Here is a 40,843-nt window from a genome sequence, read left to right as displayed (position 1 = left end):
CTGATTATGTGACTTTTAGTCCGTCACGCTCCGTAAGGTGCGTGACAAATAAACCACCCGCTATGCGGGTGTGCGACGAAGGTTATACCAAAAAAACTCCAAACGCGATACAATAAAGGTGTTCAAGCCTATTGTAAAGCGAGAGGAGAAAAGTATGGCACAAAAGGCACATAGTTTATCACATACAAATTGGCTGTGTAAATACCACATTGTCTTCACCCCTAAGTATAGACGAAAAATCATCTATAATCAATATCGAAGTAGTTTGGGAGAAATATTCCGACGTTTGTGTAGTTATAAAGGCGTAGAAATTATCGAAGGACATCTGATGCCGGATCATGTTCATATGTTAGTCAGTATTCCTCCGCGATTAAGTGTATCAAGCTTTATGGGATATTTAAAAGGTAAGAGTGCTCTTATGATGTTTGATAAACACGCCAATCTCAAATATAAATTTGGCAATCGCCATTTCTGGGCAGAGGGCTATTATGTAAGTACAGTTGGACTTAATGAAGCCACAATTAAGAAATATATTCAAGAGCAGGAAAAGCATGATATAGCACTTGATAAATTGAGTGTAAAAGAGTATGAAGATCCCTTTAGGGATAATGGCAAGTAGTACGAATGCCTCTTTAAGAGGCTAGTGACGAGTCAAAAGCAGTGAGGCTTGAACAAAGTGAAAGCCAGCGTCTTTAGGCGCTGGCTGGTGATGTGGGCTTACAGCCCTTGTTCAAACCACCCGTTTGACGGGTGGTCATGATTATTTTAATGTTCTTTTTTCTTAGTCCATGCGCCGACAAAACCAATCAAAGTGAGACCAAGCAGACTAAGCATAGAGGTAGCTTCTCCTGTTGCAGGGAGTGTCTTGGTGCTCGCTTGTGAATGTGGACTAGCCAATTTATGTTGTGAAGCAGGAGCTGGTGGATTTACCGCTGGAAGAGTAATTCGTTGACCAGATTCGAGTACAATATCTTGACCTGTATTACCTTGATCTGACTGCTGTTCATCTGGAGTCACTACTTTAGGTTCAGTATAGACGAATTTGAACTCACCGAACCCTTCGCTGGCAGTTGAAGCCTGTAGGTAGACAATACCTTCTTGGTCAGCAACTAGAGCTTTCGCACGATCTGCTGTCAAGAAGCGGAGGTCGAGTCCCTTGATGCTATCTGTAAAGGTCCAGTTATTGTCTGCTGTAGGGTTGATAACTTTCTCAGCGATAATATAATTGATGATGGCTTGGCGGTTTTCCAGGTTGAGCAAGTAGTTGACAGAAGCTTCGCGGACCCCAGGGAAAGTACCGTTTGCACGGTAGTTGTTGGTCACGACGATGAATTCTTGATCAGCCGTCACATCTTGCTCATTGTATTGCAGATTCCGAACTCTGCTGGCAGTTTCGTTGACTACCTTACCATTACGATCGTATTTATTTGGTTGCGTAATATCGTACTGATAAGTTACTCCGTCAATAACGTCAAAATTGTAAGTGCGGAAATCTGTGTTGACTAGGTTTTGTGGTTCTGTTGAGCTTGGGTCAACCTGGTTGAATTGCCCTGCGGACATTTCCAACCATTCTTTGAGTTGGGCACCGTTGACTTTCAAGATGGCTACAACGTTGTCGTAGAGGTAAAGGTCTGCTACGTTCTTGATGGCGATTGGGCCAGCAGGAATGTCTGTATAGGCTGAAGCATCGCCTCGAGTACCAGCCTTAAATGGTGCAGCCGCAGATAGGATTGGTAGATTAGCTTCTGAAGTACCCGCCAATTGTTGTTTTGCATACCAAATCTGTGCATTGTTAACAATCTGTACAGAAGGATCATCTTGAACAAGGGCAAAGAAGCTGTTGATTGGAGCAGTTGTTTCACCGACTTGTTGGCGAACATAGTTGATGGTTTCGTTATGGGCTTCTTTAGCAAGGTCAATGATGCGACCATCTGCTACAGATGATTTTGTATCGATTTTACGAATAGCCGCTTTGCTAGAAGTAGTTGTCCATTTGCCATCTTTAAAGACCAGATTGAGGTCGATGACGCCGAGGTGATCACCGTATTTACCCGCCATGGTGACAGGAGTGCCGTTGATTTTACCATTTGTATCATCCACGCCAGAATATTTAGCGTAGAAGCTTGGTTTTTCGGCAGTTCCTGGGAATTCTGCGTGGGAGTGACCTGTGATGACCGCATCAACTCCTGACAGGCTGGCGATTTGGTAACCGACATTTTCCTCGCCGACTTCATATTGATCATCGCCGATACCTGAGTGGGAAAGGACCAGAACGATGTCTGCGCCATTTTCTCGCATGGTTGGGATAATATCGCGAACGGCTTCAACTGCATCACGGACAATCACTTTTCCTTCTAGATAAGCTTTGTCCCAGTTGAGAATTTGAGGGGGAACAATCCCTGTAACACCGACATTTAGTGCAACCTTTTTACCCTCGGTGTCTGTGAATGTCTTTTTCACAATGGTATAAGGGGTGTAGAGAAAGTCTTTCGTAGTCGGGTCGAGGACATTGGCATTGACTAGAGGCATGTTGGCTGTACGAATTACTTTTTCGAGGTAGGCAAGGCCGTAGTTAAATTCGTGGTTGCCAAGTGTGCCGACATCAAATCCCAGAGTCTCTAAGGCAGCGTACATAGGATGTTGTTCGCCTTCTTCAATAGGATCAACGATAGACTTGTAATTTCCAAGAGGAGTACCTTGAATGGTGTCTCCATTATCTACCAATACAACATTTGGATTTTCTTTTTTTGCCTCTTCGATAAGAACAGCTGTTTTTGCTAGACCAAGTGTTTCCACTGGTTTATCTTGGTAATAGTCATAGTTGACCAAGTTCGTATGGAGGTCAGTTGTTGCGAGAATGCGAACATCAACAGTTTGTCCTTCAACAGGCTGGCTAGTTTCAGTTGCAGCAGGAGTGACCGTGCGTGCTTCTGAAGCAGTTGTGTCAGTTGTCTCGCTCGTAGGATCACTAGTTTCAGCTGTCTCGGAAGAGCTTGGATTTTCAGCTTCGGTAGTGGCTGGAGCAGGAGATTCTGTATTATCAGCTTTCTCTGTGGTGTCAGTTTCAACTGGTACAGCCTGACTTGCTTCGGTTGAAGAAGCTGGAGTTGTGTTGAGAATCTCTTCGGCTTGAGCTAATTTTGGATTGCTTGCAGCCAAGAGAGCTAGTGTGAGTGCTACAGCACACTTACTGAAACGAAAATTCATAAGAATCCTCCATTTTCTTTTTGTAATAATCTTCTACAATCATTATACAGCTAAGAAATGCAAAATTCAAGACTAATTCTGAACGTTCGTTTGAAAAATGAGTGAAAACAACAAGAAAACGAAAGAAAACAAGAACGTTCGCTGAATCTGAACTTGGTTTAGATTGTTTGTAATTAGTAGTCTTATGTTAGATTCCTTTTTCTTTTTTCGTGAAAATGGTAGAATAGTAGGAAATATAAGAGGAAGAGTAAAGATATGAAAGAAATTAACTACACTGGGGAGGAAGTGGTTGCCTTGACAGCCACCTATTTACCGGAAGAAGATGTTATATTTGTCAAGAAAGCTTTGGATTTTGCGACAGAGGCACACAAGTCCCAATTTCGTAAATCGGGCGAGCCCTATATTGTACACCCGATCCAGGTAGCAGGTATTTTAGCAGGACTTAAGCTGGATGCTGTGACGGTTGCCTGTGGTTTCTTACATGATGTGGTTGAGGATACGGATGTAACCTTGGATGATATGGAGGCTGAATTTGGTCCAGAGGTTCGCCATATTGTCGGTGGTGTGACCAAACTGGGTAAGGTTGAGTATAAGTCTCATGAGGAGCAGTTGGCTGAAAACCACCGAAATATGCTGATTGCTATGTCTCAAGATATGCGGGTAATTCTGGTCAAATTAGCCGACCGTTTGCATAACATGCGGACTCTTAAGCACTTGCGCAAGGACAAGCAGGAACGTATTTCACGTGAAACAATGGAAATCTATGCACCGCTTGCCCACCGTCTAGGTATTTCTTCTATCAAGTGGGAATTGGAAGATATGTCTTTCCGCTATCTCAATGAGATTGAATTCTACAAGATTACGCGCATGATGAATGAGAAGCGTCGTGAACGGGAAGAGTTGGTCAATGAAGTTGTTGATAAGCTAAGAGACTATACAGAAGAGCGCCATCTACATGGTCAGATTTACGGTAGACCCAAGCATATTTACTCTATCTATCGCAAAATGCACGATAAGAAAAAGCGGTTTGATCAACTCTATGACTTGATTGCCATTCGTTGTATCATGGATACTCCGAGCGATGTCTATGCTATGTTAGGGTATATTCATGAATTGTGGAAACCTATGCCAGGTCGCTTCAAGGACTACATTGCCAACCAAAAAGCTAACGGCTACCAGTCTATTCATACCACGGTTTACGGACCGAGAGGTCCAATCGAGTTCCAAATTCGGACCATGGAAATGCATCAGGTGGCGGAATATGGGGTGGCAGCTCACTGGGCTTACAAGCGTGGTGGCAAGGCAACTGCTAGTGAAAAAGAGTTGCGCTGGATTAACAACCTGATTGAACTCCAAGAAGGAGCTGGGGATGCGCAAACCTTTGTAAATTCTGTTAAGGACGATATTTTTACAGAGCGTATTTACGTTTTCACGCCAGATGGTGCGGTGCGTGAATTGCCTAAGGACTCCGTACCGATTGACTTCGCCTATGAAATTCATACCAAGGTCGGTGAGCGGGCGACAGGTGCCAAGGTCAACGGTCGTATGGTTCCTCTTACGACCAAGCTTAAGACAGGCGATCAGGTGGAAATCATCACCTCTGCCAACTCTTTCGGTCCAAGTCGTGACTGGGTCAACCTGGTTAAAACCCACAAGGCCCGCAATAAAATCAAGCAGTTCTTCAAGAATCAGGACAAGGAATTGTCTGTTTCAAAAGGGCGTGAGATGCTTCAGAACCTACTCCAAGAAAATGGCTACGTTCCCAACCAATACCTGGACCGTCGTCACATGGATGAGGTCCTGCAAAAGACCAGCTATAAGACCGACGAATCCCTTTTTGCGGCAGTTGGTTTTGGAGAAGTTTCTGCCATATCAATCTTTAACCGTCTGACAGAAAAAGAGCGTCGCGAAGCTGAGCGGGCTAAGGCCAAAGCTGTCGCGGATGAATTGGTCAACGGTGGCGAAGTCAAACACGACAACAAAGATAGTCTGAAAATCCGTCACGAAGGTGGCGTGGTCATTGAAGGGGCATCAGGCTTGCTGATACGGATTGCCAAATGTTGTAATCCAGTACCTGGCGATGAAATTGTCGGCTATATCACCAAGGGGCGTGGGGTAGCTGTTCACCGTGTAGACTGTATGAACCTCAAGAGTCAGGAAAACTATGATGTCCGCCTGATTGATGTGGACTGGGAGGATGAAAATTCGACCAAGGAATATATGGCAAACATTGACATCTACGGTCTCAACCGCTCAGGTCTTCTCAACGATGTCCTCAAGGTTTTGACCAATGCCAGCAAGAACATTTCTTCGGTTAATGCCCAGCCAACCAAGGATATGAAGTTTGCGACCATTCACGTTTCCTTTGGTATTTCCAACCTGGCAACCTTGACCAGTCTGGTGGACAAGATTAAGTCAGTGCCAGAAGTTTACTCAGTGAAAAGGACCAACGGATAAGATGAAAATTGTATTACAACGTGTATCACAGGCCAGTGTGACCATCGAAGGAAGTATCCATGGGCAAATTGAACAAGGGCTTTTGCTCCTAGTCGGTGTGGGGCCAGATGACAGCCAGGAAGACCTGGACTATGCTGTTCGGAAAATCGTCAATATGCGGATATTTTCAGATGAGGCAGGCAAGATGAACAAGTCCGTTCAAGATATAGGGGGAAAGATTTTATCCATTTCTCAATTTACCCTTTTTGCGGACACCAAAAAAGGCAATCGCCCTGCCTTTACAGGAGCGGCTGCTCCTGCCCGAGCCAGCCAACTCTACGATGCCTTTAACCAAGCCCTGTCAGCCTTTGTGCCTATTGAAGTGGGTATTTTTGGGGCGGATATGGCGGTCAGTCTGGTCAATGATGGGCCGGTGACCATTGTTTTGGATACGAAAAATAAGTAAAACTTTTGGCAATGGTATGTACTCTAGTTGTGTATTTTGATATACTAATATTGAAAAAATAGGTATGGAGGCTGCCATGAAAAAATTGCTCAAAAATCATTTCTTTTATTTGACGACTGCGTTTCTTTTGATTTTAGTGATTTACTTTAGTGGAATAGATAAACGTTGGATTATTTTGGCAAGTTTTCTTTATTTCATTCCATCGCAGATTTTATACCGTCGTCGCCTAAAAGAGCGACTCCAAGAAAACCAGCCCAAGTAGGCTGGTTTTTTTATGTATAAATTGGACTACAATTCTTTATTAAATATGCTATAATAGTTTTTGCAGAAAAGTAAAGACGGTGGCTCTGATTTCTGAAAGGTAGGTGGGAGCGGTACAGAACTCAACTAGTAGAAAATGAGTTCGTCTTACCGCCCCCGCACAGTTGATTAGGTCAGATTTGGAGTGCGAAGCACGAACAAATCTGCCAATCAACCACTGCGCTGAGATGTTGACGAGAATTAAGAGAAGTGGAATGGAACTTTTTGTTCTACTCTGCAAATCATCAAAATCTAACAGAAAGGCTAGCCCAAGCCAGCTGGTAAGTGAACTTACTCATCTGGCAACGACAAATCCTATAAGATTTGTCTAGGGCTCGCACTAGCTCGAGTTTTGAAAAATATCGTTTCAAAACTCTCACGTCGGAGGTTATTGCTTGTCAACCTTTGAGGTGCTGACACTCATGTTTGTAGCTGGTAACTTTGTTATCGCTCTCGTGATGTTAGTTCTTGAATTGGTAAAAACAACAAAAAAATAACCGTCTATAACTTTGGCAGGTTAACGGCTATTTTTTAATAATTTATAACAAGCCACCGTCTTAAACGGTTCTGCAAGGGGTAGTTGTTTCCAGCAACTACCTTTTTCTATGTTTATTATACATCGGTAGGTCTATCAAGTCAAGTTGGACATTTATCTTTTACCTGAATATGCTATAATAATGATTATAACTTACAAAAAGTTTAGGAGATAGCGATGCTTAATATTTTTGTATTAGAAGATGATTTTTTTCAGCAGAGTAGGTTAGAAAATGCTATTAGGCGGTGTGTTGAAGAAACGTCTGTAAGATATAAATTCCTAGAAGTTTTTGGTAAACCAAATCAGTTATTGGAATCAATTGAGGAAGCAGGCAATCACCAATTTTTCTTTTTAGATATTGAAATAAAAGGCGAAGAAAAGAAAGGAATGGAAATCGCTAAAGAAATTCGTGCTCGCGATCCCTACGCTGTTATTGTCTTTGTAACAACTCACTCAGAATTTATGCCGGTAACGTATCGTTATCGGGTTTCTGCTTTAGATTTTATAGATAAAGGCCTGGGGGATAGTGACTTTCAAAAGGCAGTATCAGATGTATTAGTGCATGCTTTTGAAAATATTGATCATACTGTAGCTGAAAATTCTTTTGTATACAAAACTGAAACTGCTCATATTCAAGTTCCTTTTAGTGACATCCTTTATTTTGAAACATCATCAACAATACATAAAGTCATTTTAAAAACGAAAACAGGTCAGACTGAGTTTTACGGGAAGGTATCCGATATAGCGAAAGCTGACGAACGACTTTACCAGGCACACCGTTCTTGTGTAGTGAATCCTTTAAATATAACGAAGTTGGACAGAGCAAACCACATTGCCTATTTTGAGAATGGAGATTCTTGTTTTGTTTCTCGTTTGAAGCAGAAGAAACTTGCAGATTTGCTGGAGATTAAATGATGAATATTTTTATATCTCCTTTTTATGATACGGTCTTCTTTATTGACATGCTGATTCGTTTGATGATTCTTCAACAAATCAGTGGTTTATTTTTGAGCAATTGGAAAAAATGTTGGATTGCTTTTCTTTTAACTGGTTGTCAAATAATTTTTTATGATGTTTCTTTATTATTTGAGCCGTTCTCTTTTTTGGTTGTTCTCCCTTTTTTAAAAACAAATTGGAATAATACTCAAAAAATATTTTATGGCTTATTACCATTTGTAATCGGGGATATGTTTCAACGTATTATCGGTTTATACTTAAGATTTGTATTTCAATTGAACTATTCTAGTTTAGGGTTACTATTTGATATAGTTTTAACCTTACTTCTTATACCTTTTTATCGGTTATTTTTTAAAGGATTAAGAATTGAGGCAAAAGATTTAAAAGTAGATACATTAGACAGAGAACTGAGAAAGATATTTTGGTGGTTCAATGCTTCATTCATTACTTATTTTTTACTTGTGAGAACAACGGCTCAATTTGAGTTTTTAAGTATAAATAATAAAATTACCATAAATTGGGATCCTTATTATGTTCGAACAAATATTTTGTTGGTATATTTTATAATATTTGTTGTTAGTCTATTGTATTTAAACTATAAAAAGAAAGAAAAAAGTGATAGAGAATTCCAAGAATTGAAGGATAAACAAATTATTGATTTGGGACGCTATAGTCGACATATCGAGTCGCTTTATAAAGAAATTCGAAGTTTCCGACATGACTACACTAATATTCTTATTAGTCTGAATGAAGCAATTAAGGAAGAGGATATTGTTGCGATTCGTTCAATTTATCAAGAAGTGATAGCAGATTCGGATAGAAAATTCTATGATGGAAAGTACGATATAGCTAGATTATCCAATATACAAAATCCTGCTGTGAAGAGTTTGCTGTCATCTAAGATGCTGGAGGCACAAAAAAAAGGTATTGCAATTTCTGTGGAAGTAGATGCTGAAATTGAACCACCTGCTTTAGAGTTGATAGAATTCATAACGATTCTGTCTATTTTATTAGATAATGCTATCGATGCTGCAGAGCGGTGTACAAATGGAAATATTGTATTTGCCTACTTCCAGGAATATGACCGAAAAATTGTGGTTGTAGAAAATACTACTGTCGAAGATAAGGTAGTAACAAGTCATATCTTTAAGTATGGTCACTCTACAAAAGGAGATAATCGAGGAATTGGCTTGGCTAATGTAAAAGCTATTTTAGATAACTATCCTAAATTTTCTATATCGACGAACAGTAGCAATCATCGATTTGTTCAGGAGTTGGTGTTTATAGATTAAGATTTATAGATGCAAGTCCAGTCGAAAGGCTGGATTTTTTTGCATTTTCTCGAAAAAATGGTCATTCATTACAAAATATCGACCGTTCATGACATGGCTGAAAAAATCAGGGTGAGTTAGATTATACTAAAATAGGAAAAACAATTGTGTAGCAGTAATATACACTGGAGGTACTATATATGAAGGAAAATAATTCAAGGAAAAAACAATTGATATTCTTTCGATTTTGGGCTGGTCAACTTCCTCTAATTGTTTTATTTGTTCTCTATATGATGAGAGAGGTCATATCTCTTCAAATCTTATGGTGTGTGACAATTGGAATGTGTATGTCTACTTCTTTCGTCGTCAATTATTATTTTATGAAAGAAGTAAGAAAGCAGGGAGAACATACAGTGTGGGAGCCTACTTTGTACTTGCAACAGTTAGGTTTCATAGTCTTATTTTCAATCATAGGACTAGTAAGTTTGTATAGAGGTTTGACTGCAGAATATTTCTACCAGAAAATAATCGGTTTTATCGGATTCATCATAGCAATTACTTTTTTAATCTTGCTCTGTTGGGGAATTCGTGCTATGAAAGATTGGAAAAAGAATAAGTAGTATTTGAAATAACATCTAGTAAAAACAGTTTAATAACATTGACAGGAGGAATGAATGGTTGATTTTTTCAGCTTCCATTTTGTAGTGGATTTATGAATAGAAAGCTATTATTTTTTATTTTATTTTTTATGAATGTTTCCCTAGTTGTCTATTATTACCTCGAAAGTAAGGTGCTTTCTGTAAAAGACTGGATTATTATTGGCACTTGGTTGATTATTTTGAGTCAAATCAATAAAAATGCTAAATAAATGGAGTGTCGTTCGACAATACATTAGAAACAAGAAAAATTAGGATTGAAATATCTGAAGAAAGTGTGGGTGAGAATATGAGAATAATAAAATCCATCGGTTTAGCAGTGGGTACCTTGCTTCTCACTTTGCTCATTCAATTTTCGGCTTATGTGGGGATAACAGCCTTTCAAGAGAGTGTGCTACTAAAACTTGCAGTCATGACAGGGCTTGGTCTTGCAATATTGGCACTACTTTCTGTCATCAGACGAGGAATGGTGAAGAATCAAGTCTTTTCAAGAGAGAAGCTGAATATTTTTAAAATAGTCGGTATGACAGCGTTGGTATTTACTGGACAAACTTGCCTGAACCTCCTTTGGTAGTATTTGGGTCTTAGCTAGTGATTCTATAGTCATTTAGTTTATCTTTGATTACTTCGTTAACTCGCTTTGCCGTACTCCAGTACAGCCTGCAGCTCGTTGCCTTGTACTAAAAGCAAACTAAACGACTATAACGCCTTGGATACAGTCAATCAGTTAAATTCGGAAAATTTTAGGGTGATGGCTCTCTCAGTTGTCTTGTTTGCTCCAGTTTTAGAAGAGTTTCTATACAGAGGAATTTTGTTGGAAAAGACAGCCCAGTATTTTCCTAAGCGTCCTCAAATGGTCATCGTATTTTCTGCCCTTCTATTTGCCTATTGTCATACTTGGAGCTTTTCAGTAGCATTTTTAGGGCACTTTATAACAGGGGCTTATCTGGGCTATCTGTATATGTGCAATAGACGAATGACAGATACTATCCTTGCACATAGCTTCTATAATGCCTCCATTTTACTCCTCCAAATTTTATTTGGTTTGGTGCGGATTGGTGGATAAAAATTGACAGTAGACATTTTTGGGAAATGCCTGTATACTAAGATGAAGTTGGTAACTTTATAATTGCTAACTATCAAGTGCAGGGGTGATTGGGAATATGAGAAAATTTTTTCAAGACCTTAATCAAGAGTATCTGGAAACCAGAAGTTCAGTTGGAGAAGATTGGCTGGAGTGGGTTATCCAGAGAAAGATGACCTGGGGCATGCGGTGGTGGTTGGTAGGGATTCTCATGTTTGTCTTGCAGCCTTTAACCTATAACCCTCATTTTCTATTGGGCTGTTTTTATATAGGGTTCCTACTATGGTTAGTGTATGTATGTGGGCAACTATTTTTTGCAGCCAGATCTATTTTCCGTAATTTGAAAAAGAGGTAACTATTTATTTTAGAAGAAAAAATCGCTCAGCTTGTTTAGGCTGGGCGATTGCTTTTTTCGATGAATAATTGTTGAGCGATGGCTGTTGGGACGGCGAGCTCTTTGTCCTTGTACTGGATGGTGATGGTTTGGGCAAAGTGATCGAAGTCTGTGACGGTTAGTAAATCGCCGACAGCTAATTCATGTTGTTCCAAGTACTGAAGGAGTTGATAGAAGTCATGGATACGGACAAGCTGGTAGTTCCCTGTCTCAGTTAGCTGTGACAGCCGTGTCTGGTAGCGTTCGATGAGCGGTTGTCCTGCTTGAGGAATGCTTCCCCCGTGAGGACAAGTTTGAGGCTGTTCCAGTAGCAGGTCTAGGCGATTGATAAAGTGATCTGAAACGGTGTGTTCTAAAATCTCAGCCTCTTCATGTACTTCTTCTGGAGAGTAGCCAAGTTGCTCAACTAAGAATACTTCAATCAAGCGGTGTTTGCGATAGAGGCTGGCTACCATTTCAAGGGCGGTTTGGCTGAGGAGATAACCTGCCTTGGCATCCTTAGAAATGAGCTCTTCGGCTACCATTTTTTTGAGCATTTCGGAAACGGCTGGTGCGGAGAAGGCCATCTTCTCTGCGATGAGTTTATTGGTAATTTTTTGGTCTAATTGACCCAGTTCATAAATACATTTTAGGTAATCTTCTTTGTTTGGTGTCATGAGAACTCGCTTTCTACTGAGACTATTATATCAAAAAATTTAAAAATCAGTTGACAAAATGATTTTTTTAGCTTAATCTAATTATATAGTTAGGTATGCTTAATAAAAATAAAAGGAGAACCTATATGAAGAAAATATTGTTCAGTTTTGCTCTGCTATTGTCCCTAATAGGGCTAGGAGCTTGTCGTCCATCGCAAACCACAGAAGGCTCTAGTAAGCCAAGAGTGGCTGTGACTACTTCCTTCCTCAATGACATGGTCTATCAGTTGGCAGGCGATGAGGTGGAACGTGATTTGCTGATTCCAGCAGGAGAAGACCCTCATTTGTACGTAGCCAAATCTAGTGATTTATCAAAATTACAAAAGGCTGACCTTGTTCTCTACCACGGTTTGCACTTTGAAGGTAAAATGGTTGAAGCTTTGGAGAAGACCGGAGTAGCTGTTTCTAAAAACTTTAATGCAAAAGACTTGAATACGATGGATGAGGATGGGGAAGAGATTGTCGATCCCCACTTCTGGTTTTCAATTCCCTTGTACAAGTCAGCTGTAGCTGTAGCTTCAGAGGAACTACAAAAACTCTTGCCTGCTAAAGCTGAGATGATTCAGAAAAATACAGAAAAATACCAAGCGCAGCTGGATGATTTGCATGCCTGGGTAGAAAAAGAATTAAGTGTGATTCCAAAAGAAAGTCGCTATTTGGTAACGCCACATGATGCCTTTAATTACTTTGCTGCTAGTTATGACTTCACTCTTTATGCTCCTCAAGGAGTGAGCACCGACTCAGAAGTGGCTAATAGTGACATGATTGAGACAGTTAACCTAATCATCGACCATAATATCAAGGCTATCTTTACAGAGTCTACAACCAATCCAGAACGCATGGAGAAATTGCAAGAGGCAGTAAAAGCCAAAGGCGGTCAGGTTGAAGTTGTTACAGGCGAAGGTAAGGAGTTATTCTCAGATTCTTTGGCACCAGAAGGCGAGGAAGGGGATACCTTTATCGACATGTACAAACATAATGTTACATTGATGGTTAAATATCTGAAATAGTGCAGGTCGAACGGACTTACTATTCAATGAAGACTAGAGAAATTGCCAAAGGTAGAGTTGATAGGTACCAATATGAGGGACAATCAATTGTTTCGAGCACAAGCAGTATAGGACTTTTTCTATAGGAGGTAGCAACGCTTGGGGGAGGATAGGCGTTAGTAGCAAATCTGAGGTCCTTGACTAGAAATACTGTTTGTAGACCTCGGTACTGTTGGTTCACAGCGGGACTTTATATATCAGTAGTCTGTGCGTGAATAGGGATTTCAAATGAGTAGTAAAAAGGACTCGGTCTAGGTCGAGTTCTTTCCGTTTTTGGACCATTTTTAACAGAATTATAAACATACAATTGAAAGAAGCATTGGTGCTCTGCGAAAATCAAATTCATGTACTGATGTGTTGAAATGAGCGAGGTATAGGGTTTGCCAGTAATTTGTTGGTACGTATCTTAATCTTATCGACTTTCTCAGCTTGGTAGGTTGGTCTGATTTTGATTTTCATTGAGTATGAATGAGGTATATCATTTTTTAAAATAGGAGGAAATATGTCAGCAATCATTGAATTAAAAGATGTCAATTTAGCATATACAGCCAGCCAGACCTTGGCTTTAGAAGATGTTAATTTGGTGATTCCCAGAGGGAGTCGGACGGCTATTGTTGGACCAAATGGTGCTGGGAAGTCCAGTCTATTCAAGGTCATTTTGGGGTTGGAAAAACCTATCACAGGACAGGTTCGCTTGCTTGGTCAGGAGGCAGGTCTAGAGAGGGTGATTGCTCAAAAAGTAGCCTATATTCCCCAATCCAGTCAAGTAAACTGGCAATTTCCTGCAACAGTTTTTGAAATTGTTCTGATGGGACGCTTCGCTCATAGTAAGGGAATGTTTAGAAGACCAACTAAGGCTGATAGACAGATTGTTGAGCAGGCTCTAGAACGGTTAAAAATTGCGGATTTACGCCATCGTCAGATTGATCAGCTTTCAGGTGGGCAGCGTCAGCGGGTCTTTCTAGCCAGAGCCCTGGCACAGGAAGCAGAATTGTATCTTATGGATGAGCCTCTGGCAGGGATTGATCAGGCAACAGAAATCATGATCATGGATATGCTCAAGGAGTTCCAATGTGAAGGGAAAACTTCCATTGTCATTCATCATGACTTAACGACGCTGGATGCCTACTTTGATCACCTTGTCTGGCTTCATAAGCATGTGATTGATTCTGGTCCGATGGATGAGACTTTGACAAGTGAGAATTATCAGGCGACCTACGGTATAGGAAATGGGCTGTTTCTAGGAAATGCCAAAGGAGGCAGTCATGTTTGAGGTTTTCAAAGAGTATTCTTTCTGGACAGTTGCTTTAGGGACCGTTAGCCTAGCTGTGGCAGCCAGTACTATCGGAAGTATATCTGTTCTTACTAGACAGAGTTTGCTTGGGGATGCTCTTGGGCATGCTTCTTATCCTGGAGTGATTGTCTCTTTCATGATTTTTCAGTCGCGACATCCTCTCTACTTGCTGTTAGGAGCAGTGTTGTCAGGCTACCTTTCTTATGCACTTGTCCATTGGCTGCGTCGAAAAGGTGGTCACAGTCTAGTCAATGCCCTTTCATTGGTGTCTGCTTCTTTCTTTGGTTTGGGAATGGTCTTGAAAAATGCTATTCAGGGAAATGAAGTCTTTGCAGGGGCTTCCCAGGCTGGATTGCAAACCTATCTATTTGGACAGGCAGCCTTTATTCAGCTGGATGATGTGATACTCATCGGACTCATTTCTCTATTGGCTTTGGTATTGTTTGCTTTCTTTTATCAAGACTATAAGCTGTATCTGTTTGATCAAACTTTTGCAAGGGTTATTGGTGTTCGTGTAAAGTACTTACAGCAGTTGACGATGTTTTTGATGATTTGCCTAATTGCAGTAGGATTAAAGTTAGTCGGGGCTATTTTGATGAGTAGTTTTTTGATTGCACCAGCTGTCTTTGGCTTGATGCTGGGAAAATCGTATCACAAGAGTCTGTTACTGGCAGGAATCGTTGCAATTGGGTCGGCTTTTGTAGGGACCTGGATTAGCTCTAGTGTATCTGGCTTGTCGACCGGACCGACTATTATCGTCTGTCTGACAGGTCTGACCCTGTCTGCATTTGTGTATGTTACCTATGTCAGAAAGGAGAATGGTCGTGTTTGAAGTATTACTCATTTTGATGGTTATTGCTAGTTCTTGTGGCTTGCTTGGCTCGATACTGGTTGTAAAAAATCAATCGATGCTGGCAGATGCTCTATCGCATTCTGTCTTGCTTGGGATTGTTCTGGGATTTTTTATTAGTCATAGTTTGGATTCGCCGTTGCTAATAGTTGGTGCCAGTCTGTTTGGGTTATTATCGGTTCTTGCCATTGACCGTCTGCATAGTCGAAAGATAGCGCATGATGCCGCAACAGGTCTAGTTTTTTCTTTCTTTTTTGCGGTGGCGGTTTTGCTTATTTCTCTTTTTGCTCGCAATGTTCACTTGGATGTGGATCTGGTTTTGCAGGGGGAAGTACTTTTTGCTCCGCTTCATCGTATGGATGTTCTAGCCTGGTCATTCCCTGTTAGTCTGGTCAAGTCGAGTTTGGCTTGGTTGGTTATCGTTCTATTTTTTGCTTGGGCTTACCATCGTTTGCAAGTGTATCTATTTGACAGCAACCATGCTCGTTTGTCTGGCTTACGAACAAGGATGTTAGAAATGGTCATTTTGATTCTAGTTTCCTTAACTACTGTTCTGGCCTTTGAAGCGATTGGCTCGATGACTGTTATTGTTTTCTTGGTGGCACCAAGTATGGCTGCCCTACGTTGGGTCAAATCCTTTTGGCAATTGCTTCTTTTAGGGCAAGGTATCGCTATTCTAACGGTTGTGCTTGGTTTTTTAGTGGCCAATCAACTGGATTTAACCATGTCAGGGACCTGTGCCGTTGTCAGCCTTCTTGTGGTTTGCTCGAGTATTATTCTGAAAAATACTTGGTCACGGTCATCTGATAAGTGAAATTGTCAGAATTTTTTGTTATTATAGTCATTAAGAAAGACAAAGGAGAAAATCAATGACACGTTTACAAGATGATTTTTACGAATACGTCAATGGTGAATGGGCAAAAACAGCCGTGATTCCAGACGATAAGCCAAGAACAGGTGGCTTTTCTGATTTGGCGGACGAGATTGAAAAGCTCATGATTGATACGACAAATGCTTGGTTGGCGGGGGAAAATGTCCCAGAAGATAGCGTTTTGCAAAACTTCGTGGCTTTCCACAAACAAGTAGCCGACTATGAAACCCGTGACCGTTTGGGAGCAGAGCCTGCTCAGGCCTTGATTGAAGAGTACAAGGCTCTCAACTCTTTCGAAGAATTTACCAGCAAGCTGGCAGAATATGAGTTGGCAGGCAAGCCAAACCTCATGCCTTTTGGTGTGGCACCTGACTTTATGGATGCGACAATAAATGTTCTTTGGGCAGATTCATTAGGTATTATCTTACCAGATACGACCTACTATGAAGAAGGTCATGAAAAAGGAGCAGAATTGCTTAAAACGTGGAGAGAGAGTCAAGAGGCCCTCTTACCTAAGTTTGGTTTTTCAGATGAAGAAATCAAGGACCTTCTGGACAAACGTTTGGAACTGGATGCCAAGGTTGCCAAGTATGTCTTGTCAAATGAAGAGGGGTCTGAGTATGCCAAACTCTATCATCCGTATGAGTGGGCAGATTTTACTGCTTTGGCACCCGAGTTGCCTTTGGATGATTTCTTTACGGCGATTTTAGGTCAAAAACCAGACAAGATTATTGTGCCTGAGGAACGCTTCTGGCAGGCTGCCAAGGACATTTACAGTGCGGATAATTGGGAGCTTTTGAAGGCGACCTTGATTTTGAAAGCGGCAGGAGCTTATACAGCCTTCCTGTCGGATGAAATCCGTATTCTAGCAGGAGCCTATAGCCGTGCCCTTTCTGGTACACCCCAGGCTCAAAACCAAGAAAAAGCAGCCTACAACCTGGCACAAGGTTACTTTAACCAGGCTCTCGGCCTTTGGTATGCTGGAGAAAAATTCTCACCAGAAGCCAAGGCCGATGTGGAAGCAAAAGTTGCCAAGATGATTGAGGTCTACAAGTCTCGTTTGGAAACGGCGGACTGGTTGGCTCAGGAAACGCGTGACAAAGCTATTGTCAAACTCAATGTTATCAAGCCTTACATTGGTTACCCAGAAGCCTTGCCAGAGCGCTATTATAAGAAGATTGTTGACCCAAGCAAGTCCTTGGTGGAAAATGCTATCGAACTAAACAAGATTGACATTGCTCATGGTTGGAGCAAGTGGAACAAGCCTGTGGACATTAAGGAATGGGGCATGCCAGCTCACATGGTCAATGCCTACTATAACCCACAGAAGAACTTGATTGTCTTTCCAGCAGCCATTTTGCAGGCACCATTCTACTCGCTAGAACAGTCTTCATCAGCTAACTACGGCGGTATTGGTGCTGTCATTGCCCACGAGATTTCCCATGCCTTTGACTCAAACGGTGCCTCCTTTGATGAGCATGGTAGCCTTAATAACTGGTGGACAGAGGAAGATTATGCAGCCTTTGAAGCTCGTACTCAGCAGGTCATCGACCAGTTTGAGGGTCAGGATTCTTACGGTGCTAAAATCAATGGTAAGTTGACTGTGTCAGAAAACATTGCCGACCTTGGTGGGATTGCAGCAGCCTTAGAAGCAGCCAAGTCAGAGGAAGACTTCTCCGCAGAGGAATTCTTCACTAACTTTGCTCGCATCTGGCGAATGAAGGCCCGTCCTGAGTTCATGCAGATGTTGGCGAGTGTCGATGTCCACGCACCAGGTCATCTGCGTACTAACATTCAGTTGCCAAACTTCGACGAATTCCATGAAACCTTTGGCGTTCAAGAAGGCGACGGCATGTGGCGTGCAAAAGAAGACCGCGTGATTATTTGGTAAAAATGGGAAAACAGCTAGTGAAAACTGGCTGTTTTTGTCTTTCCCAATTCCCCAAAAACGTGATATAATAGTAAAGATAATTTATTGACATGGAGAAATGACATGAGCTTCTACAATCACAAGGAAATCGAGCCCAAATGGCAGGAATTTTGGGCAAAAAATCATACTTTTAAAACGGGAACAGATGCAGATAAGCCAAACTTTTATGCCCTAGATATGTTCCCTTATCCGTCTGGAGCAGGCTTGCACGTTGGTCACCCTGAGGGCTATACTGCGACGGACATTCTCAGCCGTTACAAGCGTGCCCAAGGCTACAACGTTCTTCACCCAATGGGTTGGGATGCTTTCGGTCTGCCTGCGGAGCAATACGCTATGGATACGGGAAATGACCCAGCTGACTTTACAGCAGAAAACATTGCCAACTTCAAGCGTCAGATTAACGCCCTTGGCTTTTCTTATGACTGGGATCGCGAGGTCAACACGACTGATCCTAACTACTACAAGTGGACCCAGTGGATTTTCACCAAGTTGTATGAAAAAGGCCTGGCCTACGAGGCAGAAGTGCCTGTCAACTGGGTAGAAGAATTGGGAACAGCTATCGCCAACGAAGAGGTCCTTCCTGACGGAACATCTGAGCGTGGTGGCTACCCAGTTGTTCGCAAACCAATGCGTCAATGGATGTTGAAAATCACTGCCTATGCAGAACGCTTGCTCAATGACCTAGAAGAAGTTGATTGGCCAGAGTCAATCAAGGATATGCAACGCAACTGGATTGGTAAGTCAACTGGTGCCAATGTGACCTTCAAAATCAAGGACACAGACAAGGACTTCACCGTTTTCACAACTCGTCCAGATACCCTTTTTGGTGCGACCTATGCTGTCCTTGCCCCTGAGCATGACTTGGTCGATAGCATCACATCGCCTGAGCAGGCAGAAGCTGTGGCAGAGTACAAACGCCAAGCTTCTCTTAAATCAGACCTTGCTCGTACAGACCTTGCCAAAGACAAGACAGGTGTTTGGACAGGTGCCTACGCGATTAACCCAGTCAATGGTCGTGAAATTCCAATCTGGATTGCTGATTATGTCCTTGCAAGCTACGGAACAGGTGCTATTATGGCAGTTCCTGCCCACGATGAGCGTGACTGGGAATTTGCCAAACAGTTTGGTTTGGACATCATTCCAGTTTTGGAAGGTGGCAATGTAGAAGAAGCACCTTACACAGAAGATGGTGCCCACATCAACTCTGATTTCCTAGACGGTCTTAACAAGGAAGAAGCCATTGCTAAAATGGTTGCTTGGTTGGAAGAAAATGGTCTCGGTCAGGAGAAAATTTCTTACCGCCTCCGTGACTGGCTCTTCAGCCGTCAACGTTATTGGGGTGAGCCAATTCCAATCATCCACTGGGAAGACGGTACTTCCACAGCAGTACCTGAAAATGAGTTACCTCTGGTATTGCCAAAAACCTCAGACATCAAGCCGTCAGGTACAGGGGAGTCACCTCTTGCTAACTTGACAGACTGGTTGGAAGTGGTGCGTGAAGACGGCGTAAAAGGTCGCCGTGAGACCAACACCATGCCACAATGGGCGGGCTCTAGCTGGTACTATCTCCGCTACATCGACCCGCACAACGATGAGAAATTGGCAGACGAGGAGCTTCTCAAAGCTTGGTTGCCAGTGGACATCTACATCGGTGGTGCCGAGCACGCAGTCCTTCACTTACTTTATGCTCGTTTCTGGCATAAGTTCCTTTACGACCTTGGCGTTGTACCGACCAAAGAGCCATTCCAAAAACTCTTTAACCAAGGGATGATTTTGGGAACTAGCTACCGCGACAGCCGTGGTGCCCTTGTTGCGACAGATAAAGTTGAAAAACGTGATGGTTCATTCTTCAACATCGAAACTGGTGAAGAGTTGGAGCAGGCACCTGCTAAGATGTCTAAGTCTCTTAAAAACGTGGTTAACCCAGATGATGTGGTCGAGCAATTCGGTGCGGACACCCTCCGTGTTTATGAAATGTTCATGGGTCCACTTGATGCGTCAATCGCTTGGTCAGAAGAAGGTCTCGAGGGCAGCCGTAAGTTCCTTGACCGTGTTTACCGCCTCTTGACTACTAAAGATATTGTGGCGGAAAATAGCGGAGCGCTTGATAAAGTTTACAATGAAACTGTGAAGACGGTGACAGAACATATTGAAGACCTGAAATTCAACACGGCTATCGCCCAGCTCATGATTTTTGTCAACGCAGCCAACAAGGAAGACAAGCTCTACGTCGAATACGCCAAAGGCTTTGTCCAATTGATCGCCCCATTTGCACCACACTTGGCAGAAGAACTCTGGCAGGGTCTGACAAACACTGGCCAGTCAATCAGCTACGTCGCATGGCCAACATATGACGAAAGTAAGCTGGTAGAAAGCGAAGTGGAAATCGTTGTCCAAATCAAAGGCAAGGTGAAAGCTCGCTTGACCGTAGCCAAAGACTTAGCACCAGCTGAACTTGAAAAAGTTGCCCTTGCAGACGAAAAAGTCCAAGCTGAAATCGCTGGGCAAACAGTGGTGAAGGTGATTGTTGTTGCAAATAAACTCGTCAATATCGTTATCAAGTAACGATTGCCTCGTTTGTTTGTTTATCTCCAACCTCCAACAGTCTATCCGCAGACTGTTGGAGCCAACTAAACTTGTTAATATTGTTGTGAAATAAATGTAAATAATAAGAAAACGACTTCCGTATTGGAGGTCGTTTTTGTATTTTCTAGAATGATCCTGTTGTCTTAATTTCCGTTGTGATACGGAAAAAGAGGGTCTGTGTATCCGTTTACAATCGATGTGCACTGAAATATAATAAGAATATAAAAGAAGATGAGGGAGGGAAAGTGTATTGAAAACTCTTAAATTAGTGACAATTGGTGGCGGCTCAAGTTACACACCAGAATTGGTTGAAGGTATGATTCTTCGTGCACATCAATTACCCATTCGAGAATGGTGGTTTGTTGATGTTGAACAAGGCACAAAAAAACAGGAGATCGTAGTTGAGTTAGCACGGCGAATGGTTGAAAAAGCAGGCCTGGACTGGAAGATAGAGTCGACCTTGGACAGAAGAGAAGCATTGATAGAGGCTGATTTTGTAACGTCTCAGTTCCGAGTTGGCCAACTACCTGCAAGATACTTAGATGAGACCATTCCCTTGAGTTATGGGATGCTGGGGCAAGAGACCAATGGGGCTGGAGGAATCTTTAAAGCTTTTAGGACTATTGAAGCATATAAAGGGATTATCAAGGATATGAAGGACTTGTGTCCGAATGCTTGGTTGATTAATTTTACGAATCCTGCTGGTATCGTAACGGAAGCCATTGCTAATGAACTCCACTGGAAGAAAGTTATTGGTCTGTGTAATATCCCTGTTGGTCAAAAGAAACGTGCTGCTCAGATTTTAGGCCAATCAGAAGGAGACCTAAGTACGCGCCATGTTGGGTTAAATCATTTTCACTTTCATGAAGTTTGGGATAAGTATGGGGAAAATCGTACGCAAGTAGTCTTAGAAACATTGTATGGTGATTTGAGACAGGAGACGCCAGAAGCAGTCAAAAATATTACCGATCTAGAGTTTCCTATTCAATTGCTTCGGACGATTGGAATGTTGCCATGTGATTACCATCGTTATTATTTTTTGGAACAAGAAATGTTAGAGGATGCTTTGGAACAGTATCGTCAGGGTAATGTACGAGCCAAGGTTGTGCAAGAAGTAGAGACAGAATTGTTTGAGCTTTACAAAGACCCACAATTGAAAGACAAACCAAAACAGCTGGAACTACGTGGGGGTGCCTATTATAGTGATGTTGCCTGTCAAATTATTTGTGCTATCCATAATGATAGTAGAGAAGAATTGACCGTATCTACTGTAAATAGAGGAGTTATTCCCTATCTACCTGAAAATTGTGTGGTAGAAGTCACCTCGATTATCTCTGCGCAAGGAGCAACTCCACTAGCTTGTCCAACAACTCCGCCGATTGTAACCGGCTATTTACAACTGATGAAGCAAATGGAGCTTGTCACTGTTCAGGCAGCAATGACAGGTGATTATTCCCTGGCTTTACAAGCTTTTACACTCAACCCGCTTATTTCAAACGGACCACAAGCTGAAGTGCTATTACAAGATATGTTACTTGCACATGAGAATTATTTGCCACAATTCGCACCAGTTATACAGCACATAAAAGAGAGAAGGAACAATCAATGACTAAAGACAAGGTATTTTATCAATTTCCAACAAATTTTTTGTGGGGTTCTTCTACATCAGGACCTCAAAGTGAAGGAATCGAGCCAGGTGATGGAAAAGAACAGAACAACTGGGATTATTGGTATAGTATTGAGCCTGAACGATTTCATAACAAAATTGGCCCTAGTCAAACATCAACATTTTACAAACATTATGAAAAAGATATTGATTTATTAGTTGAAACTGGGCACACTGTATTTCGGACTTCCATTCAATGGTCGCGTCTTATACCAACAGGTACTGGAGAAATTAATCAAGAGGCGGTGTCCTTCTATCGTTCGGTTTTTTCTTTGGTAAGAGCAAAGGGAATTCAGCTCTTTGTCAATCTTTATCACTTTGATCTTCCCTATTGTTTACAAGAAAAAGGTGGTTGGGAAAATAAGGAAATCATTCGAGCCTATGAAGCATATGCACGTACATGTTTTGAATTGTTTGATGACTTAGTCGATCGTTGGATTACCTTTAATGAGCCGATTGTTCCAGTAGAGTGTGGTTATCTAGGAAATTATCATTATCCATGTAAGGTTGATGCAAAAGCGGCAGTTGCGGTGGCTTATCATACACAGTTGGCAAGTTCTTTAGCTGTAAAGGCATGCCATGAGGTAAATCCTTACAAAAAAATCGCTATTGTCTTGAATCTAACTCCTGCCTACCCTCGTAGTGAGCAAGCAGAGGATATAAAAGCAGCTCGAATTGCAGAATTGTTTCAAACAAAGAGCTTTCTAGATCCGTCTGTGTTAGGAGAATATCCCGATGAATTAGTCGAGCTGATTGATGCATATGGGCTAATGCCAGAGGTCAGCGATGAGGAATTAGCCATTATTAAGGAAAATCGTGTGGATTTCCTAGGGGTGAATTATTATCAACCCCTTCGGGTACAAGCTCCAACCAATAGTTGGAAAGAGGGAGAGCCTCTTACTCCGGAACATTTCTTTGCCCCATATGATATGCCAGGTAAAAAAATGAATCCGCATAGAGGTTGGGAGATTTATGAAAAAGGAATTTATGATATTGCGATAAATATTAAGGAAAATTACCATAATATCGAATGGTTTGTAACAGAAAATGGTATGGGAGTTGAAGGAGAGAACGCGTTTAAAGACAATGGATTCATTCAAGATGATTACCGGATTGAATTTATCGAAGATCATTTAATTGAATTACATCGAGCTATCCAAGAAGGGGCGAATTGTAAAGGATACATGTTATGGACCTTTATTGATTGCTGGTCTTGGTTAAATGCATACAAGAATCGATATGGATTAGTTGAACTGGATCTAGACACGCAAGAAAGAATTGTTAAGAAATCAGGCAAGTGGTTCAAGAAATTGAGCGATGCTAATGGTTTTCATCGCTAGGAGGAAATGATGGTGGAACTGGGCTTTTCAATTTATCCTGAAAACTATTCGCTAGAAGAGAGTCAAGCTTACATTAAACTTCTGCACCAATACGGAGCAAGGCGCCTATTTATGAGTTTATTGCAACTTGAAAATGGAGATTTAACAGTTTTCGAATTGTATCAAAAACTAATTGACTATGCAAATCAACTTGGGATGACTGTCATTGCAGATATCAGTCCCCATTTTATCGCAGCGCAAGGTTGGGATGGGGCATTGATGGATCGTGCAGCTGAACTGGGGTTAGCTGGGATTCGTCTTGATGAAGCTCTTCCTTTGGAAGAAATCATTGAGATGACACATAATCCACACAACATAAAAGTTGAATTGAATTTGAGTACAGATAAGACCTTGTTGTCCAATCTTTTGGCTAGTATTGCAAACAGGGATAATATTATTGCCTGCCATAATTTTTATCCTCATGCTTTTACAGGTTTATCCGAAGAGCACTTCTTAGAGATGTCATCTTTTTATCATCAATCTGGCATAAGAACTGCGGCATTTGTCAGTGCACAAACAGCTTCTGAAGGACCGTGGCCATTATCTGAAGGCCTGCCAACTTTAGAAGATCATCGGTTCAGGCCTCTTCCCTTGCAAATTGCTTGGATGAAGGCAACGGGTTTTATTGATACTATTTTGATTTCAAACCAATTTATCTCGGAGGAGGAACTACAATCCATTCAAACAGTTTTAAATGAAGATACAATCAGCCTCATGGTTGATATCGAGGAGGGGTTGACTCCCGTTGAAAGAGAGATTATAGCGTTTGATCATGTTTATCGAGGTGATATTTCTGCTTATGTTCTGCGTTCAACCATGCCTCGTGTGGTGTATAAGGACGCATCTGTACCGGCTCGGTCAGACAAAGCAATTCCTGTGGGACGAGGAGATATCTTAATTGATAATGATTTATATGGTCGCTATAAGGGTGAATTGCAAATTGCACTCAAAGAATTTACCATCAGTCCAAAGGTAAATAAGGTCGGACGAATCAGCCCAGACTATCTTCCCTTGTTACGCTTTATTAAACCGTGGCAAGAGTTTAAACTGGTCATAGCTTCCGAGCACTTTCATTAATAATGCGGAAAAAGTAGGTACCTCTAGAAATCGCTTTCATGTTATAATGTACCTATAAGAAATCAAAGACTGTTGGAGGAAAGGAGGGAGCATGTTATCTAAAAAAGAAGTACGCTTGTTAGAGGTTTTACTTGCAAAACAGGAGACATTTGTACCAAGCATCGAGCTAGCCAAGGTATTATCAGTGAGTGATCGAACGGTAAGAACGTATATTCATCAACTGACATCTTCTTTAGAAAATAGCGGTGCTCATATCCTTTCAAAACAGGGTAGTGGTTATTGTTTACAGATTGAACGGCCAGTTGAGTTTGAAATGTTTTGGCAGGAGCAATTGCTCCTAAAAAAGCGGTTAACCGATTTAACCCAACTAGAAGAAGCGGGAGATCGGCAACGGTATATTCTCAATAAGCTCTTGTTTGAGGATCCGATTCAGTCACCAGATTGCTTACAGAGAGAGCTATTCATTGGAAAGACTACGCTTCATTCCATTTTGGCGGATATTCGGAAACTGTTCTCGTCCTATCAATTAGAACTCCTAGTGACACGTAAAGGAATTGAACTAAGAGGGGATGAACCTGCTATCCGTCACTTTATTATGGATTACTTTTTTGATGAGGGAAGTGTTCAATCTGTTTATGGAGTTGTCGAAACCAATCTATTGCCAGATATACGATTCACAGATTTAATGTTAATTGTTTTAGACGAGTGTCGGGATGCTAAATTACGTTTATCGGATTTTGTCATGCAGAATCTAGTGCTCCATATCGCTCTTCTTTTACAACGGATGAAAATCGGGTCTGGTCTTGACCTATTCCCGATATCGGAGCGTATTCAGTCGTCTCAAGAGTATCTTGTGGCACAACGGATTATTGAACGAATCGAAGAAACGTTTCAAGTGACGATACCGTCAGAGGAAGCAAATTATATTGCTTTGCACCTTAAGGTAAAACTAACGGGGAATCCGAATCAAGATGGTGAGGTGGAAGAGAGATTTAGACAAAATGTGGAGAACAGTCTCCTGCATTTATCACAATTAACGGGCCTAGAGTTGTCAAAGGATCAGCAACTATGCAAAGGAGTTCTGACCCATTTGATGCCATTACGTATTCGTTTGGAGAATAATATTCAACTGGGAAATCCCTTAACTACTGAAATTAAAGACCAATATTTTGAGGCTTTCGAACTAACAAAAACAGCATTTGCAGCGATACCAGAACTAATGGGGTATTCGATTTCGGATGATGAGTGGGCTTACCTTACCTTACATGTGATGGCGGCAATAGAACGTTATCAGGGATTTAAGAAGACCAGAGTATTGGTAGTCTGTGCTACCGGAATTGGAAGTGCATTGATGTTAAAGAATCGCTTGGAGAAAGAATTTTCATCCAGCTTAGAAATTCTTGATACGGTTAGTTATTATGAAGTTACAGAGGAACGACTGAAGGATGTTGATTTGATTATTTCATCCATTAGCTTGTCGAATCTAATTTTTATGACCCCAGTCATCAATGTCAGCGTCTTCCTATCAGAGAAGGACATAGAGGCTATTCGATCTCATTTACAGCAAACGACCCCAGTTATTCCTGACCAAGGGGAAAATGTGCTAATGGAAGTAGGTCAGGCTAAGCAGATTGCAGAAGCAGTATTTGCTCCACATAGAATAATCTATCTTGAGGAGGATTGTGATCGAGAAGTAGCCTTGAATCAACTAGTAGCTTCTTTGAACGAATCCATTGAGCCTGATTTTGTTAATCGCTTTATAGAACAAGTGAATTTACGAGAATCTTACAGTCCGGTTGTCTTTGGGGAGCGGTTAGCCTTCCCTCATCCAGCCTTGCCGATGAGTTATTCAGAACAAATTGTTGTAGGGATATATAAGAATGCTGTGGATTGGGGTCATGGAAAGCGAGTTCAATTCGTCTTCTTATTGTCACCTTCAAAGGGGCGAAATGCATTTCTGAAGTATATCTCACCTTGTCTGGTTGATTTTGTTCAAGATAGAGTTCTCCAAGAACGTTTGTTACATCATCCAAATTATAAAGAATTAATTGATATTTTTATTCCCCTCATTCAAAGAAAGGGGTAGGAGGAGTTTTTTATGAAACACATTATGTTAGTTTGTAACGCAGGTATGTCTACAAGTATGCTTGTAACTAAGATGCAAAAAGCAGCAGAAGAAACAGGGGTTGAAGCAACTATTTGGGCTGTTCCAGTATCTGAAGCCGATAATGAAGTTGCTCAAAAAGAGATTGATGTATTACTCTTAGGTCCACAAGTAAAATTCCTATTGAATGACTATAAGGCAAAATTTGAGCCAGCTATTAAGGTAGATGCTATCAATATGATGGATTACGGAGTGATGAACGGAGCTAAGGTGCTAGAGGCTGCCCTAAAAATGATGGAGGGGTAGTATGAATTCTCCAGAGTATCTTGAAGCGATTATGGGGCTAATCATGTACGGTGGTGAAGCAAAGGGCTTCGCTAGCCAGGCGATTCGAGCAGCCAAAGAAGGTCGTATTGACGAAGCGGAACAGCTGCTCCAAGACGCAACAGCTTCATTGAATATTGCCCATAAATCGCAAACACAATTATTAGCAAAAGAAGCAAGTGGAGAGTCTGTAGAATTATCTTTGTTAATGGTACATGGACAAGATCACTTAATGAATGCTTTGACATTTATTGATTTAGCGAAAGAATTCGTAGATCTTTATAAACAGATTGGATAATTATAGGAGGACTGGGTTATGAAGATATCAAAAATAGGTCAAGTTTCAATTGAGCGACTTTTCGCTACTATTCGTCAATCCTTAAAAGATGATTTTCAGCAAAATACGGGGTCCACTTTGCAAGATCAAGATATCATCCAAGGGCTTACTTATACAAAGGTTTTTGGTGATAAAGGTCAGCACAGTGTCAAAGTGATCATCGAAGAGTTTTCAGCACCCAATTGTTACGCAGTCTGTTTTCACTCTAACCGAGGTAAAGAACATGTTTGCTATCGGCTAGAAGATTTAGGGAATGCTCAAACTAATATAGAATATTCTTATGAGATGGAAGCTGGTGATATTTTTGTAAAAGGCAACTATTTTCTCATGGAAAAACTTTTTTCAAAAAGTATAAAGCGTCAGACAGAGGCCCAATTAGAAGCCCTTATTCGCCATTCTGTAGACGGGGCTTCAGCTTAATATTTCGATCATATACAATAAAAAAATAGAAAAGGAGACAGATTATGTCAAATATTTCTGAAAAGTTTATGGAAATATCTGGTAAGATTGGTTCGCAACGTCACTTGATTGCGATTCGTGATTCCTTTATTTCCATGATGCCTATTACCATGGCAGGTACGGTGGCCGTTCTTTTGAATGTCTTTCTGAGGGATATTCCAAACAATATGGGCTGGACAGGTTTTGCAGAGGCCATGCAGCCAATTATTAACATCAATGGTTATGTTTATTTTGGAACCATTGGCATCATGGCGCTTGTTTTTGCCTTTACCTTTGGTTACAACTTGTCTTTGATGTACAAGGTCAATCCTTTGGCGGGTGGTTTGATTTCCTTCGCCTCCTTCATTTCAACTATTCCTCAAAGCCTCACCATTTCAACCGCTTTAGAAGGGGTGGACAAATCGGTTATCACTGCTTTGGAAGGTTTGGGATTATCCATTGTGACGACAGATGGAGTTTCAACCTTGGAAACAAGCCAGTGGGGAGCTATCGCATTGAAATATGGCGGTGCAACAGGTTTGTTTACAGCACTGTTTATTGGATTTCTCGCTACATGGGTCTATGCAAGTCTTGTAAAACGGAATGTCATTATTAAATTGCCAGATTCTGTTCCACCGGCAGTTAACAAGGCTTTTGCGGCTATTATCCCAGGAACAGCGGCGATTTATGCTTCTTCTATTGTGGCATATCTTGCATTTACTCTAACAGGACAATCTTTGGGAGATTTAGTATCAACTTATATTCAACTGCCATTACTTGGTCTGTCACAAGGTCTTGGGTCAGTCATTCTTTTAACTTTCCTTGTACAACTTTTTTGGTTCTTCGGCCTGCATGGTCACAATGTCTTGGCGCCCATTATGGACGGAGTCTACATGGTTGCACTAAATGAAAATGCGGCTGTTTATACTGCAACTCATAGTACTGCGAATTTACCGTGGCTTTGGACTCGTGGTTCCTTTGATGCCTATGCTCAAATGGGTGGTTCAGGCGTCACTCTAGCTTTGATTATTGCTATTTTCATTTTCTCAAAACGAGAAGAATACAAAATGGTAGCTAAATTATCTGCTCCAATGGGTGTATTCAATATTAACGAACCAGTTACCTTTGGTATACCAATGGTATTGAATCCACTGTTTGCTATTCCATGGCTAATTGTTCCACCGATTTGTGCAACTATCGCATACTTAGCGACAGCGGCAGGTATAATTCCGCCAGTCTTTGCTCCTGTTCCATGGATTACCCCTCCAGGGCTCTACGCTTATCTAGCAACAGGTGGTAACATTATGGCTGCGTTGGTTTCACTCTTCAACCTCTTTGTTGCCTTCCTGATTTGGACACCATTTGTTATTGCAGCCAATAAGGTTAAGGCTGGTGAGGAATAATGTTTTCCAAGAACAAATCTCCCTTCTTATTAGCCCTAGGATTTTTCCTTATCGCGATTAGCCCGCTTTATGGGAATAAATATCTAAACATTATATCTGGTTTGGTTTTTATTCTAATCAGTGTACTTAGGAGTAGGAGAAAATAATTACACTAAATAGAAAACGACTTCCGTATTGGAGGTCGTTTTTTTGACAAAAAGTCCGAACTCCGTGATTGTTAAGAGATTGCAAGTTATCTGTAATATTTGTTACATTTCTTTAAGCTCTCTGCAAGGATTATCCCTTAGGATAGATAGGGCAGAAAAAACACGAAGGAATCAAATATTATGAGTTATCAAATGATAAAAAAACAATTCAAATTGGGACTGTTTACAGCCCTCATAGGAAATCTTTTATGGTTGGGAATGGTGAATGTCAGTGCAGATGACACAGTTATAAGCGATAGTCCGACAGTATCAGCGTTAACAAAAAAGGTTGAAGCTGCAAAAATAGCAGCCAAAGCTGCTGCAGAAAAAATTGTGGCTGAGAAAGCTGCTGCCGCTACAAAGGCTGCTTTGGCTACCAATATGGTGTCAGAGGTTGCTGTGGAATATACGGCTAATACCTATCCAGCTGGTCAGTGTACTTGGGGTGCCAAAGAAATGGCTCCTTGGGTCGGAAACTATTGGGGTAATGGTGGAGATTGGGCAGCTAGTGCGGCAGCGCTTGGATATGAAGTGGGAACTACTCCAAAAGTTGGCGCTATTGCTGTATGGACAGATGGAGGCTACGGTCATGTTGCCTATGTAACAGATGTGGCAGCTAACGGGCACATTCAAGTTAAGGAATCAAACTATGGTGGAGTATACTACCCAAGTAATGTCCGAGGTTTCTTTGATCCGACAACGACTAGCGAAGGAACAGTCAGCTATATTTACCCACCAGCTGGAGTATAATTAATATGAGATATAAAGACCGAGTAGGTCTCAGATTGAAGAAAAAGTCCATTTTGGGCAATTTTCTTCAATCTTTTTTCTTTATGTTGAAAATAAAATAACTCTCAGAAACGCCGAAATATCAATGTTTCTAAGAGTTTAATGACTTGCTATCTTTCGCAAACCTCTTCAATTTTTAATATTTTTAGGAGTTTATCTACGTTCTGAGATCGAGTAGGTCTTTTTTTATGTTCCGATACTTGATTAAAATTTTTAATGTCCCTGATAGAAAAAATATATTGGCTGGAAATAGTTATTCATGATACTATTGTAAAATCTGAAAAAGAAAGTGTGTTTTAATTATGAAGAAAATAGCTATGTTTACAAGTTTATTGTTTGCGGGTATCGTGTTAGCAGCCTGCAATTCATCTGCAGGTACATCGAATAGTACAGACCAAACCCTCTTGGCACAAATTAAGGAAGAAGGCGTTATTCAAATCGGTACTGAAGGTGCCTATGCTCCTTACTCTTACCACGATGAGAGCGGAAAGTTGGTCGGTTATGATGTAGAAGTAGCCGAAGCCGTTGCTGAGAAATTGGGTGTTAAGGTGGAATTTGTTGAAACAGAATGGGATTCCATGATTGAAGGTTTGGATGCGGCCCGTTTTGATACTATCGCTAACCAAGTTGGTATTACAGATGAGCGTAAGGTAAAATACGATTTTTCAACACCATATACATACATCTATGGAGCCTTGGTGACGCAAAAAGATAATACTGACATTACAAGCTTTGCAGATTTGTCAGGTAAGAAGTCAGCCAACAGCTTGACAAGTAACTGGGCAGATTTGGCGCGTGAAAATGGTGCAGAAGTTGTCGGTGTGGATGGATTCTCTCAGGCAGTTGAATTGTTGAACACAGGGCGTGTGGATGCTACCATCAATGACAACTTGGTGTACTTGGATTATGTGAAACAGCATGCTGATGCACCGATTAAGGTTGTGACCTTGACGGATGACGTATCGACAACAGCCTTCCCAGTTGCAAAAGGAAATGAAGATCTTGTGAAAGAGATTGATGCAGCCTTGGCAGAATTGGCTAGTGAAGGAAAATTAGCTGAAATTTCAAACAAATACTTTGGTGAAGACGTATCAAAAGCTAAGTAATCAGGAGAAACAATGACAGAGAGAGTATGGCAACTATTGCTTGATTCATTTTCACAAATACTTGTTCCAGGATTGTTGGTGACTATCCCACTGACAATCCTGTCTTTTACCTTTGGCTTGTTAATTGCTATTGGGACTGCCTTGGTGCAAATTGCTCAGATTCCCATTCTCAAACAAGTGGCTCGTTTCTATATTTGGGTTGTTCGAGGGACACCGCTCTTGGTTCAACTCTATGTGATATTCTTTGGACTACCAAGTCTAGGAATTGTCTTGGATGCCTTTCCGTCGGCGGTTTTGGTTTTTTCTGTCAATACAGGTGCCTACGTTGCGGAAACCATACGGGCTTCTATCGAGTCCGTGCCTAAGGGGCAGTTGGAGGCTGGCTATTCTGTCGGGATGAGTTTTGCCCAGACCATGCGTCGGATTATTCTCCCACAGGCCTTTCGAGTGGCCTTTCCACCCTTATCGAATACCTTGATTGGATTGGTCAAGGATACATCGCTGGCTGCCAATATTACCGTCTTGGAGATGTTTATGGCGACTCAGCAGATTGCAGCAAGGACCTATGAACCGTTTGCCCTCTATTGTGAGGTGGCCCTTGTTTATCTACTCTTTTCAACTATTTTGACCAAGCTTCAAGCCTATGGCGAGAAGAAGTTGGCAGTCTATTAGGAGGTTCAGATGATTCAAGCAAATGGAGTAAAGCTGGCCTTCGGTGGTCAGCAGGTATTAAAAGGCATTGATGTAGAGGTCAATCCAGGTGAGGTGGTCGTCATTTTAGGTCCATCTGGATCAGGAAAAACGACTCTTCTTCGTTCTTTAAACTTTTTGGAAAAAGCTGACGCGGGTCACTTAGTCTTCGGTGAGGACAGCTATGACTTGGCTCAGATGACCAAGAAGGAAATTGCAGGCATTCGCAAGCGCACAGCCTTCGTTTTTCAAAACTATAATCTCTTTGCCAATAAAACTGCCTTACAAAATGTGACGGAAGGTTTGATTGTGGCTCGGAAAGTACCCAAACAAGAGGCTGAAAGAATCGGTAAGGCAGCCTTGGACAAGGTTGGTCTGTCGGACAAATATGATTTCTATCCAAGCCAGCTATCAGGAGGTCAGCAGCAACGGGTCGGCATTGCCAGAGCCATTGCGACCAATCCAGAGGTCATCTATTTTGATGAACCAACCTCGGCCTTGGATCCTGAGTTAATTGGTGAAGTCCTAGCTGTCATGATGCAGTTGGCAAAAGAAGGTATGACCATGGTGGTTGTGACGCACGAAATGGGCTTTGCACGTGCGGTAGCTGATCGAGTCATATTTATGGATGGTGGTCGGATTATCGAAGAAGGTCGACCAGAAGACATTTTTGACCAGCCAAAAGAAGAACGTACTAAGCAATTCTTAGCTCGCATTCAAAAGGTAGATGTTGAGTAAGCTAAGCAAATTAATTTATCTTATTCATTTCCATAATCGTACAGAAAATGGACAGAATTTAACAAAGCTACTTCAATTGTTAGACATTGATTGGTCTAGCGGTTGGAGTATTTTTTGTTTAGAGGGAATGGATATTTTTATATAGTACTTTTAGCACGAGGCGATGAGCCGCAGGCATAGATGAAGTTAGGCAAGGTGGGCTAAGGAAGTAATAGAAGGAAAACTAAATGATGATAAATGTATTCGAAAGGTCTTTACTTTTTAGTAATAAATAGTATATAATAACCTAAAGAAAACGTTTGCACAATTTTGACTGTTTGCTTGCTAAAAGATAAGCAACAGAAATAGAATTAGGGAGGAGTTCTATGACGACATTAGCCGATGTGGCTAGGTTAGCCAATGTATCAAAGATGACTGTTTCGCGTGTCATCAACCATCCAGAACAAGTTACACAAGAGCTGCGGACGCTCGTAACAGCTGCGATGGAAGAATTAAACTATAAGCCAAATGTGGCGGCCAAAGCCTTGGCTCAGCAACGGACATTGATTGTTCAGGCTGTCATTCTCGAAAAGATGGATGTGGTAGAGCCGTACTATATCGACCTTCTTGCAGGAATCGCTGATGAGCTCAATCATCGAAATTATACCTTGCAGTTGGTGACCAATCCAAGTCAGATTACTGATCAATGTGATGGTTACATTGTGACTGGTGCTCGAAAGGATGACTACCCTTGGCTGAAAGGTCTGCGGAAGCCATTGATTTTATTCGGGGAGAATCAAGAAGGCCTTCCTTTTGTAGATTCAGACAATCGTTTGGCTACTAGGTCCGCAACCCAGTTTGCTTTATCAAAAGGTTATGAGAGGATTGTTTTTGTAGGGATTGACTTGCCCGAAGCCTTTGAAAAAGGGAGAGAAGAAGGTTACAAAGATGCGATGCAGGGCCGAGAAACTCATCTCTATCGATTGGAAAATCGTTCTCGTGTTGCGGAAGAATTTGTGAAAAATCTTGATTATTTACCAGAAAACACCTGCTTTATCTGCGCATCGGATCGTCTCGCTCTTGGGGTTACAAGAGGTTTACAGGCTCTAGGAAAGTCTATTCCGAATGACGTTGGGGTGATTGGTTTTGACGGCTTCTTTTTAGATCGGATGTCCAGACCAGCCTTGACGACGATGAAGCAGCCGATTCGACAAATGGGGGCTCTTAGTGTCAAACATTTAATGACGATATTGGATGGCAAGCCTCTGGCTAGACAGGGGCATTACTGCCAGGCAACCTTAATTGAAAGGGAGACTACACCTCAGTAGTCTCTTTTTTTGGTCAGTAGGCCGTCTAGGAGCAAAAGAGGAGGAGCTATTTATTCTATTTTTGTTAGATAGTAGTTCAAAACTTGTTACCGCTAACATTTAAGAAAACGTTTGCAAAGACTCCTTAGAATTGTATATACTGGTAGTGTACAATTCAAACTTATTTATATGGAGGAGTCTATGAAAAAGAAATCCGTTCAGAATATGAAACGAACAGGGATGCTAGAGAAGAAACAGATTTTTGGCATTCGTAAACTAAATGTAGGTGTAGCCTCTGTTGGGATTGCGGCTGCTCTGTTTTTAAGTGGGGCAGGTCAACTAGTGCAGGCAGAGGAAGTCGTCCTCCCTGCGTCAACTAGTTCAACGACTCTTTCGGAACAGGATGGTGGCGCGGTAGAAGCTACAGATTCTATGGTAGCTGAAGCGACAGCGGTAAGAGAAACAGCCGATGCAACTGCTTCAGAGGAAGCTCCTATCGAAGAGGGTAGCATTCGTCTGCACTTTGAAAATGTAGATGAAACAGCACCAGAAAGTCAAGGACTTTGGACTTGGGGAGGAGTGGCAGAGCCGTCCGATGGTAATCAATGGCCAACTGATACGGTGAATTTCTCAAGTAACCAAGTAGATGACTACGGTCATTACGTTGATATTAAAAAATCTGAGACACCAGGAACGATTGGCTATCTGGTTCTCAAGAATGGGGAAAAAATAACAGAATCGGACCAAAAAGTGGAGCTTCTTGTTCCGGAACAGAATGAAGCCTGGATCGCTAGTGACTATAGCGTGTCTAGCTATGAGCCGCTCAAAGATGAAAATGTCCTCCGCATCAACTACACCCGTGAAGACAACAATTATGAAGGTTGGGGCGTTTGGACTTGGGGCGATACGACTGAAGCGAGTGATGGCTGGCCAACAGGTGCCGTTGATTTTAAACTTGGCAAATACGGAGCTTATGTTGACATTCCTCTATCGAACGGTTTAGATTCTAAGCTTGGATTTCTGCTAATCAATCAGAATAATCCAGATCTTGCAGGCAATAAATCGATTGATTTAGCCTTTGCAGATCGTAAACGGCATAGCCAAATTTTCCTTCGAAACGGTGACGACAAAGTTTACACAAATCCATATTTTATCGAAGAGAAAGTAGAATTAGATACAAGTAAAGCTACTCCGGGTACAAAAAATGTGACTGTTGAGGCTAGTAGCAAAGCTCCATTCAACTACAATGAGAGCGGCTTGGTATCTGTAACTGTCACCAACCCTGAAAATGCTGAGATTGTCAAAATGGAAGTCGATACAAGCGCCATCGGCGGAGGTCTTGTGCCAATCTCTACTGAGCTCAATCGTGTGACCATTAAAGCGACGTCTAGCACAGCGCCAGGGACCTATAGTCTTCCTGTAAAAGTCTATGACAAGGACAATGGTTACTACGAAACAAAATTGGATGTGACCATTACAGAGCGTATCAAGGAAGATGGTGAAAAAGACTGGGACGAGCAAGTTATCTACTTCATGATGACAGACCGTTTCTATAATGGAGACACCAGCAATGACAAGCTGGTGGAAGGAATGGCCTCCAACCCACGCGGTCTTTACCAAGGCGGGGACTTTAAAGGAGTGACAGCTAAGCTGGACTACTTGAAAGAATTGGGTGTGGACTCTATCTGGTTGACTCCGATTGTTGAAAATATTCCACAGAATGTCGGTAGCGTAAAAGATGGAGAGTACTATGCTTACCATGGTTATTGGGCATCTAATTTTGAGAAACTAAATCCGCATTTGGGAAGTTTAGCTGATTTCCACGAATTAATTGATGCCGCAGCCGAAAAAGGTATAAACATTGTTGTTGACGTGGTGCTTAACCATGCTGGCTATGGTACAGAAGAAACCTTTGCAGGTATGGTACGGACTAAGGAAGAAGATAAGCAGGGAGATGACCAACTAGGTTCGCTTTCAGGACTACCTGACTTCAAGACAGAAGAAGCAGCTGTTCGCAATCAGTTGGTTGCTTGGCAGGCATCTTGGTTGGAACGCTCAACAACTGCCAAGGGCAATTCTATCTATGCTTTCCGTGTCGATACAGTCAAACACGTTGATGATACAACCTGGCAGCATTTCAAAAATGAATTGGTGGATAGAGACCCTGACTTCCACTTGATTGGGGAAACTTGGGGAGCTAACTATAAAGATACCAAGGGTGACTTGGGAATCGGTACGATGGACAGTCTGTTGGATTTTGGCTTCAAGGATATTGCCAAATATCTGGTCAATGGTCAACTGAAAGCAGCTGGAAAAGAGCTGGAAGAACGTAGCAAGGTTCTGACTAGTGCAGCTTCTCTGGGTCAATTCTTGGGCAGTCATGACGAAGATGGTTTCCTCTACAGTCTCGGTGGCGCAGAAAAAGAAGGAAATCTGGATAAACTGAAATTGGCTGCCAGTCTCTTGATTACTGCTAAAGGTCAGCCAGTCATCTACTACGGTGAAGAATTGGGTCAATCTGGACAAAACAACTGGCCAGTTTATGACAACCGGTACGATTTCGATTGGAGCAAGGTAGAGACTAGCGACATCACAGACCACTATCAGAAATTGCTGGCTTTCCGTAATGCCAATTCAACATTGCTCTCACGTGGTGATACAACAACACTTGCTGGAAATGATAGCCAAGGTTGGCTTATCAGCAAACGCAGTTACCAAGATCAAGCTGCCTATCTTGTCTTCTCAACCAATACCGAGAGCAAGGAAATGGCGCTTGAAGTATCTGGTAAAGATGTGGTGGTCACAGATGCCTACACAGGAAAAACGTATCAAGCTATCGAGAAAGACGGTAAATGGGTTGTTCAAGTCGAACTTCCAACAATCGGTCAAGGTGGCACCATGCTCCTTCAGACTCAAGCAGGTGACATTGTCAATGCAAGTGTGCAAGGAGCGACTGAAGAGCCAATTGAAGCAGGCTACTTCCGTGTTCACTTTAAAACTCTACCATCTGATAATTTATCTAGCCTAGGTTTATGGACATGGGATGATGTGGAAAAACCATCGTCAGATGTTGGTGCTTGGCCAACGGGTGCAACCAATTTCAGCACGGCTAAACAGGATGACTATGGCTATTATCTGGACATCAAGATGAAAGACGAAACAGCTAGCAAGATTAGTCTGTTGATTAATAACACTTCTGGTGAAAATATCACAGGTGACAAGACCATTGAACGGATTAGCACCAAGATGAATGAAGCTTGGTTTGATGAAAACTACCAACTCAGCCTCTATCAACCGCTCAAAGAAGGCTATATCCGTATCAATTACTTCCGTACCGATGGCAATTATGACCAAAAAGGTCTCTGGATCTGGGGTGATGTGACTGATGTTACCTTGGGTGACTGGCCAAATGGTATTGATTTTGAAAACCAAGGCAAGTACGGTGCCTATATTGATGTCAAATTGACAGATTTACCAAGTTCCATTGGCTTCTTGCTATTGGATGAAAGCAAGTCAGGAGATGATGTGAAGATTCAACAGAAAGATTATAGCTTTAAAGATTTGAAAAATCAGACACAAATCTTCCTCAAGGATGATGATGCGACTATTTACACCAACCCTTATTTTGTCAACAATGTCCGTGTGACAGGTGTTTCTCATGTTAGCCTAACAGCTCTAGAAGTAGCCTTTACAACGCTGGAAGGTGCTGATAAGGATAGCATCTTGGAGAAATTGTCTGTAACAGATAAAAATGGTCAGACAGTTGCTGTGACGGACCTTGTCTTGGATCTTACTAGCAACAAGGTGCGAGTCCTCGGGGATTTCAACCAAGAAAATGCGGGCTATACCCTCAAATATGGCAATGATAGATTCACAACGACTATGAGCTGGCAATTGAAGGATGAGCTCTATGCTTATGATGGGGAGCTTGGTGCGCGTGTGCGTCAGGCTGGTAGTGTCGTTGATATGACTCTCTGGTCTCCAAGTGCTGACAGTGTAGCAGTTGTTCTTTATGATAAGGATGACCAATCTAAGGTGGTCGGTAAATTAGCCATGACCAAGGGCGATAAGGGACAATGGGACCTCGAATTGAACAGTCAATCAGGTCTTGGTATCGCGGACTATCGTGGTTACTACTACCATTATGAAATCACTCGTGGGGATCAATCTGTTCTTGTTTTAGATCCATATGCTAAGTCTTTAGCTGAGTGGAATAGTGATTTGGCAGATACAGATCCATCTTATCGTATTGCAAAAGCTGCGATTGTGGATCCATCAGAAGTTGGTCCAAGCGATTTGGACTATGCCGCAATTCCTAACTTCAATCAGCGTGAAGATGCGATTATCTATGAAGCACATGTTCGTGACTTCACATCAGATCCTGCTATTTCCGATGAATTGACAGCTCAGTTCGGCACCTTTGCGGCTTTTGCAGAGCGTCTCAGCTACCTTAAAGACTTGGGTGTGACCCATATTCAACTGCTCCCAGTTATGAGCTACTATTTTGTCAATGAATTGAAAAATGCAGAGCGGATGAGCGAGTACGCATCAAGCAACAGCAACTACAACTGGGGCTATGATCCACAGAGCTACTTTGCCTTTACAGGTATGTATTCTACAGATCCGACAGATCCAATGAAACGCATCGAAGAGTTCAAAAACCTGGTCAATGAAATTCACAAACAAGGCATGGGTGTGATTTTGGATGTGGTGTATAATCACACTTCTAAGACCTTCTTATTTGAAGATTTAGAGCCAAACTATTATCACTTCATGGAGGCAGATGGTACGGCTAAATCAAGCTTTGGTGGTGGTCGTCTGGGAACCACTCACTACATGAGCCGTCGTGTCTTAGTTGATTCCATCAAGTATATTGTGGACGAGTTTAAGGTAGATGGTTTCCGTTTCGATATGATGGGGGACCATGATGCCGAAGCAATTGAGCTGGCCTTTACTGAGGCTCAAAAACTTAATCCAAACATTATTATGCTTGGTGAAGGATGGCGAACCTTTACAGGCGATGCCAATCAGCCTGTTCAGCCAGCAGACCAAGACTGGATGAGTTCAACAGATACGGTTGCGGTATTCTCAGATGACATTCGTAATACACTTAAATCTGGTTATCCAAACGAAGGTCAGCCAGCCTTTATCACAGGCGGTGCTAAGAGTGTTGAGTCTGTCTTCAATAACATCAAGGCACAACCAGGCAACTTCTTGGCAGATGATCCAGGCGATGTGATCCAGTATATTGCTGCGCATGATAACTTGACCCTCTTTGATATTATCGCTCAGTCCATCAAGAAGGATCCATCAATCGCTGAAAACTATACTGAAATTCACCAACGTCAACGCTTGGGTAATTTGCTAGTCTTGACTGCTCAAGGGACACCGTTTATCCATTCTGGTCAGGAGTATGGACGGACCAAACAGTTCCGTCATCCTAATTATAAGGAGCCGGTTACAGAGGACAAGGTACCAAACAAGGCGCATTTGTTGACCAATGCAGATGGAACGCCATTTGACTATCCATACTACATTCATGATTCTTACGATTCATCTGATGCAGTCAACAAGTTTGACTGGACCAAAGCGACAGATGAGGCGCTCTATCCAGAGAATACCCGTACTCAGGCCTTTACAAAAGGATTGATTGCCTTGCGCAAATCTACAGATGCCTTCCGTTTGGGAACAAAAGAAGAAGTTGAACAGAAGGTTAGCTTGATTTCAATTCCAGGTCAAAATGGTATTGCCAAAAATGATGTGGTCATTGCCTATCAAACCATTGCAAGCAATGGGGACCGCTATGCTATCTTTGTCAACGCAGACAGCAAGGAGCGCAGCTTTGTTCTTTCAGATAGTTACAAAGACTTGCTGAAGGGTCAAGTGCTGGTCGATGGCAAGCGGGCTGGAATAGCAGCGCTGACTGATTTGGTAGGTGTGACATTGACAGATGATGCAGTTGTTCTTGCACCTTTGACTGCAACAGTGATTCGTTTGCCTTATATCATCACAGAAGTTCCAGATACAGCACCTACTGCTGAAGAAAAACCAACCCTAGACTTTACTACGAAAGAACGTACAGAAGAATCTGTCCTTCCGATTGCAGAGGAAGTTCGCTATGATGCAAGTCTCTCTACCGATCAATCTCATGTCCTTCAAGAAGGCAAAACTGGTAAGAAAGTTCTGGTTTATCAGGATGTCTTGATTGATGGTAAGGTAGTTGCTACTAATTTGTTATCAGAAACAGTTGTTGATAGCGAAACACGTATTGTTGTGAAAGGCAGTATGGAGGCTAAGAAAGAGGCTGAAAAACCGAGTCTTTCTACTACTGCTCAAGCATCTGGACAAGCGACAAGTGCTGCAAGCAAGGTGAGTCTGCCGATTACGGGTGACCGACAAAGCGATTTGGCACTTCTAGGTCTCGGACTTGCTGGACTTGGATTGACAGTTGCTGCGCAAGGAAGAAAGAAAAAATCGGAAGAATAATAATATTTGGCTCTCCAGAGGAGCACTACTCAAAACCTTGTAAATCTCTTATAAATACAAGGATTGAGAGTATCACTTCCCTCTAGAAGAGGTTGGTTTTAAACCAACCTCTTCTTTTATGTTTTTTTGAAGTTCTTCTAATTTTTTAGATAAAATAACGTCTATTTATTGATTATTAGAATAAATGGGCTGGTGAACTATAGGGAGGAATTCTGATTAAATCAGCTATTAAAGTTCGGAAATAGTCCAATAGT

Annotated in this window: 32 protein-coding genes; 30 read left to right on the top strand and 2 right to left on the bottom strand. The window is 41.8% G+C overall.

From position 1 onward, the window contains the following. Window positions 1–154: 154 nt before the first annotated feature. On the top strand, window positions 155–619 hold the full coding sequence (gene tnpA / locus K5Q22_RS07035) for an IS200/IS605-like element ISSsu4 family transposase (protein ID WP_205014125.1): 465 nt from the start codon (window positions 155–157) through the stop codon (window positions 617–619). 146 nt (window positions 620–765) lie between these two features. Here tnpA and sntA read toward each other — a convergent pair whose 3' ends face one another. After that, complete coding sequence (gene sntA, locus K5Q22_RS07030) at window positions 766–3,207, bottom strand: bifunctional 2',3'-cyclic-nucleotide 2'-phosphodiesterase/3'-nucleotidase (RefSeq protein WP_205014123.1); 2,442 nt, start codon at window positions 3,205–3,207, stop codon at window positions 766–768. Between the two features lie 255 nt (window positions 3,208–3,462). Between sntA and K5Q22_RS07025 the strand changes: the two genes are divergently transcribed. From K5Q22_RS07025 to K5Q22_RS06985, 9 genes are all read left to right on the top strand, one after another. Beyond that, window positions 3,463–5,664 (top strand): bifunctional (p)ppGpp synthetase/guanosine-3',5'-bis(diphosphate) 3'-pyrophosphohydrolase, encoded by a 2,202-nt coding sequence (locus tag K5Q22_RS07025; protein WP_105120000.1) that lies wholly within the window; start codon window positions 3,463–3,465, stop codon window positions 5,662–5,664. Between the two features lies 1 nt (window position 5,665). Then, on the top strand, window positions 5,666–6,109 hold the full coding sequence (dtd, locus tag K5Q22_RS07020) for a D-aminoacyl-tRNA deacylase (protein ID WP_205014120.1): 444 nt from the start codon (window positions 5,666–5,668) through the stop codon (window positions 6,107–6,109). Between the two features lie 76 nt (window positions 6,110–6,185). Further along, on the top strand, window positions 6,186–6,371 hold the full coding sequence (locus tag K5Q22_RS07015) for a hypothetical protein (protein WP_024384320.1): 186 nt from the start codon (window positions 6,186–6,188) through the stop codon (window positions 6,369–6,371). Window positions 6,372–6,804: 433 nt separating this feature from the next. Beyond that, the gene (locus tag K5Q22_RS07010; RefSeq protein ID WP_153052760.1) at window positions 6,805–6,906 is read left to right on the top strand and encodes a putative holin-like toxin; all 102 of its coding nucleotides are present in this window, start codon (window positions 6,805–6,807) and stop codon (window positions 6,904–6,906) included. Between the two features lie 215 nt (window positions 6,907–7,121). Then, entirely contained in the window at window positions 7,122–7,859 is a 738-nt protein-coding gene (locus K5Q22_RS07005; RefSeq protein WP_205014118.1) for a response regulator transcription factor, read from the top strand. After that, window positions 7,856–9,193, top strand: coding sequence for a GHKL domain-containing protein (locus K5Q22_RS07000; RefSeq protein WP_239514862.1), 1,338 nt, complete (start codon window positions 7,856–7,858; stop codon window positions 9,191–9,193). The genes K5Q22_RS07005 and K5Q22_RS07000 overlap by 4 nt, the downstream gene beginning before the upstream one ends. A gap of 179 nt (window positions 9,194–9,372) precedes the next feature. Continuing rightward, window positions 9,373–9,792 (top strand): hypothetical protein, encoded by a 420-nt coding sequence (locus tag K5Q22_RS06995; protein WP_029171304.1) that lies wholly within the window; start codon window positions 9,373–9,375, stop codon window positions 9,790–9,792. 253 nt (window positions 9,793–10,045) lie between these two features. Next, complete coding sequence (locus K5Q22_RS06990; protein WP_239514861.1) at window positions 10,046–10,402, top strand: hypothetical protein; 357 nt, start codon at window positions 10,046–10,048, stop codon at window positions 10,400–10,402. A 177-nt stretch (window positions 10,403–10,579) separates the two neighbouring features. After that, a complete protein-coding gene (locus K5Q22_RS06985) occupies window positions 10,580–10,894 on the top strand; it encodes a CPBP family intramembrane glutamic endopeptidase (RefSeq protein WP_238139281.1) in 315 nt (104 codons plus the stop codon). A 408-nt stretch (window positions 10,895–11,302) separates the two neighbouring features. Here K5Q22_RS06985 and K5Q22_RS06980 read toward each other — a convergent pair whose 3' ends face one another. Then, complete coding sequence (locus tag K5Q22_RS06980) at window positions 11,303–11,962, bottom strand: metal-dependent transcriptional regulator (RefSeq protein ID WP_002942034.1); 660 nt, start codon at window positions 11,960–11,962, stop codon at window positions 11,303–11,305. Between the two features lie 125 nt (window positions 11,963–12,087). Between K5Q22_RS06980 and K5Q22_RS06975 the strand changes: the two genes are divergently transcribed. From K5Q22_RS06975 to K5Q22_RS06880, 20 genes are all read left to right on the top strand, one after another. Continuing rightward, window positions 12,088–13,011 (top strand): metal ABC transporter solute-binding protein, Zn/Mn family, encoded by a 924-nt coding sequence (locus K5Q22_RS06975; RefSeq protein ID WP_044754415.1) that lies wholly within the window; start codon window positions 12,088–12,090, stop codon window positions 13,009–13,011. A gap of 541 nt (window positions 13,012–13,552) precedes the next feature. Beyond that, complete coding sequence (locus K5Q22_RS06970; protein ID WP_205014115.1) at window positions 13,553–14,323, top strand: metal ABC transporter ATP-binding protein; 771 nt, start codon at window positions 13,553–13,555, stop codon at window positions 14,321–14,323. Continuing rightward, a complete protein-coding gene (locus K5Q22_RS06965) occupies window positions 14,316–15,176 on the top strand; it encodes a metal ABC transporter permease (RefSeq protein ID WP_205014113.1) in 861 nt (286 codons plus the stop codon). Before K5Q22_RS06970 ends, K5Q22_RS06965 begins: the two co-directional genes overlap by 8 nt. After that, window positions 15,169–16,008 (top strand): metal ABC transporter permease, encoded by an 840-nt coding sequence (locus K5Q22_RS06960; RefSeq protein WP_044772022.1) that lies wholly within the window; start codon window positions 15,169–15,171, stop codon window positions 16,006–16,008. The genes K5Q22_RS06965 and K5Q22_RS06960 overlap by 8 nt, the downstream gene beginning before the upstream one ends. Window positions 16,009–16,063: 55 nt before the next feature. Then, window positions 16,064–17,956: a M13 family metallopeptidase gene (locus tag K5Q22_RS06955; protein ID WP_205014112.1), complete on the top strand. Its 1,893-nt coding sequence runs from the start codon at window positions 16,064–16,066 to the stop codon at window positions 17,954–17,956. Window positions 17,957–18,058: 102 nt separating this feature from the next. Next, the gene (leuS, locus tag K5Q22_RS06950; protein WP_205014111.1) at window positions 18,059–20,560 is read left to right on the top strand and encodes a leucine--tRNA ligase; all 2,502 of its coding nucleotides are present in this window, start codon (window positions 18,059–18,061) and stop codon (window positions 20,558–20,560) included. Between the two features lie 271 nt (window positions 20,561–20,831). Beyond that, window positions 20,832–22,190, top strand: a complete 1,359-nt coding sequence (locus K5Q22_RS06945; protein ID WP_205014110.1) for a 6-phospho-beta-glucosidase — start codon at window positions 20,832–20,834, stop codon at window positions 22,188–22,190. Beyond that, a complete protein-coding gene (locus K5Q22_RS06940; protein ID WP_205014109.1) occupies window positions 22,187–23,587 on the top strand; it encodes a glycoside hydrolase family 1 protein in 1,401 nt (466 codons plus the stop codon). The genes K5Q22_RS06945 and K5Q22_RS06940 overlap by 4 nt, the downstream gene beginning before the upstream one ends. A 9-nt stretch (window positions 23,588–23,596) precedes the next feature. Continuing rightward, on the top strand, window positions 23,597–24,703 hold the full coding sequence (locus K5Q22_RS06935) for a DUF871 domain-containing protein (RefSeq protein WP_160864341.1): 1,107 nt from the start codon (window positions 23,597–23,599) through the stop codon (window positions 24,701–24,703). A 91-nt stretch (window positions 24,704–24,794) separates the two neighbouring features. Next, window positions 24,795–26,789 (top strand): transcription antiterminator, encoded by a 1,995-nt coding sequence (locus tag K5Q22_RS06930; RefSeq protein WP_205014108.1) that lies wholly within the window; start codon window positions 24,795–24,797, stop codon window positions 26,787–26,789. 12 nt (window positions 26,790–26,801) lie between these two features. Continuing rightward, window positions 26,802–27,113, top strand: coding sequence for a PTS sugar transporter subunit IIB (locus K5Q22_RS06925; RefSeq protein ID WP_014638782.1), 312 nt, complete (start codon window positions 26,802–26,804; stop codon window positions 27,111–27,113). A 1-nt stretch (window position 27,114) separates the two neighbouring features. After that, window positions 27,115–27,429 carry a PTS lactose/cellobiose transporter subunit IIA gene (locus K5Q22_RS06920; protein WP_014638781.1) on the top strand — a complete coding sequence of 105 codons (315 nt, stop codon included), beginning with the start codon at window positions 27,115–27,117 and terminating at the stop codon, window positions 27,427–27,429. 18 nt (window positions 27,430–27,447) lie between these two features. Further along, window positions 27,448–27,888 (top strand): DUF3284 domain-containing protein, encoded by a 441-nt coding sequence (locus K5Q22_RS06915; protein ID WP_114866943.1) that lies wholly within the window; start codon window positions 27,448–27,450, stop codon window positions 27,886–27,888. A 44-nt stretch (window positions 27,889–27,932) separates the two neighbouring features. Further along, the gene (locus K5Q22_RS06910) at window positions 27,933–29,309 is read left to right on the top strand and encodes a PTS sugar transporter subunit IIC (RefSeq protein ID WP_114866942.1); all 1,377 of its coding nucleotides are present in this window, start codon (window positions 27,933–27,935) and stop codon (window positions 29,307–29,309) included. A 326-nt stretch (window positions 29,310–29,635) separates the two neighbouring features. Continuing rightward, window positions 29,636–30,244, top strand: coding sequence for a CHAP domain-containing protein (locus tag K5Q22_RS06905; protein ID WP_024381213.1), 609 nt, complete (start codon window positions 29,636–29,638; stop codon window positions 30,242–30,244). Between the two features lie 341 nt (window positions 30,245–30,585). Then, on the top strand, window positions 30,586–31,389 hold the full coding sequence (locus K5Q22_RS06900; RefSeq protein ID WP_205014107.1) for an amino acid ABC transporter substrate-binding protein: 804 nt from the start codon (window positions 30,586–30,588) through the stop codon (window positions 31,387–31,389). Window positions 31,390–31,401: 12 nt separating this feature from the next. Then, window positions 31,402–32,061: an amino acid ABC transporter permease gene (locus tag K5Q22_RS06895; protein ID WP_205014106.1), complete on the top strand. Its 660-nt coding sequence runs from the start codon at window positions 31,402–31,404 to the stop codon at window positions 32,059–32,061. A 9-nt stretch (window positions 32,062–32,070) separates the two neighbouring features. Then, a complete protein-coding gene (locus tag K5Q22_RS06890; RefSeq protein ID WP_105138844.1) occupies window positions 32,071–32,817 on the top strand; it encodes an amino acid ABC transporter ATP-binding protein in 747 nt (248 codons plus the stop codon). A 365-nt stretch (window positions 32,818–33,182) separates the two neighbouring features. After that, window positions 33,183–34,124 carry a LacI family DNA-binding transcriptional regulator gene (locus tag K5Q22_RS06885; RefSeq protein ID WP_002939863.1) on the top strand — a complete coding sequence of 314 codons (942 nt, stop codon included), beginning with the start codon at window positions 33,183–33,185 and terminating at the stop codon, window positions 34,122–34,124. Window positions 34,125–34,304: 180 nt separating this feature from the next. Then, complete coding sequence (locus K5Q22_RS06880; RefSeq protein WP_205014104.1) at window positions 34,305–40,589, top strand: pullulanase; 6,285 nt, start codon at window positions 34,305–34,307, stop codon at window positions 40,587–40,589. Window positions 40,590–40,843 lie beyond the last annotated feature (254 nt).

It is taken from the genome of Streptococcus sp. 2018162 (assembly GCF_019754175.1).
Taxonomy (GTDB): domain Bacteria; phylum Bacillota; class Bacilli; order Lactobacillales; family Streptococcaceae; genus Streptococcus; species Streptococcus hashimotonensis.
The sequence above is the reverse complement of the archived record's forward strand: the minus strand, read 5'-3'. Positions and strand labels throughout refer to the sequence as shown.

Coding starts and splice junctions, on each gene's coding strand:
- K5Q22_RS06905 (WP_024381213.1), top strand. CDS start 29,636: ATGAGTTATCAAATGATAAAAAAACAATTCAAATTGGGACTGTTTACA.
- K5Q22_RS06925 (WP_014638782.1), top strand. CDS start 26,802: ATGAAACACATTATGTTAGTTTGTAACGCAGGTATGTCTACAAGTATG.
- K5Q22_RS06965 (WP_205014113.1), top strand. CDS start 14,316: ATGTTTGAGGTTTTCAAAGAGTATTCTTTCTGGACAGTTGCTTTAGGG.
- K5Q22_RS07005 (WP_205014118.1), top strand. CDS start 7,122: ATGCTTAATATTTTTGTATTAGAAGATGATTTTTTTCAGCAGAGTAGG.
- dtd (WP_205014120.1), top strand. CDS start 5,666: ATGAAAATTGTATTACAACGTGTATCACAGGCCAGTGTGACCATCGAA.
- K5Q22_RS07015 (WP_024384320.1), top strand. CDS start 6,186: ATGAAAAAATTGCTCAAAAATCATTTCTTTTATTTGACGACTGCGTTT.
- K5Q22_RS06940 (WP_205014109.1), top strand. CDS start 22,187: ATGACTAAAGACAAGGTATTTTATCAATTTCCAACAAATTTTTTGTGG.
- K5Q22_RS06955 (WP_205014112.1), top strand. CDS start 16,064: ATGACACGTTTACAAGATGATTTTTACGAATACGTCAATGGTGAATGG.
- K5Q22_RS06880 (WP_205014104.1), top strand. CDS start 34,305: ATGAAAAAGAAATCCGTTCAGAATATGAAACGAACAGGGATGCTAGAG.
- K5Q22_RS06895 (WP_205014106.1), top strand. CDS start 31,402: ATGACAGAGAGAGTATGGCAACTATTGCTTGATTCATTTTCACAAATA.
- sntA (WP_205014123.1), bottom strand. CDS start 3,207: ATGAATTTTCGTTTCAGTAAGTGTGCTGTAGCACTCACACTAGCTCTC.
- K5Q22_RS06910 (WP_114866942.1), top strand. CDS start 27,933: ATGTCAAATATTTCTGAAAAGTTTATGGAAATATCTGGTAAGATTGGT.
- K5Q22_RS07000 (WP_239514862.1), top strand. CDS start 7,856: ATGATGAATATTTTTATATCTCCTTTTTATGATACGGTCTTCTTTATT.
- K5Q22_RS06980 (WP_002942034.1), bottom strand. CDS start 11,962: ATGACACCAAACAAAGAAGATTACCTAAAATGTATTTATGAACTGGGT.
- K5Q22_RS06920 (WP_014638781.1), top strand. CDS start 27,115: ATGAATTCTCCAGAGTATCTTGAAGCGATTATGGGGCTAATCATGTAC.
- K5Q22_RS06885 (WP_002939863.1), top strand. CDS start 33,183: ATGACGACATTAGCCGATGTGGCTAGGTTAGCCAATGTATCAAAGATG.
- K5Q22_RS06915 (WP_114866943.1), top strand. CDS start 27,448: ATGAAGATATCAAAAATAGGTCAAGTTTCAATTGAGCGACTTTTCGCT.
- K5Q22_RS06900 (WP_205014107.1), top strand. CDS start 30,586: ATGAAGAAAATAGCTATGTTTACAAGTTTATTGTTTGCGGGTATCGTG.
- tnpA (WP_205014125.1), top strand. CDS start 155: ATGGCACAAAAGGCACATAGTTTATCACATACAAATTGGCTGTGTAAA.
- K5Q22_RS06985 (WP_238139281.1), top strand. CDS start 10,580: ATGGCTCTCTCAGTTGTCTTGTTTGCTCCAGTTTTAGAAGAGTTTCTA.
- K5Q22_RS06935 (WP_160864341.1), top strand. CDS start 23,597: ATGGTGGAACTGGGCTTTTCAATTTATCCTGAAAACTATTCGCTAGAA.
- K5Q22_RS07025 (WP_105120000.1), top strand. CDS start 3,463: ATGAAAGAAATTAACTACACTGGGGAGGAAGTGGTTGCCTTGACAGCC.
- K5Q22_RS06970 (WP_205014115.1), top strand. CDS start 13,553: ATGTCAGCAATCATTGAATTAAAAGATGTCAATTTAGCATATACAGCC.
- K5Q22_RS06890 (WP_105138844.1), top strand. CDS start 32,071: ATGATTCAAGCAAATGGAGTAAAGCTGGCCTTCGGTGGTCAGCAGGTA.
- K5Q22_RS06930 (WP_205014108.1), top strand. CDS start 24,795: ATGTTATCTAAAAAAGAAGTACGCTTGTTAGAGGTTTTACTTGCAAAA.
- leuS (WP_205014111.1), top strand. CDS start 18,059: ATGAGCTTCTACAATCACAAGGAAATCGAGCCCAAATGGCAGGAATTT.
- K5Q22_RS06995 (WP_029171304.1), top strand. CDS start 9,373: ATGAAGGAAAATAATTCAAGGAAAAAACAATTGATATTCTTTCGATTT.
- K5Q22_RS06975 (WP_044754415.1), top strand. CDS start 12,088: ATGAAGAAAATATTGTTCAGTTTTGCTCTGCTATTGTCCCTAATAGGG.